General features: G+C 66.1%; 50 protein-coding genes and 4 pseudogenes (1 of these 54 cut by a window edge). 18 read left to right on the top strand and 36 right to left on the bottom strand.

The features are described from left to right. Positions 1-291: 291 nt before the first annotated feature. Together ACFOM8_RS13405 and ACFOM8_RS13410 are read right to left on the bottom strand one after the other, a co-directional pair. Positions 292-1,947, bottom strand: coding sequence for a BCCT family transporter (locus ACFOM8_RS13405; protein ID WP_377762134.1), 1,656 nt, complete (start codon positions 1,945-1,947; stop codon positions 292-294). Positions 1,948-2,261: 314 nt separating this feature from the next. After that, positions 2,262-2,693, bottom strand: a pseudogene (locus ACFOM8_RS13410) (transposase); the annotation flags it as partial. Between the two features lie 693 nt (positions 2,694-3,386). Between ACFOM8_RS13410 and ACFOM8_RS13415 the strand changes: the two are divergent. The 3 genes and pseudogenes from ACFOM8_RS13415 to ACFOM8_RS13425 all read left to right on the top strand — a co-directional run. Beyond that, positions 3,387-4,025, top strand: coding sequence for an outer membrane protein (locus ACFOM8_RS13415; RefSeq protein WP_377762136.1), 639 nt, complete (start codon positions 3,387-3,389; stop codon positions 4,023-4,025). Positions 4,026-4,353: 328 nt separating this feature from the next. Continuing rightward, positions 4,354-4,563: pseudogene (locus ACFOM8_RS13420) on the top strand (IS21 family transposase); the annotation flags it as partial. Positions 4,564-4,633: 70 nt separating this feature from the next. Beyond that, positions 4,634-5,168, top strand: a pseudogene (locus tag ACFOM8_RS13425) (IS5 family transposase); the annotation flags it as partial. 57 nt (positions 5,169-5,225) lie between these two features. Here the strand turns inward: ACFOM8_RS13425 and doeB are convergent. The 12 genes from doeB to ACFOM8_RS13485 all read right to left on the bottom strand — a co-directional run bounded on the left by doeB (position 5,226) and on the right by ACFOM8_RS13485 (position 17,681). After that, complete coding sequence (doeB, locus tag ACFOM8_RS13430) at positions 5,226-6,263, bottom strand: N(2)-acetyl-L-2,4-diaminobutanoate deacetylase DoeB (RefSeq protein WP_377762138.1); 1,038 nt, start codon at positions 6,261-6,263, stop codon at positions 5,226-5,228. A 4-nt stretch (positions 6,264-6,267) separates the two neighbouring features. Continuing rightward, positions 6,268-7,449, bottom strand: coding sequence for an ectoine hydrolase DoeA (gene doeA, locus ACFOM8_RS13435; protein WP_377762140.1), 1,182 nt, complete (start codon positions 7,447-7,449; stop codon positions 6,268-6,270). 11 nt (positions 7,450-7,460) lie between these two features. After that, the gene (locus tag ACFOM8_RS13440) at positions 7,461-8,429 is read right to left on the bottom strand and encodes a cyclodeaminase (protein WP_377762142.1); all 969 of its coding nucleotides are present in this window, start codon (positions 8,427-8,429) and stop codon (positions 7,461-7,463) included. Further along, positions 8,426-9,385 carry a hydroxyectoine utilization dehydratase EutB gene (gene eutB / locus ACFOM8_RS13445; protein ID WP_377762144.1) on the bottom strand — a complete coding sequence of 320 codons (960 nt, stop codon included), beginning with the start codon at positions 9,383-9,385 and terminating at the stop codon, positions 8,426-8,428. The genes ACFOM8_RS13440 and eutB overlap by 4 nt, the downstream gene beginning before the upstream one ends. After that, positions 9,382-10,125 carry an aspartate racemase/maleate isomerase family protein gene (locus tag ACFOM8_RS13450; protein ID WP_377762146.1) on the bottom strand — a complete coding sequence of 248 codons (744 nt, stop codon included), beginning with the start codon at positions 10,123-10,125 and terminating at the stop codon, positions 9,382-9,384. Before ACFOM8_RS13450 ends, eutB begins: the two co-directional genes overlap by 4 nt. After that, entirely contained in the window at positions 10,122-10,781 is a 660-nt protein-coding gene (gene ehuD, locus ACFOM8_RS13455) for an ectoine/hydroxyectoine ABC transporter permease subunit EhuD (RefSeq protein ID WP_377762148.1), read from the bottom strand. The genes ACFOM8_RS13450 and ehuD overlap by 4 nt, the downstream gene beginning before the upstream one ends. Then, positions 10,781-11,440, bottom strand: coding sequence for an ectoine/hydroxyectoine ABC transporter permease subunit EhuC (ehuC, locus tag ACFOM8_RS13460; RefSeq protein WP_377762150.1), 660 nt, complete (start codon positions 11,438-11,440; stop codon positions 10,781-10,783). The genes ehuD and ehuC overlap by 1 nt, the downstream gene beginning before the upstream one ends. 59 nt (positions 11,441-11,499) lie before the next feature. Then, positions 11,500-12,321 (bottom strand): ectoine/hydroxyectoine ABC transporter substrate-binding protein EhuB, encoded by an 822-nt coding sequence (gene ehuB / locus ACFOM8_RS13465; RefSeq protein WP_377762152.1) that lies wholly within the window; start codon positions 12,319-12,321, stop codon positions 11,500-11,502. Between the two features lie 23 nt (positions 12,322-12,344). After that, complete coding sequence (ehuA, locus tag ACFOM8_RS13470) at positions 12,345-13,130, bottom strand: ectoine/hydroxyectoine ABC transporter ATP-binding protein EhuA (RefSeq protein ID WP_377762154.1); 786 nt, start codon at positions 13,128-13,130, stop codon at positions 12,345-12,347. A gap of 94 nt (positions 13,131-13,224) precedes the next feature. After that, positions 13,225-14,613 carry a MocR-like ectoine utilization transcription factor EhuR gene (gene ehuR, locus ACFOM8_RS13475; RefSeq protein WP_377762156.1) on the bottom strand — a complete coding sequence of 463 codons (1,389 nt, stop codon included), beginning with the start codon at positions 14,611-14,613 and terminating at the stop codon, positions 13,225-13,227. Between the two features lie 106 nt (positions 14,614-14,719). Further along, positions 14,720-16,198, bottom strand: coding sequence for an aldehyde dehydrogenase family protein (locus ACFOM8_RS13480; protein ID WP_377762158.1), 1,479 nt, complete (start codon positions 16,196-16,198; stop codon positions 14,720-14,722). Positions 16,199-16,277: 79 nt separating this feature from the next. Next, positions 16,278-17,681: an aminotransferase gene (locus tag ACFOM8_RS13485; RefSeq protein ID WP_377762160.1), complete on the bottom strand. Its 1,404-nt coding sequence runs from the start codon at positions 17,679-17,681 to the stop codon at positions 16,278-16,280. 148 nt (positions 17,682-17,829) lie between these two features. On the opposite strand from ACFOM8_RS13485, the gene ACFOM8_RS13490 reads away from it, so the two are divergent. Further along, complete coding sequence (locus ACFOM8_RS13490; protein ID WP_377762162.1) at positions 17,830-18,291, top strand: Lrp/AsnC family transcriptional regulator; 462 nt, start codon at positions 17,830-17,832, stop codon at positions 18,289-18,291. 164 nt (positions 18,292-18,455) lie between these two features. Here the strand turns inward: ACFOM8_RS13490 and ACFOM8_RS23120 are convergent. Beyond that, a pseudogene (locus tag ACFOM8_RS23120) lies at positions 18,456-18,622 on the bottom strand (IS481 family transposase); the annotation flags it as partial. A 62-nt stretch (positions 18,623-18,684) separates the two neighbouring features. Between ACFOM8_RS23120 and ACFOM8_RS13495 the strand changes: the two are divergent. Next, positions 18,685-18,867: a hypothetical protein gene (locus ACFOM8_RS13495; RefSeq protein ID WP_377762164.1), complete on the top strand. Its 183-nt coding sequence runs from the start codon at positions 18,685-18,687 to the stop codon at positions 18,865-18,867. Between the two features lie 271 nt (positions 18,868-19,138). On the opposite strand, the gene ACFOM8_RS13500 is transcribed toward ACFOM8_RS13495, so the two are convergent. From ACFOM8_RS13500 to ACFOM8_RS13535, 8 genes are all read right to left on the bottom strand, one after another. Continuing rightward, positions 19,139-21,148, bottom strand: coding sequence for a putative 2-aminoethylphosphonate ABC transporter permease subunit (locus tag ACFOM8_RS13500; RefSeq protein ID WP_377762166.1), 2,010 nt, complete (start codon positions 21,146-21,148; stop codon positions 19,139-19,141). 2 nt (positions 21,149-21,150) lie between these two features. Then, entirely contained in the window at positions 21,151-22,272 is a 1,122-nt protein-coding gene (locus tag ACFOM8_RS13505) for a putative 2-aminoethylphosphonate ABC transporter ATP-binding protein (RefSeq protein ID WP_377762168.1), read from the bottom strand. Between the two features lie 62 nt (positions 22,273-22,334). Continuing rightward, positions 22,335-23,354 (bottom strand): putative 2-aminoethylphosphonate ABC transporter substrate-binding protein, encoded by a 1,020-nt coding sequence (locus ACFOM8_RS13510; protein ID WP_377762170.1) that lies wholly within the window; start codon positions 23,352-23,354, stop codon positions 22,335-22,337. A 196-nt stretch (positions 23,355-23,550) separates the two neighbouring features. After that, the gene (locus tag ACFOM8_RS13515; RefSeq protein ID WP_377762172.1) at positions 23,551-24,387 is read right to left on the bottom strand and encodes a hypothetical protein; all 837 of its coding nucleotides are present in this window, start codon (positions 24,385-24,387) and stop codon (positions 23,551-23,553) included. 100 nt (positions 24,388-24,487) lie between these two features. Continuing rightward, positions 24,488-25,942, bottom strand: a complete 1,455-nt coding sequence (phnY, locus tag ACFOM8_RS13520; RefSeq protein WP_377762174.1) for a phosphonoacetaldehyde dehydrogenase — start codon at positions 25,940-25,942, stop codon at positions 24,488-24,490. A gap of 9 nt (positions 25,943-25,951) precedes the next feature. Next, on the bottom strand, positions 25,952-27,202 hold the full coding sequence (phnA, locus tag ACFOM8_RS13525) for a phosphonoacetate hydrolase (RefSeq protein ID WP_377762176.1): 1,251 nt from the start codon (positions 27,200-27,202) through the stop codon (positions 25,952-25,954). A 23-nt stretch (positions 27,203-27,225) separates the two neighbouring features. Then, a complete protein-coding gene (locus ACFOM8_RS13530) occupies positions 27,226-28,413 on the bottom strand; it encodes a 2-aminoethylphosphonate--pyruvate transaminase (protein ID WP_377762178.1) in 1,188 nt (395 codons plus the stop codon). A gap of 81 nt (positions 28,414-28,494) precedes the next feature. Continuing rightward, a complete protein-coding gene (locus tag ACFOM8_RS13535) occupies positions 28,495-30,171 on the bottom strand; it encodes a Na/Pi cotransporter family protein (protein ID WP_377762180.1) in 1,677 nt (558 codons plus the stop codon). A gap of 95 nt (positions 30,172-30,266) precedes the next feature. Here ACFOM8_RS13535 and ACFOM8_RS13540 point away from each other — a divergent pair, with 95 nt between their 5' ends. The 11 genes from ACFOM8_RS13540 (at position 30,267) to ACFOM8_RS13590 (ending at position 43,930) form a co-directional block, all read left to right on the top strand. Next, a complete protein-coding gene (locus tag ACFOM8_RS13540; RefSeq protein WP_377762182.1) occupies positions 30,267-31,139 on the top strand; it encodes a LysR substrate-binding domain-containing protein in 873 nt (290 codons plus the stop codon). 47 nt (positions 31,140-31,186) lie between these two features. Next, positions 31,187-31,960 (top strand): DeoR/GlpR family DNA-binding transcription regulator, encoded by a 774-nt coding sequence (locus ACFOM8_RS13545; RefSeq protein ID WP_377762184.1) that lies wholly within the window; start codon positions 31,187-31,189, stop codon positions 31,958-31,960. Positions 31,961-32,044: 84 nt separating this feature from the next. Next, on the top strand, positions 32,045-34,492 hold the full coding sequence (locus tag ACFOM8_RS13550; RefSeq protein ID WP_377762186.1) for a GcvT family protein: 2,448 nt from the start codon (positions 32,045-32,047) through the stop codon (positions 34,490-34,492). 399 nt (positions 34,493-34,891) lie between these two features. After that, complete coding sequence (locus ACFOM8_RS13555) at positions 34,892-36,037, top strand: NAD(P)-dependent alcohol dehydrogenase (RefSeq protein ID WP_377762188.1); 1,146 nt, start codon at positions 34,892-34,894, stop codon at positions 36,035-36,037. Between the two features lie 255 nt (positions 36,038-36,292). Next, positions 36,293-37,177 (top strand): helix-turn-helix domain-containing protein, encoded by an 885-nt coding sequence (locus ACFOM8_RS13560; protein WP_377762190.1) that lies wholly within the window; start codon positions 36,293-36,295, stop codon positions 37,175-37,177. 96 nt (positions 37,178-37,273) lie between these two features. Next, positions 37,274-38,185 carry an ABC transporter substrate-binding protein gene (locus ACFOM8_RS13565; RefSeq protein ID WP_377762192.1) on the top strand — a complete coding sequence of 304 codons (912 nt, stop codon included), beginning with the start codon at positions 37,274-37,276 and terminating at the stop codon, positions 38,183-38,185. A 64-nt stretch (positions 38,186-38,249) separates the two neighbouring features. After that, a complete protein-coding gene (locus ACFOM8_RS13570; RefSeq protein ID WP_377762194.1) occupies positions 38,250-39,752 on the top strand; it encodes a sugar ABC transporter ATP-binding protein in 1,503 nt (500 codons plus the stop codon). Further along, positions 39,742-40,725, top strand: a complete 984-nt coding sequence (locus ACFOM8_RS13575) for an ABC transporter permease (RefSeq protein ID WP_377762196.1) — start codon at positions 39,742-39,744, stop codon at positions 40,723-40,725. Before ACFOM8_RS13570 ends, ACFOM8_RS13575 begins: the two co-directional genes overlap by 11 nt. 15 nt (positions 40,726-40,740) lie before the next feature. After that, positions 40,741-42,408 (top strand): FGGY-family carbohydrate kinase, encoded by a 1,668-nt coding sequence (locus ACFOM8_RS13580; protein ID WP_377762198.1) that lies wholly within the window; start codon positions 40,741-40,743, stop codon positions 42,406-42,408. Positions 42,409-42,417: 9 nt separating this feature from the next. Further along, positions 42,418-43,143, top strand: a complete 726-nt coding sequence (locus ACFOM8_RS13585; protein ID WP_377762199.1) for an SDR family oxidoreductase — start codon at positions 42,418-42,420, stop codon at positions 43,141-43,143. 58 nt (positions 43,144-43,201) lie between these two features. Next, entirely contained in the window at positions 43,202-43,930 is a 729-nt protein-coding gene (locus ACFOM8_RS13590; protein WP_377762201.1) for an SDR family oxidoreductase, read from the top strand. A gap of 352 nt (positions 43,931-44,282) precedes the next feature. Here ACFOM8_RS13590 and ACFOM8_RS13595 read toward each other — a convergent pair whose 3' ends face one another. The 3 genes from ACFOM8_RS13595 to ACFOM8_RS13605 are packed head-to-tail and all read right to left on the bottom strand — an operon-like array spanning position 44,283 to position 47,478. Continuing rightward, positions 44,283-44,879, bottom strand: a complete 597-nt coding sequence (locus tag ACFOM8_RS13595; protein ID WP_377762202.1) for an Isoquinoline 1-oxidoreductase subunit — start codon at positions 44,877-44,879, stop codon at positions 44,283-44,285. Continuing rightward, positions 44,876-47,017, bottom strand: coding sequence for a xanthine dehydrogenase family protein molybdopterin-binding subunit (locus tag ACFOM8_RS13600; protein WP_377762204.1), 2,142 nt, complete (start codon positions 47,015-47,017; stop codon positions 44,876-44,878). The genes ACFOM8_RS13595 and ACFOM8_RS13600 overlap by 4 nt, the downstream gene beginning before the upstream one ends. A 2-nt stretch (positions 47,018-47,019) precedes the next feature. Further along, positions 47,020-47,478, bottom strand: a complete 459-nt coding sequence (locus ACFOM8_RS13605; RefSeq protein ID WP_377762206.1) for a (2Fe-2S)-binding protein — start codon at positions 47,476-47,478, stop codon at positions 47,020-47,022. 530 nt (positions 47,479-48,008) lie between these two features. On the opposite strand from ACFOM8_RS13605, the gene ACFOM8_RS13610 reads away from it, so the two are divergent. Next, a complete protein-coding gene (locus ACFOM8_RS13610; protein WP_377762207.1) occupies positions 48,009-48,674 on the top strand; it encodes a L,D-transpeptidase in 666 nt (221 codons plus the stop codon). Positions 48,675-48,720: 46 nt separating this feature from the next. Here ACFOM8_RS13610 and ACFOM8_RS13615 read toward each other — a convergent pair whose 3' ends face one another. Beyond that, positions 48,721-48,993, bottom strand: coding sequence for a hypothetical protein (locus ACFOM8_RS13615; protein WP_377762209.1), 273 nt, complete (start codon positions 48,991-48,993; stop codon positions 48,721-48,723). Between the two features lie 209 nt (positions 48,994-49,202). Between ACFOM8_RS13615 and ACFOM8_RS13620 the strand changes: the two genes are divergently transcribed. Continuing rightward, positions 49,203-49,862: a L,D-transpeptidase gene (locus ACFOM8_RS13620; protein ID WP_377762210.1), complete on the top strand. Its 660-nt coding sequence runs from the start codon at positions 49,203-49,205 to the stop codon at positions 49,860-49,862. 106 nt (positions 49,863-49,968) lie between these two features. Here ACFOM8_RS13620 and ACFOM8_RS13625 read toward each other — a convergent pair whose 3' ends face one another. The 9 genes from ACFOM8_RS13625 to ACFOM8_RS13665 all read right to left on the bottom strand — a co-directional run. Further along, on the bottom strand, positions 49,969-50,493 hold the full coding sequence (locus ACFOM8_RS13625) for a L,D-transpeptidase family protein (RefSeq protein WP_377762212.1): 525 nt from the start codon (positions 50,491-50,493) through the stop codon (positions 49,969-49,971). A gap of 35 nt (positions 50,494-50,528) precedes the next feature. Next, on the bottom strand, positions 50,529-50,993 hold the full coding sequence (locus ACFOM8_RS13630) for a DUF411 domain-containing protein (RefSeq protein ID WP_377762213.1): 465 nt from the start codon (positions 50,991-50,993) through the stop codon (positions 50,529-50,531). Beyond that, positions 50,990-51,604 carry an SCO family protein gene (locus ACFOM8_RS13635; RefSeq protein ID WP_377762215.1) on the bottom strand — a complete coding sequence of 205 codons (615 nt, stop codon included), beginning with the start codon at positions 51,602-51,604 and terminating at the stop codon, positions 50,990-50,992. The genes ACFOM8_RS13630 and ACFOM8_RS13635 overlap by 4 nt, the downstream gene beginning before the upstream one ends. Further along, a complete protein-coding gene (locus tag ACFOM8_RS13640) occupies positions 51,586-52,062 on the bottom strand; it encodes a copper chaperone PCu(A)C (RefSeq protein WP_377762217.1) in 477 nt (158 codons plus the stop codon). The genes ACFOM8_RS13635 and ACFOM8_RS13640 overlap by 19 nt, the downstream gene beginning before the upstream one ends. A 2-nt stretch (positions 52,063-52,064) precedes the next feature. Further along, positions 52,065-52,646, bottom strand: a complete 582-nt coding sequence (locus ACFOM8_RS13645) for an SCO family protein (protein WP_377762219.1) — start codon at positions 52,644-52,646, stop codon at positions 52,065-52,067. Between the two features lie 12 nt (positions 52,647-52,658). Beyond that, complete coding sequence (locus ACFOM8_RS13650) at positions 52,659-53,321, bottom strand: DsbA family protein (RefSeq protein WP_377762221.1); 663 nt, start codon at positions 53,319-53,321, stop codon at positions 52,659-52,661. Then, positions 53,318-53,749: a disulfide bond formation protein B gene (locus ACFOM8_RS13655; protein WP_377762223.1), complete on the bottom strand. Its 432-nt coding sequence runs from the start codon at positions 53,747-53,749 to the stop codon at positions 53,318-53,320. The genes ACFOM8_RS13650 and ACFOM8_RS13655 overlap by 4 nt, the downstream gene beginning before the upstream one ends. 248 nt (positions 53,750-53,997) lie before the next feature. Further along, a complete protein-coding gene (locus ACFOM8_RS13660) occupies positions 53,998-54,636 on the bottom strand; it encodes a methyltransferase family protein (protein WP_377762224.1) in 639 nt (212 codons plus the stop codon). Next, positions 54,636-56,233, bottom strand: the 3' portion of a protein-coding gene (locus ACFOM8_RS13665; RefSeq protein WP_449301494.1) for a heavy metal translocating P-type ATPase. It continues 703 nt past the right edge of the window; 1,598 of the gene's 2,301 nt are visible here — the last part of the coding sequence; its start codon lies beyond the right edge, outside the window — the gene reads right to left on this strand; it ends in the stop codon at positions 54,636-54,638. Before ACFOM8_RS13665 ends, ACFOM8_RS13660 begins: the two co-directional genes overlap by 1 nt.

The following is a 56,233-nucleotide window of genomic DNA, read 5'->3' on the forward strand; positions in this document are numbered from 1 at the left end:
TCTCTTCACCGACGAGGAATGCTACAATTTCTTCAAAGCCGCCGGATATGAAACCGATTAAACGCAACAGGCTCTAGATCTTCTTTTATCGGCAGTCTCCTCATCGCGCCACTTCTTCCGCTGTCGCAACAGCTTCTGGTAGCGCAGGTGGTCTGCCTCAGACCCGCCCCATCTGACGGAGCCCGCTCAGAGCAGCCTGGTCGGATGCGGCTGGAGCGGGTGGTCGGATGTTCATGGAACGTGCGGTCGGATCACCGTGGTGCGCGCAGGTTTCGATTTGACAAGGGTTTATCAGGCCTGACCTTTGATGCTTATCTCCTCGGCGATCCGGTCGCGATGGCGATCACGATAAAGGGCCTTGGTCAGCGACACGCACATGGCGACCATCACAAAGGCGAAGGGCAGGGCACCGATGATCATGGCGTTCTGCAGAACAACCAGACCACCGCCGCCCGCCAGGATCAGCGCTGCGATCACCAGAGTGAGCAGCCCGCCCCAGATGATGCGGTGCATGACGCTGGTCTCTTCCTCTCCGCCGGCCATGATGGTGTTGATGACCAGGAGGCCGGAGTCCGCCGAGGTGACGAGGAAGGTCAGGATCAGCACCACGCACATGATCGCGACAACCGAGAACAGCTGCTCACTGATGATGTGTTGCAAGGTGGCGAACAGCATGTTCGTCTGGGAGGCGTTCACGATGCTGCCCTGGGCGATCCCGGACAGTTCCAGATCGATCGAAGTGCCGCCCAGAATGGTCATCCAGGCGAAGCAGACCAGCGAAGGCATGACGACCGCGCCCAGAACGAACTCGCGAACTGTCCGCCCGCGGGAAATCCGGGCGAGAAAGAGGCCGACAAAAGGCGAGAACGCAATCCACCAAGCCCAGTAGAAGGTGGTGTTTGCCGACTGCCATTCGCCCAGATCCGTGTCGGTGGAATAGGCCTGGACCGAAAGGGAGGCGAAATGCAGCAGGTAATCTACCAATGCCGTTCCGTAGGTAGTCGTGGCAAAGGCAAATGATCCGAAGATCACGAAGATCAGCAGCAGGACGGTGGAGAGAGTCAGGTTCAGGTTCGACAGATATTTCACCCCACGCCCGACGCCTGATACCGCGGACAGGATCGACAGGCCCATGACCACGATCAACGCCGCGATCAATCCAACAACCGAGGGGGTCGGCGCAGAGCCGTTGTCGCCCGGCTGCAACAACCACTCCATGCCGGTGATCGAATAGAGGCCCTCGACCAGCTGGCTCACGCCGAAGCCGATGGTGACCGCCACACCCAGGATGGTAGCAACCACGCCCAGTACGTCCACCACGGCACCAACGGGACCGTTGACGTGACGTCCCAAGATCGGCGTCAGAGCGCTGCGGATTGTGAGAGGCATGTCACGGGTGTAGGCGTAATAGGCGAGGCACAGCCCTGTGACGACATAGATCGCCCAGGCGTGCAGTCCGTAGTGCAGGAAGGTATAACGAAAGGCCGACTGGACCGCCTCGGAGGAGCGATCCGCAACTTTGCCTTTCAGGATTTCAGGATTCGTGGCCCAAAGGTTCATTGGCTCGGCCGTTGCGTAGACCATCAGGCCCACGCCCAAACCTGCCCCGAACATCATCGCGAACCACGAGAAAGTGGAGAATTCGGGTTTTTCGTCCGGTTTCCCGAGCTTGCGACGACCCGAGGAGGGGACGGCAGCCACGAAAATAAGAAACCACGCGAAAAACCCGACCGCGAGGATGTAGAACATGTTGAACACACCCAGGATCTCGGTGTTCAGCAACGACAGGATGGACTCGGCGCTACCGGGTAGAAGCAGAGCCCAAGCCGTGAGCAGCGCAATAGCGATCTTGGACGCCAGGGCGATAGGCGTGGAGTAACCTTCGTAGAAACCCGCATTGGCGGTATTGATGTCGATATCGGTAAAGGGAGGTTGAATGTCAGTCATGCTTACGTCCGCAGTGGACCTCATTTTGTTACAGGAAGGAGGTTAAAGGGCGCCTGACCCAAAGGATCGGCCCTGGGCTAATAGGCAGAGAAGGCTGACCGTCGGCTCCCCAACGATTGGAAGGCCAACATTGTCCCAAACGACGGACTAGTGCCGTAGTAATTGGAGCCTTGGGCAGGCAGCCGGGCCAAAATCAGCGCGGATTTCGGCACATATGTCATGCATGTCATGCAAGGCATGCGGCATAGATATCGGAAAGTTCATAAATAGCAACCTTCAGGGCGTCATCAAAGTGAATCCCAGTACAGCGGCTTGGTAAGCCCAAGGGCGTTCGGCCCGAGAAGCGCCGCCAGCGCCTCGCTGAAGTCCCCCGTGCTGACACCCTGGAGGTAAAGCCGGGGCAGTAGCTCCTCCACTGATTTCGCCTTGCGCAGGTATTGCGGCAGGATGCTGGGCGTGAAGGTGATCTTGTCCTGACCGGGCTTGCGATCGCGCACCCGCGGCACTTTCACCGACACGGGGCCAATGCCGGTCATCACCTCCCGTTCGGGTAAGTGTCCATGGCGCACCCGGCGCGCACGCCCATCCTCAAGCTTCTTCTTGGAAAAGGCGGTCATGAGCGTGGCCAGCTCGGCGTGCATCGCTTGTTCGATCAGCTTGCGCGCGCCATTGCGCAGAACGTCGGTGAATGCATCGGCGCTAAATCCCGATGGATCGGGGAGTTGGGTGATGGTATTGTCTGGCAGGCGGCATATCCCTTTCTCGGCTGAGAATTGACGGCGCGTGAACACCGCCATGATATGCCGCCCCTCAGGGCATCACCAACTCTCGCTTATTGCTCCCTCGATGCCTCCGCCCTGCTCTGCCTCCTGCAGGGGGAGGCGGGAAGCGAGCGCGTCCTGCAGGCGTTGCCGGCAGCGGTGATCGGCACCGCCAATCTTGCGGAGGTGGTGTCCAAGCTGTGCGAACGCGGCCTAACTGCCAAGGAGGTGGAAGATGTGCTCGGATGCCTTCTCTCGATGTCCGACCTCTCACAGCCTCCCAGGCATACGCTATCGGACATCTGCGCCCGGCAGCCCGGACCCTTGGCTTGTCACTGGGAGATCGGGCCTGCCTTGCCTTGGCAGCCGAACTCAGCGTGCCTGCCCTGACCGCAGACCAGGCTTGGGCCGAGTTGGACATCGGCGTAGCCGTTGAACTGATCCGAGGCTGACAGCCGCTGAGATGGCGCCGTCGTCTGTTCTTATCCGCAGCCTTGCTTGGGCCACGCGACCGTCGTGCGGAGGGTGCGGGTTGGCGCTGCGGCCACCAAGTGCCGGCCAAGCCGAAGTCTCGCTCTATTTCAGTCCGCCCCACATTGGTTACAGATTGATCACGGTGGTGTAAGATCAAACCATGCGGGGAACAGCGAACGGGAGAGGAGCATGAAACAGCCACCTATGGCCGCAGCACTTGTGATCGCAATGCTGGCGGGGAGCGCAGGGACGGCGTCCGCCCAGGCATTTTCGATGGAAGATGTCTACCTCAAGGGTTTTGGCGGCGCGACCTGGCCGTCGAGCCTTGATACGACGCTTGTCGAGGAGGGGGAGCAGATCGCCCTTCCCAGCTTCGACCATGACACCGGCTATACCCTGGGCATTGCGGTCGGCGCGGCCGTCACGCCGAACCTCGCGGTGGAACTCGAATACGCCTACCGCAAGGCCGACTTCACGGTCAGAGACCGGGATGAGGGCGATCAGACCGACGGTGACACTTCGGCCAAAGCCCTTATGGTCAATGCGCTCTACATGTTCGACGGCATGGGTCCGACCGGGGCGGTCCGGCCCTATCTCGGCGCCGGCATCGGCGCGGCCAATGTGGAGAAGAGCGCCGGCGGCCAGGATTTCGACGGAGACGGGCTGCTTGCCTATCAGTTGATCGGCGGCGTGGGTTATCAGGTGAACCCCGACGTGAGCCTTTTCGCCGAGGGACGTTGGTTCCAAACCGAGTCGGACAGGTTCGAAGGTCCCGACGGGGAGAGCTTCGACGGCAAGTTCGAAACCTTCGACCTGCTCGTCGGCATGCGCTTTGCCTTCTGACGAAAACGGATGGGCCGACGCTCGGCTTGCCCGCCTAAGGCCCGACTGAAACGCCATGCGAAATCGCGGCGTTCTGCAAGCCGCCGTGTCATGAGCCCGAGGCCTGCGAGCAGCTGTCCTCCAACCGCGCCTGATCCCGTCCCTGTCTTCGGCATCGTCCGAGCCATGGAAATGTCATACCTGTTTCTTTGAAGGCGCCCCTGACCCCTGCCCCCCCCCCCCCCGCTCCATGCTCACGATCCCGTGGTGCGGATGAGACGGGACAGGGCGACAAAGACGAGCGCGCAAAGCAGCCAGGCCAGCCCGCTGTTGATTTCCACCCGGAACTGAGCCGGATATCCTGTGCAAGCATGGCCGCGTGTTCCAGCGCAATCACCAGGTGCCACCGCGGACCATTTATGACTGGCGGCACTATCTGGCTGTTCTCCAGCGCAAGTCCGGGGCCCTCAGGAACGGAGCGCGATCCGCGGAACTGCCGCCTGTCTTCCGGCAACGGCAGGACCAGAGACCTGCCGACCGAGTTCGGCAAATGGTCGAGCGTCCAGGCGTTGTTGCACAAGTCTGACAATAGAGATTCACTTTGCGAATCCATGCGTTAGGCGCGCTGCATGAGCAAGCCATCTCCCACGCGCTGTCGTACGACGCACTGGACCAGCTACAACGCATCGCTGCGAAAGCGGGGGTCCCTGCTGATCTGGGTCGACGCGGACATGACCGGGCGCGCGCCGCATGACAGGCGCCCGGGGCGCCCGCCGGTCTTTTCCGTCGCGGCCATCCAGTTCTGCCTGTTGATCAAGGCTCTCTTCAAGCTTCCCTTGCGTCAGACTACCGGCATGTGGCGAGCAGGCTGAAGCCGGGCTGGACTGGCCGGGGCCGGACTTTTCCACGCTCTGCCGCAGGCAGAAGACCTTGGCCATGCAGATCCCCTATCGCCGCGCAGATGGCCCGCTGAATCTGCTGGTCGACAGCACCGGGATCAGGTTCCTGGGCGATGGCGAATGGCAGGCCCGCAAGCATGGGGTGCAGAGCCGTCGCCAGTGGCGCAAGGTGCATCTCGCCATGGACCCGGCCACATCCGGCATCCGCGCCGTGGAATCCACCCTCAGCCGCGACGGTGACAGCCCAGTGCTACCGGACCTGCTCACGCCTAGGGCGCGAGTTGCGCAACAACGCCTCGACGCTTTCGCCTTGAACGCCGGGTCAGGAAGGTCCCACCATATTCGCGACGGAATCCTCGACCTCCACTCCGATGACTGCCACGCAGTCGCCCGGCTTCACGATGCCCGGGAAATGCCGGGCCATCATCAGGCCCGACCGCCGGGCATGAACGGTGACGGGGGGCAGGCCGGTGCGGGTGACGGGAAAGATGCGCGCTATGGGCTTGCCTTCGCTGACTGCATCGCCCAGGTCGGCCAGGAACTCGATCAGGCCGCCGTCTTCCGCGAAGGTGAAGCAATCGGCGTCGGGCATGTCCAGCCATTGCGTCGGCTCCGCCTCCACCTCGCCCTTCAGCACGCCTGCCGCGATCAGCAGGTTGCGCAGGCCCCGCTTGGCGATCCGCGCCGTATGCGCGGTGGCGGTGCCGCCGCCGCCCAGTTCCGTGGTGACGAAGATCTTGCCCATCTCCTCGGCGGCGGTGTCGTACATGCCAACCGCGTCGATCTCCAGCATCCTGACCGACCAGGGGGCGCCGAAGGCCCGGACCAGGTCGAAGGACTGCGCTTCCTGCCGCTTGTCGGGCAGGACATGGGCCGCGCAATAGGGCAGGAAGTCCAGCGTCTTGCCGCCCGAATGGAAGTCCAGCACGATGTCCGCCATCGGCAGCAGCACGCGCTGGAAATAGTCCGCGATCTTCTGAGTCACGGTGCCGTCGGGTCGGCCGGGAAAACTGCGGTTCAGGTTGCCCCGGTCGATGGGCGATGTGCGCGTCCCCGCCCCGAAGGCAGGATAGTTCATCGCGGGCACGATGATGATCCGGCCCGTCACCTCCTCGGCCCGGATGGTCGAGGCCAGGTCGAACAGCGCGATGGGGCCCTCGTATTCGTCGCCGTGGTTGGCGCCGGTCAGCAGCGCCGTCGGCCCTTCGCGGCCCACGACCACGGTGATGGGGGTCATGATCGACCCCCAGGCCGCGTCGTCGCGCGAATAAGGCAGGCGCAGGAAGCCGTGGCTGACGCCGGGCGCCGAGAAATCCACCGTCGCCGTGATGGGCGAAGGCGTCAGCTGCATCTGCAACATGGCATCATTCCTTGACGAACAGCTTGCGCGGGACGGATGCCAGCAATTCCGGCGCGCCCTCGGTGATGGCGATGGATTCGGTGATCTCCAGCCCCATCTCGTCGGACCAGAGGCCGGTCATGAAGTGGAAGGTCATGCCGGGTTCCAGCACGGTCCTGTCACCGGGGCGCAGCGACATGGTGCGCTCGCCCCAGTCGGGCGGATAGCTGACGCCGATGGGATAGCCGGTGCGGCCGTCCTTGGTGATGCCGTGCTTCTTCAGCACGGCGTAGAAGGCGCCCGCGAACTGTTCGCAGGTGTTGCCGGCGCGGGCGGCCTCCAGCCCCGCCTCCATTCCTTCCAGCACCGCCTGTTCGCCGTCCAGGAAGACCTGCGGCGGCTTGCCCAGGAACACCGTCCGCGACAGCGGCGCGTGATAGCGGTTGAAGCAGCCCGCGATCTCGAAGAAGGTGCCTTCGCCCGCGCGCATCGGCCGGTCGTCCCAGGTGAGGTGGGCGGCCGCGGCCTCGCGACCCGAGGGCAGAAGCGGCACGATGGCCGGATAGTCGCCGCCGAAGCCGTCGGTGCCCCGGATGCCCGCATCATAGATCTCGGCCACCAGGTCGCATTTGCGCATTCCCGGCTCGATCTTCTCGAAGATGCGTTCGTGCATCTTCGTGACGATGGCGCCCGCCTTGCGCATGTAGTCCAGTTCGGTCGGCGACTTGACTGCGCGCTGCCAGTTCACAAGGCCGGTGGTGTCGCTGAAGCGCGCGTCGGGCAGGCCCCTTTGCAGCGCGGCAAAGGCCGCGGCGGTGAACCAGTAGTTGTCCATCTCGACGCCGATGCGCTTGGCGCCCCATCCCTTGTCCGTCAGGATCTGCGACAGCAGGTCCATGGGGTGCTTGAGGGTATTCATGACATAGTCGTCGGGATAGCCGATGATGTTGGCTTCGGCCAGATAGGCGGTGAAGCGCGCGCCCACCGCGTCCATGCCGCGCCCGAAGAAGATCGGCTCGCCATCGGGCGGCACGACGACGCATTGGTGGACATAGAAGGACCAGCCGTCATAGCCGGTCAGCCAGTTCATGTTGGACGGATCGGTGACGATCAGCAGATCGACGCCCTGCGCCTCCATCGCCCGGCGGGTCTTGGCGAGGCGCTCGGCATATTCCTCGCGCGTGAATTTCAATGCGACATCTGTCATCGGGGCTGCTTTCAGAGGGTGAAGTCCTGGCCAGCCCCCGCCCTGGCCGCGCGGGTCAGGGCAAGGGTGGCAATGGCGGTGTCCTGGATGCCGGTGCCTGTAAGGTCGGCAAGGGTGACCTGGGTGTCGCTGGTGCGGCCCGGGGCCAGCCCCGCAAGGATCTGGCCCAGTTCGGGAAAGTCGCCGTCGATCCCGGCATGGCGCAGCTCGCCCAGGGTGCGGGTCTGCGAAAGCCGGTCGGCGACATAGCGGGCGGCGGCGATCAGGCCGGGGGCAATCTCGTTCTTGTGCTCGGCGTCGGACCCCATTGCCGTCACATGGGTGCCGGGCGCGACACGGTGCAGGATGGGGGCATCGGCGGGCGTGGTGGTGACGACGATGTCCGCGTCCCTTGTGGCGTCATCGACCGTGGCGGCGGCGGTCACGGGGATCGACAGCGCCGCCGTCATCTCGTCGGCGAAGGCCCGCGCCCTGGCGGCATCGCGCGCCCAGACGGTCGCGCCTGTCAGCCGCCGGACAAGCGCCAGCGCCTGCAACTGCATCCGCGCCTGCATCCCGGCGCCCAGGATGGCGGCGCGGGACGCATCGGCACGCGCCAGCGCGTCGGCGGCCACGGCCCCGGCGGCGGCGGTGCGCAGGTCGGTCAGATAGCCGTTGTCCAGCAGCAGCGCCTCGACCAGTCCGGTCGTCGATGACAGAACCACCATCATGCCGTTGGTCGAGGGCAGCCCGAGCGCCGGATTGCCAAAGAAACCGGGCGAGATCTTGATGGCGAAATGCGACAGGCCGGGGATATGGGCGGTCTTCACGTCCACCTCGCCCCGGTGTTCGGGGATGTCCAGGCGCAGGATCGGCGGCATGGCGACGGGCCTGGTCGCCAGCGCCACGAAGGCGTCGCGGATGCAGGCGACGGCGTCCCGATCCAGCGGCACGAGGGCGCGCAGATCCGTTTCGGTCAGGATTTTCACGGGCGGTCTCATGCGGCCTCCGATGCGCCTGCCATGACGCGGGCGTGCAGGGCGGGGTCGATGTTGCCGCCCGACAGGATTGTGACGGCCGAACCCTGCGGGCGGACCTTGCCGGCCAGAAGGGCGGCATGGCCTGTCGCCGCCGCGCCCTCGACCACATGGCCCGCATGGCCCAGGTGCCGGATGCCTTCCGCGATCTCGGCCTCGGTCAGCAGGATCACTTCGTCCAACAGGTCGCGGCACAGCGGAAAGGTCACGCGATTGGCAAGCCCGATGCCGCCGCCCAGGCTGTCGGCAAGGCTGGCGACCTCGGGCACCTCGACCGGGCGGCCCGCCTTTAGGCTGGCGGCCATGGCGGCGCCGTTCTCCATCGTCAGGCCGATCACGCGGGTCGCGGGGGACAGCGCCTTGACCGCGACCGCGATCCCCGCCGCAAGCCCGCCGCCCGACAGCGGCACCAGCACCACATCGGGGGTGCCGATCTCCAGCCCGATCGTGCCCTGCCCCGCCACCACCTCGGGATGATCGAAGGGCGGGATCTCGGTCAGTCCTTCCTCGGCCACGGCACAGGCGACGGCGATCATCGCCTCGTCCTGGCTGTCGCCGGTGATGCGAACGGCGGCCCCCAGGTCGCGGATGGCCTGCACCTTGTTGTCGGGGACCAGGCGCGACAGGCAGACCGTGGCGGACACGCCAAGCGCCCGCGCCGCATGGGCCACGGCGCGCCCGTGGTTGCCGGTCGAGGCGGTGACGACGCCGCGCGCCAGTCGGGCGGGGTCCAGCGACAGGATCGCATTGGTCGCGCCGCGCAGCTTGAAGGCGCCCGTGGTCTGGCGGTGTTCGCATTTCAGCCAGACCGGGTGGCCCAGCCGGTCCGACAGGGCATCGTCCCGGATCAGCGGCGTCCGGGCCACATGGCCGGCGATGCGGGACGCGGCGGCGCGGATGTCGTCGGGGGTCACGGTCATGGCAGCCTCATCAGCTGGCCGGAAAGGGCCGCGCCCCCGTCCCCGCAGGCCCGCATGGCCGCCCAGAGCGTCGCCAGGTTCGAGGTGACGACCGGCACCCCCACCGCATCCTCGATCCGCCCGGCGATCCCCGCCGCCCGGACAGCGGTGCAGGACAGGAACAGCGCCTGGCTGCCCGGCACGAGGGCCGCGCGGGCCGCGTCGGTGATCGTGGCGTGGGACATCCGCGCCATGTCGCGGTCGTCCGTCAGGTTCAGGCAGGACACACCCTGCAAGGCAAAGCCGCCGGCCTCGAAGCAGTCGGCCATGGGTCGCGTGGTCTGCGGGGTATAGGGCGTCAGCAGCGTGATCCGGTCGGCCCCGAGCGCCCGCAGCGCGGCAAAGCCCGCCGAGATGGGGGTGATCGCCCTTGTCCCCGGCTTGCCCGCGCGGATGGCGTCCCGCACGGCCTCGTCCCCGATCACGACCGAGGCCGAGGTGCAGCTGTAGACGACCGCATCCAGCGGCTCGTCCGGCAGGATCAGCGCGGCGGCCCGCGTCACGTCGCCCGCCATTGCGGCCAGCCTGTCCGGCGTGACCGGGTTCGCGAAAGGGATCCGGGTCGCATAGACGCCGATCCCGCGCGGGGGCAGGACGGCGAAGTCCACCTCGGTCGTGTGGTCGGTCGCCAGGGCCACCAGCCCGACGCGGCGCGGCAGGGGGCGGTCGTCCAGCGCGACGGGCAGGTCCAGCACGGTCATCCGCCGACCCTCCCGTAGCGGCGTTCCAGCCAGCGGAGCCCGACGACCGAGATCACGCTGACAACAAGGAACATCACCCCCACCATCGTCATCGGCTCGACATAGCGGTACGAGCTGTTGGCGACGGATTTCGCCTGGTTCATCAGTTCCAGCACGGTGATGGCCGAGAGCAGCGGCGTTTCCTTGAACATCGCCAGCAGATAGTTGGCCATCGCCGGGATCATCGGCGGGATCGCCTGCGGCAGGATGACATGGACCCAGGTCTGCCGGGCGGTCAGGTTGGTGGCCTTGGCGGCTTCCCACTGGCCCCGCGACACGGCCTCGATCCCGCCGCGATACACCTCGGAGGCGTAGGTGGCGTAGTGCAGGCCCATGCCGATCACCCCGGCGGTCAGCGCGGGCAGGCGGATGCCCAGGTCCGGCAGGACGTAGAAGATGAAGTAAAGCTGCACCAGCAGCGGCGTGCCGCGGATGAATTCCACGACAAGGCCGGTCGTGCGCGACACCAGCCGGTTCCGGGACCGGCGCAGGATGGCGAAGACCAGCCCCAGGATCGCCGCGACGACGGCGCCAAGCGCGGTGGCGACCAGGGTGATCCTGAAGCCCGCCAGAAGCTGCGGCATGATCGACCAGGTGAAGTCCCAATCCCACTCCATCAGCGCACCCCGTCCAGGCCGCGCGTCACGCGCCGTTCACAGGCGCGGATGGCCAGCGAGATCAGCGAGGACATCGCGAAATACAGCACCAGGATCGTGACAAAGGGCACCAGCGTGCTGCCGGTCTGCGACCGCACCACCTGCGCCTGGAAGGTCATGTCCGCCAGCGAGATCAGCGACACAACCGAAGTGGCTTTCAAAAGCTCGATGGCGTTGTTGCCGAAGGTGGGCAGCATCAAGGGCAGCGCCTGCGGCAGGATCACGTGGCGCATCCTCTGGAAGCGGGTCAGATTGACGGCGATGCAGGCCTCGTACTGGTCGCGCGGCACGGCCTGGATCGCACCGCGCACGACCTCGGCCCCGTAGGCGCCGACGTTCAGGCCAAGCGCCAGAACCCCGGCCTGCATGGGCGTGGGCGCCCATAGCCCGGTCATCGGCAGCACGAAGTAGATCCAGAACAGTTGCACGAAGATCGAGGTGCCCCGGAAGAACTCGATATAGGCGGTGGCAAGCCAGCGGACGGCGGCCACGGGCGACAGGCGGCCTAGCCCGGCGACAAATGCCACGACAAGCGCCACCGCCGACCCCAGCACGGTCAGCAGGACCGTGGTCCTGGCCCCCTCGAGGATAAGCGTCAGATATCCAGACCAGTCGCCCATGCGCCGATGCCTGCCTTTCCGTCAATGGTTGAAGGCGGGGTCAGGCCCCGCCGCCGGGATCATTCCTGGGCGCAGAGCGTTTCTCGGTTGGTCGAGATCGCGGCCTGGGCCGAAAAGCCGTAGGGCTCGACGATCTTCGCGAACTCGCCCGACTCCTTCAGCTTGGCCAGTTCGGCGTCGAAGGCGTCGCGCAGGTCGGTGTCGCGCTTGTTGAAGGCGGCGCCGTCGCAATAGACCGGGGCGCCCTGGACCGGCGCGAAGACCTCCAGCGTGTCGTCGGCCGATTTCGCCAGAAGGTCGTTCAGCGACAGGACCGGCAGCGAATAGGCGTCGATGCGGCCATCCTGCACCATCTTCAAGCCGGACTGCGGATCGGGCACCACGATCAGCCGGTCGCGCGGCACGCCCGCGTCAAGCGCCAACTTTTCCTCGGTCCCTCCGCCGGGGGTGCCCAGACGGGCCTCGGGATCCTTGGCGAAATCCTCGTAGGACTGGAAGCCTTTGGGATTGCCCGCGGGCAGCAGCAGCGCCTCGGCATCGCAGAGGATCGGCTCGGAATAGGCGACCGCGTCGCAGCGTTCGGGCTTCATGAACAGGCCCGCGGTGATCGCATCCACGCGGCCCGCTTGAAGGCTGGGGATCATCGCGCCGTAATCCAGGATCGAGGCTTCCAGATCCGCAACGCCAAGCGCGGCGAAGACGGCGCGGGCCACGTCGGGTGCCGCCCCCGACACCTTGCCGTCGGCGCCGATGGCGGTGAAGGGCGGCTCGTTGCCGATGGCGATGCGGACGGTTCCGGCTTCTTTCAAGTCGTCCAGCTTGTCGGCAAGCGCGGGGATCGGGGCTGCCAGAAGAACGGCAGCGATCAGGCATGTCTTCATGGTTCTCTCCTGTTGGATGGGCATCACACGCGCTGTCCGGCGGCGATGATCTTGCGCAGGAAGGACTTCGTGCGATCCTCTTGCGGCGCGGTGAAGATCTGGTCGGGCGGGCCTTGCTCGACGATGCGGCCCTTGTCGAAGAACAGGACGCGGTCGGCGAAGTCATGGGCGAAGCCCATCTCGTGCGTGACCAGCAGCATGGTCATGTCGGTTTCCCTAGCCAGGCGCTGCATCACCTCCAGCACTTCCTCGACCAGTTCGGGGTCAAGGGCCGAGGTCACCTCGTCGAACAGCATGATCTGAGGCTGCAGGGCGAGGGCGCGGGCGATGGCCACGCGCTGCTTCTGGCCGCCCGACAACTGGCTGGGCATGTAGTCGGCCTTGTCCGCAAGCCCCACCATGTCCAGCAGTTCGCGCGCGCGGCGTTCGGCGTCAGCGCGCCTTTCGCCCTTGGTCAGGACTGGGGCCAGGGTGATGTTCTGCAACACCGACTTGTGCGGGAACAGGTTGAAGTGCTGGAACACCATGCCGATGTGGCGCCGCATCCGGTGCAGGTGCGCCTCGTCCGCCGGAACGTCGGCGCCGTTGCGGGCCATGTGGTAAAGCGGCTCTCCGCAGACCTCGATCCGCCCGCCCGAAATATCCTCCAGCGTCATAAGGATGCGCAGGATCGTCGTCTTGCCCGATCCCGAGGGACCGATCAGGGCCAGCTTCTCTCCCTTCATCACATCGAAGCTGAGACCGTCTATGACGGTCAGCGTCCCGAAGGACTTCTGAAGGTTCTGGATGCGGATGATCGGCTGGTCCAAGGTGTCCCCCTCGCTATCACCGCGACATTTGACCCACAATTAAATCAGGTCAATACGAAAAATAATATCATATCAATTTTAAAGGTGCTCCTGCCTATCCGATCAGCGGAAGCAACGGCTCGGCCGTGCTGCCCAGGGTGTCCGTCACCAGCGAAAGGCCCTGGCGCAGGTCGCTGGCGGTGGTGGAGCCAAGGGCGATGCGCACCGCATCCCGCCGCCCCCGGTCGTCAATCCGGAAGGCGCCCCCCGACGCGACTGCAACGCCGCGCCGTCGGGCTTGCGCCACGAAATCCTCCTCGTTGCTGCCGGGCGGCAGTTCCAGCCAGATGTGCAGGCTTTGCGGATGCGTGTGGAAGGGTGCGCTGCCAAGAACCTCCTGCGCGATCTGGTGGCGTTCGCGCAGGGCGTCGCGCTGCCACAGGATCAGCCGGTCCACGGTGCCGTCGCTGATCCAGTGGCTGAGCAGTTCCACCATCGCCGGCGTCGCCATCCAGTTCGTGACCAGATGGCGGTTGGCCGTTGCAAGCGCCGTGCGGGGCGGGGAAACCAGCCAGGCAACACGCAGGCCGGGCAGCGTCGATTTGGTGAAGCCGTTGACATGAAGAACGCGCTCCGGCGCCAGGGCGGCCAGGGGCGGCGGACGATGTTCGACCAGCCTGTTCAGCATGTCGTTCTCGATGATCTGGATGTCATGCCGCCGTGCGACTTTGATCAGCTCGTGGCGGCGTTCCAGACTGCTGACGATGGCCAGCGGATTGATCGCGGAAGGCTGTATGTAAAGCGCGTGCAGGCTGCCTTTGTTGGCCAGGCCGTCGAGGGCGTCCGGCAAGATGCCGTCCTTGTCGAACGGCAGTCCCTCAAGGTGCAGGCCCAGGTATTTGCACAGGGGAATAAGGAGATGGTGCGTCAGGGTCGCGGCCGCGATCGTGCCGCCGACCGGCACCGCGCTCATCACCGCGGTCGTGATGGCCGAGGTGGCGCCGTCGGTGATCGTGATATTGCCAGGGGCCACATCCAGTCCGTTCCGCCCCAGCCAGTCCGCTGCAATCTGCTTGTGCCGGGGCATGACCGAATTTGGCCGAAACGCAAGGGCCGCGGATTCCGTGAGGTTATCCGCCACCCAGTGGAGACCCTTGCGGAATATCTCGACATGCCTGCGCTCGGTGACGGGCTTCAGGATCGACAGGTCGATCAGCGCCGCCTCCCGCTGGGCAAGATAGGGCGAGCGGTCCTCGGCCGCCGGGGAAAGCACGAAGGAGCCGCGCCCCACCTCGCCGACGACAAGGCCGCGACGGATGAGTTCCTCATAGGCGCGCGAAACGGTCTGGACCGACAGTCCAAGATCGTCCGCAAGCTTGCGCTGCGGCGGAAGGCGCGCGCCCGCCGCCACGATCCCCTTGGCGATCGCCTGCGCGAACTGGTCGGCAAGCGACTGATAGGCCGGACGGCGCAGGGCAGCAGGATTGGGAAGCCAGGTGGTCATGTCGATCCGTGGCGGAGATGCATGGATCATATTGACATGGTTTCCCCACGCGTGACCAGAGATCTATTTCGGGGAATGTCCAGATTGGAATGAAATTGTGCTGCCTCTAGGCTGGCCCGCGCCCATGCCGGGCGGTCCCCGCCCGGTCGATGCAGACGACCTTCGGCTGCGTCATCTCTTCATAGGCGAAGCGGACGCCTTCGCGGCCAAGGCTTCCATACTTGAACCCTCCGAAGGGCATTGCATCGAAGCGATAGTCTGACGAGTCATTCACCATCACGCCCCCTGCTTCGATCCGCCGCGCGGCTTCCACGGCCAGGTCCAGATTCGACGTGAAGATCCCCGCGTGCAGGCTGAAGTCGATAGCATTGGCAAGTTCGATCGCCGCCTCGAAGCTGTCGAAAGGCTCGAGTGTCACGACGGGCGCGAAGGCTTCCTCGCACCAGATGGCGGCATGATGAGGCACGTTCTCGAGAACCATGGGCGCATAGACAGCGCCTTCGCGGTGATGCCCCGTCAGGACACGCGCACCCATGGCCACCGCGGCGTCAACCGCGGTCTGGGCACGGATGGCGGCGGCCTCGGTTATCATCGGCCCCACGTCGGTGCTGTCCAGCGAAGGATCCCCTGCGACAAGCCTCGCAGTGCGGGCGACAAAGCGATCACGGAATGCGTCGTAGATCGTCCGTTCGACAAGGATCCGCTGCGTGCCGATGCAGTTCTGCCCTGCGGCCCAGAACGCCCCGGAAACCGATGCCTCGACGGCGTGATCCAGATTTGCATCCGCCATGACGATGACGGGCGCATTGCCGCCCAGGTCCATAGCCAGCTTCTTCAGCCCTGCCCCACGGGCGATGGCCTCGCCGGTGCGGAAGCCTCCGGTGAACGAGACCATGCGCACCTCGCGCGCCGCGACAAGGGCGGCGCCCAGGTCGGCGCCTCCGACCGCAGTCGTGATCACCTCCTCGGGCAGGCCAGAGTCGAGCAGCGCCTGCACAAGGGACAGGGCCGACAAGGGCGCCAACTCGGACGGCTTGAGCAGGACGGCATTCCCGCCCGCAATCGCCGGGCCGAGCTTGTGGGCAACAAGGTTCAGGGGATCGTTGAAGGGCGTGATCGCCAGAATGATCCCCAAAGGCTCGCGGCTGAACCAGCCCATTCGCGTATCAGACCCCGCATAGGCGTCAAAGGGGATGACCTCGCCCGCGTTGCGGCGTGCTTCCTCGGCCGAAAGCTTCAGGGTATTGACGCACCGGCGGACTTCCTTGCGGGCCTGGCGGATGGTCTTGCCGGCTTCTTCAGTGATCCGCCGCGCAAACCGGTCCAGATCGGCTTTGACGCGCTCGGCGGCACTTTCCAGGATCTCGGCGCGACGGTGGCGCGGCAACTCGCGGGCCACGGCCGCGCCGCGAAGGGCGCGCTCGATCAGCCCGTCTCTATCCGCCGCCGATGCTTGTGCGACGGCACCGATGGGCAAACCGGAAAACGGGCTACGGACGGTGATGTCCGCAACTGCGAATGGGGAGATGGAGTTCACCATCGGCTCCTGTGACCTGTCATTGACATGATGAGGACTGCACGGCATGGGCGGCAGGTTCAGGATGAACTGCCGAACGCCGTCTTGGGACAGGGGCGCCGCGGCCCCCGCCGGGAAGCATCTGCAATCAGGCCAGCGCCGTTTCCCTGGCAAGCTCGTCCATGACCTGGCGCGCGGCCTCGGCTGCCAGGGCGACGATCTGGTCGACCTCTTCGCGGGTGGTGACCAGCGGCGGCGCGAAGCCCAGGATGTCGCCATGGGGCATGGCGCGCGCAATCAGGCCCCGGGCGCGGGCGGCAGCGGAAATCCGCGCCCCGACCTTCAGGCCCGCATCAAAGCGCGTCTTCTTCTCGCGATCGGCCACAAACTCGACCGCCCCCATCAGGCCGACGCCGCGCACCTCGCCCACGATCGGCATCTGGGCAAAGGCCTTGCGCAGTTCCGACTGGAAGTATTCGCCGGTGGTCCGGGCATTGCCGGGCAGGTCCTCGCGCTCGACAATGTTCAGCACGGCATTGGCGCAGGCCGCGCCGATGGGATGGCCGGAATAGGTGTAGCCGTGCGAGAACGCGCCGATGCGATCTGCGGCGTCTTCCATGACCCGGTAAACCTTTTCGCTGATGATCGACGCCGAAAGCGGAACGTAGGCAGAGGTCAGCCCCTTGGCCACGGTGATGAGATCGGGCTCCATCCCGTATGTGATGCTGCCGAACATGGCGCCGGTGCGACCAAATCCGGTCACCACCTCGTCCGCGATGAGCAGGATGTCATACTTGCGCAGCACCGCCTGGATCGCCGCCCAATAGCCTTCCGGCGGCGGGGTGATGCCGCCGGTTCCCAGAACCGGCTCGCCAATGAAGGCGCCGACCGTGTCAGGGTCTTCCCGCAGGATCAGGGCCTCGAGTTCCTGCGCCCGACGCGCCGAGAACTGCATCTCGGTCTCGCCCGGCTCGGCGCCCCAATAGTGGTGCGGCGCGCCGGTGTGCCTGATCAGGCCCATCGGCAGATCCATGTGGTCGTGATAGAAGCTCATTCCCGTCATGGACCCCGAAATCACGGAGCAGCCGTGATAGCCCCGCTCACGGGAGATGATCTTCTTCTTGTTCGGCTTGCCCCGCAGGTTGTTGTAGTACCAGACAAGCTTTGCCTGCGTTTCATTGGCATCCGACCCGGACATGCCATAGAACACCTTGCTCATCTTGCCCGGCGCCATCTTCACGAGCCGGTCGGACAGCCGCGCCAGCTCCTCGGTCGTGTGCGCGGCATAGCTGTGGTAATAGGCCAGCTGATAGGCTTGACGGCTGATGGCCTCGGCCACCTCGTCACGGCCATAGCCGATGTTGACGCAGTAAAGTCCGGCAAAGGCATCGATCAGCTGATTGCCCTTGGCATCCTGGATGCGGATGCCCTTGCCGCCCGTGACAATCGTGGGATCGCCCGCCTTGCCCGTCGCGAAATCCTTCAGTTGCGTGAAAGGATGCAGGACACTGCGGCGGTCCATGTCGGCGATGTCGCGGATGTCGAGGCTCATGGGGGTTCCTTGCTGGTTGATCGTCGGCCCACAACGGGGCCATGCTTCCCTAGTGATACCCTTTTGCTCTTGGCGGTTTTCTGCGAAAGAGACCATCTTACGAAGAAAATCTGCGCGTTTAGGGCAAATTGCAAAGGATTGCATCGTCGTGGACCTTGACAGCATTGACCGCCGTCTTCTGGAGGCGGTGCAGGAAAACAATCGCCTTCCCACCGAACAGTTGGGCGATCTTGTCGGATTGTCCGCAACGGCGTGCCAGCGGCGGCTCAAGCGGTTGCGTTCCGAAGGTGTGATCGAAGCCGATGTTGCCATTATCGCGCCCGAGGCCCTTGGTCGGACGGTGCAGGTGCTGGTGCAGGTATCCTTGGAACGGGAACGGGCGGACATCATTGACCGCTTCAAGACAGCGATCAGAAAAACTCCGGAGATCATGACCGGCTATTATGTGACGGGCGAGGCGGATTTCGTGCTGATCGTAACGGCACGCGACATGGCCGATTACGAGCAATTCACCCGTCGGTTCTTCTATGAGAATTCCCACATCAAGGGGTTCAAGACGATGGTCGTCATCGACCGGGTCAAGGCTGGCTTCACATTGCCGATCGACTGACCGCTGTTTGATCGACGTGTTTCGGCTCATCCTGTTCGGTAAGCCAGGTTTCACGAGAACCGTCTTGTCCGGAAGCGTCATTCGCATGGTTGATAAGGTGCGTGCGGAAACTGGCCAGGTTGAGCCTGGTTGCTTTGTCGCGGCATCTGGCGCATCGGCAGGTAGGAGTTCAGTCCCGGCATCTGGTGGGTCGGGTCCAGGATGAATCGATCCGGTTCCGGGGTCCAGACCTTGCAGATGTATTCGTAGGTCGTGTGGCCGTTGAGGGTCTGCGAACAAAGTCATGGGCCGACATGACGTCCGCCGAGTGTACTCGCCGTTGATTGTGGGCTTGGTCTTGTGTGGAAAAATGCCGGGTTCTTGAGAGCATTGAAGCAATCGCGGAGACGGACGATGACGAACAAGCCAACCGAAGACTGCAAGCGCGAGGCGGAGCGGATTGCGGTGATGAGCGGTTTGCCCCGCAAGCAGATGGTGGCAGATCTTGGCGTTGGCCATTCGACGCTGAACAATTGGGCGAAGGCGTTTGGCGACGCTGGGACGGTGCCACAGGGGCCGAACTGGTCACGGAAATAGAACGGCTTCGGCGTGGTTTGCGGATCGTGACAGATTTAAGCGCCAACAAACGGCTGCGACGATGGCTGTGCCGCGACACCGATCCGAACTCGCTCTCTCAAGAGGAACTCCGTCCGCTCTGCGCGGGCGTCAATGTCACGCCGCGCAAATGCCTCGGCTGCCGGACACCTGCCGAGGTCGTCAAGGCCAACCTGCTCGGACGCGGCCACAGACGCGAGAAACTCTCCCTGCAACCATTGCCGCACTTTAGGATAGCGCGTCCGCCGTCAGGTCAGCGGCCGCGCCAGGTCTGGCTGCGGGCCAGCAGGCGGCGGGTCAGCAGGGCGTGCAGAAGGCGGGCCGCGATGTTGGTGTAAAGGATCATCATGCCCATCGCCGCCGCCGGGGCGATGTCGCCCGCGTCATCCATGTTCAGCACCGCAATCGAGGCCAGGGCGGTATGGGTGGAATAGATGAACACCACCGCCGAAACGGTCGTCATCGCGTTCACGAAAAGATAGATCATGATGTCCAGGATCGCTGGCAGGCAGATCGGAACCGTCACCGTGCCAAACAGCCGCCAGAACGGCTGGCGCATCGAGGCGGCGACGGATTCGAACTCGGGGTCGATCTGCTTCAGCGCCGTCAGGGCGGTCAGGTGGCCGACCGTGTAGAAATGCGTCACGGTCGCGACAACAAGGATCGTCATGGTTCCGTAGATCGCGCTCAGCGGGTTGGCCGGGTTGTTGAAAAAGAAGATATAGGCCAGGCCCAGCACCATTCCCGGAATGGCCATCGGCAGCATGGCGAGAAACTGGAACAAGCCCCGCATCAGGCGCATTCCATCCAGCTTTTCGACCAGATAGGCGCCAAGAAAGACCAGCCCGGTTCCCGCCACGGCCGTCAGACCGGCAAGCCGGATCGAATTCCAGTAGGCGGGCCAGCCGCCGCCGTCCACCTTGCCGAAATCATAGTTCCTCAGGCTCAGGCTCAGGTCGTAGGGCCAGAACTTGACAAGAGCGGCCATCTGGCAGGTGCCGATCATCAGCAGGATAAAGGCCGCGATCAGGCCGCACCACAGCAGGCAGCACCGGTCCACGCCGGGTCGGACCTTGGGCTGATAGGGCACCGCCCGCGCCGACAGCAGCGACACCTGCCTTTTCTGGATCCGGCGGTCGATCGCGAAGGCCAGCACCGCCGGCACCAGCAGGATAACCGAAACCACCGCGCCCATTTCGAAGTTCTGCTGGCCGATCACCTGCTTATAGATGTCGATCGCCAGCACGGAATACTGTCCGCCGATCACCTTTGGCAGTCCGAAATCGGTCAGCACCAGCGTAAAGGTCACAAAGGCGGCCGAGATCAGGCCATAGCGCGCGCCGGGAACGGTGACCGTCCAGAATGTCCGCCAGGGCGAGGCCCTCAAGGCCTCGGCCGCCTCGTAATGGCGTTGATCTGCGATGGAAAGCGCGGTGGTCACGATGATCATGGCATGGGGAAAGGTGAAGAACACGGACCCGATCACGATGCCCAGCGGGCCATAGATCGACTGGCCCATCAGCAGATCCTTGAGGATGCCCTGGTTGCCGAACAGATAGATCAGCGCGATTCCCGGCAACAGCGACGGCACCAGGATCGGCAGCATCGCGATCAGCTTGAAGGCCGCCTTGAACCTCATGCGGCTGCGGGTCAGGGCATAGGCGAAACCAAAGGCGAAGGTCACGGTCAGGATGGTCGAGATGCCGGCAATGAACAGCGAGTTTCCGACTGACCGGAACAGCGTCGGGTTCGAGAAATAGGCGGTGTAGTTCTGCAACCCTGTTGTCGCGACGGGGCGCAGGCTGATCCGGCGGAAGGTGCTGGCGTCATATTCCTGCCATTCGCGGGTGGCGACCGGTTTCAGCCCGACCAGCCAGCCGGCATCCGGCGCGGTGGCGCGCAGGCGGTATCTCACCGGGCTGCGGAAGCTGAAATCAGGGAAGAACTCGGTCGCGGACAGCCGCCCTTCCGACGAGGTTTTCAGATCCTCGGCACCGAAGCGGCCCAGGCTGTCATTGAGGGCCGCCGCCGTCACGGGCGGGCCGAAGGCCGTCCCGCTGTCGTCGCTGACCTGGAATTCATAGCGCGCCAGATCAAAGCTGTAGGTCACGAAGGACTTGGCCAGCATCGTGTAAAGCGGCAGCGCCAGCGTCACGATCAGGTAAAGCGCGATAACTGCCATGAAGCCGAACTTGATCAGCTTGTCTCGGTCAAGCTTCAGCCTGACATTGCGTTCGGGCAGCAGCAATCCGGCCTGCGCCATGCTCAGTCCTCCTGCGCAAAGACAAGCACCCGCTCGGCCGGAAGCTCGACCGTCAGGTCGCTGCCTTGGGCCAGATCCAAGCGGCGCATCGCGTTCATCGAGAAATTGGCGATCAGCGGAACGCTTCCCAGTCCGGCGCTGCACAGGTGGACGCGCCAGAACGAGCCGAGAAATTCCGTTGCCGCGATCCGCACCGGCAGGTGGTTGGGCCTGGCCTGGGCCTCGTGACCCGGACCATGGGGCAGGATGTCCTCGGGGCGGACAACGACCATCACCTTTTGTCCGTCCGACAGGCCGGGAACACGGGTTTCCAGCACCGTGTTGCCGATCCTGACCGCGCCGCCCTCGAAACGCGACGGGATCCGGTTGGTTTCGCCGATGAAGTCGGCCACGAACAGCGATGCGGGATGGCGGTAAATCTCGGTCGGAGTGCCGATCTGCTCGATGACGCCGTGGTTCATCACCACGATGCGGTCGGCCATCGACAAGGCTTCTTCCTGGTCATGCGTGACCATGATCGTGGTGACGCCCAGCTTGCGCTGAAGCTCCTTCATCTCGTGGCGCAGGTGGACGCGCACCTTGGCGTCAAGGGCCGACAAGGGTTCGTCCAGCAGCAGAAGCCCCGGATTGATGGCGATGGCGCGCGCCAGCGCGACGCGCTGCTGCTGTCCGCCCGAAAGCTGGGCCGGATATTTGTCGGCCTTGTCGTGCAGACCCACCAGCGACAGAAGCTCGGTCACGCGGGCGGCGATCTCGGCCCGCGGAAGGCGGGTGTTTTCCAGCCCGAAGGCGATGTTCCTGGCCACCGTCAGGTTGGGAAACAGCGCATAGGACTGGAACACGATGCCGTAATCGCGCTGCGACGCCGGCAGGTTGGAAATGTCGCGCCCGCCCTGAAGGATCGACCCGCGCGATTGCGGATCAAGACCGGCGATGGCGCGCAGCAAGGTGGTCTTGCCGCAACCCGACGGCCCCAGAAAGCACAGGAACTCACCCCGCTCGACGCAAAGCGAGACGTTCTTCAGGGCGACGAAATCGCCATAGGATTTCCACAGGTCGGCGATCTTCAGATAATCCTGCGCGACAGCCTGGTCCTGTGCGGTGGTCGGCGTGATGGCGTTCATGATGTCTGGATCCGGCGGTTGGGGGCACGGGACCGCCGCTTGGCCCGTGCCGGTTCTTTCGGTCAGGACTTCGGCTCGCTTTTGTTGTCATAGCGCCTGGACCATTCCTCCAGGATGGCGGCCCGGTTGTTGGCGGCCCATTCGAAGTCGTTCTCGATCATGCCCGGTTCGGCCCCGGCGGGATAGTTCGGCACGGGCTTGGCGACACCTGGAAGGGCCAGAACGCCGAAGCCCGCGTTGTATTCGGCCATGGCCTCGGGCGTGATCGCCCAGTCCATCAAGGTCTGGGCCGCTTCCAGGTTTGCGGTTCCGGCGATGATGCCGCCGGCCTCCATGTCCCAACCCAGGCCTTCGGACGGGGTGATGACCTCGATCGGGGCGCCTTCGGTCTTGGCGGCCGCGCCGCGGAACTCGAACGAGACGCCGACAACGGTTTCGCCCGCGCCCGCCATCTTGCAGGGCTTCGAGCCGGAATGGGTATAGCTGGCGATGTTGCGATGCAGCCGGTCCATGTAGTCCCAACCCTTCTCCTCGCCAAAGATCTGGAGCCAGGCGGACACATCGAGAAAGCCGGTCCCGGACGAGGCCGGGTTGGGCATGACCACATGGCCCGCGTATTCGGGCTTTGTCAGATCCTCCCAGGTGGCGGGCGCGGGCAGGCCCAGCTTTTCGGCCTCGATCGTGTTGAAGCAGATGGCGGCGATCCAGGCATCGACCCCCACCCAGGACGGCGGGCTGTCGCTGTCCACAAAGCGCGGATCCAGCTTGTCGACACCGGCGGGCGCGTAGGGTTCAAGCATCCCCTCGGTCTTGAGAACAAGAAGCGAGGTCGCGGCCAGGCCCCACACCGCATCGGCCTTGGGGTTGTTCTTCTCGGCCAGCAGCTTGGCGGTGACGACGCCGGTCGAGTCGCGGACCCAGTTGATCTTGATGTCGGGATGGGCCTCGTTGAAGGCCGCCGCATAGCGTTCCAGCAGGTCCGCCTCGAAGGCGGTGTAAACGGTCAGTTCGCTTTCGGCCCGGGCCGCGAAGGCCGTCAGTGCCAGGAAGGCCGACGAGAGGAGAAAGGTCTTTCCGGTCATGGATGGTTTCCCTGTGGATGGCCTTGCGTGGGACTTGCGCAGGCCGGCTGCGGGACCGGCCTGCGATGGTCTTCCGGCTTTGGTGCCGTCACGTTGCGGCTTATTGATTTGCCATGACAGAAGGGTGACGGAAAGATGAATAATAAGTAAAATCTATTATCCTTATGCAAGCAACGATTTTCTCGATGATCCCCTGTCAGGTCAGAGCCAATGCCACCACGCCGGCCGCAACAACCGCCGAAGCGACCAGCCTTGCGCCCACCGGACGTTCCCCGAAGACCAGAATTCCCAGCAGCGCGGCAAAGATGACGCTGGACTCCCGCACCGCGGAAACCGCGCCAAGCGGCGCTATGGTCTTGACATACAGGACGATTCCATAGGCGGAAACCGAAGCGATGCCGCCAAGCGCGCCCAGCATCAGCATTCTGCCCCCGAACCCGCCGCCATGGCGGCGGCGCGCGATCGCGATGCTCAGCGGCACCGGAAACTCCAGCAGGAACAGCCATCCCATATAGCCGAAAACGCTGTCCGACAGGCGCACGCCAATCCCGTCGGCGACGGAATAGGCGGCAATCAGCAGTCCAAGGCAGATCGCGATCCCCACCGCCTGCCCCGAGGCATGGACCGCCCCCCGCTGGACCGCCAGGATCCCGACGCCCAGCGACACGCAGGCCAGCCCGAACCAGCCCATCGGGGTCATGGCCTCATGGATGAGAAGAACCGCCGACAGGGCCACCAGTGCGGGCGCAAGGCCCCGCGAGATCGGGTAAACCTGGCTCAGGTCGCCATGCCGGTAAGCCTGAAACAGCAGGACGTAATAGCCGTAATGCAGCCCGGTCGAGATGGCGATGGAGGGCCAGCTTGCCATTGCCGGGGCCGGCGCCAGCGCGATCAGGCACAGCCCCAGAACCGCATGGGCCGCCGACACCGCGGCCAGGATCCCTGCGCGGTCGTCCACCGCCTTGACCAGGGCGTTCCATCCGGCGTGCAGGATCGCGGCCAGAAGAACAAGGGAAAGGGCGGTCAGGCTCATTTCGCCATTTTGGCTTTGTGGCGGGGCTTTTTGCGCGGCGCGGGATCTGGGGGATGGCGGGCCTGCGAGGTCCGCCGTTGGGTCGGGGCTTTGTTCCCGCTCACCAGGGCAGCGAGAAGGTTTTGAGGTTTGTGAAGCTTTTCATGGCCTCGACGACGCCCTCCTTGTATCCGTTGCCGCTGTCCTTGATGCCGCCAAAGGGCGACATTTCGGTGCGGTAGCCGGGCACCTCCCAGATGTTCACGGTGCCGACCTCCAGGCCCGCGATGTATGCCTGGATCCGGCGGAAGTCGTTGGTGCAAACGCCCGAAGACAGGCCGAACGGCGTCGAGTTGGAGATCCGCATGGTTTCCGCGTCGTTGTCGGGCACGCGCACGATCGGAACAACGGGGCCGAACGTCTCGTCCATCACCAGCTCGCTGTCATGGGGCACGTGATCGACAACGATCGGCGGCAGCAGCGCGCCCTGCCTGCCGGGATGATAAAGGATCCTGGCCCCCTGCGCCTCGGCGTCGTGGACCCGGCGCTCGAAGGTCTCGGCGGCGCGTTCGTGAACCACGCAGCCCAGCTCGGTGGCCGGATCCATCGGATCGCCGAAGCGCAGGGCCCTGGCCCGTTCCACCACCAGCGGCACAAAGCGCTCGGCGACGCCGTTCTGCACCAGGATGCGCTTGACCGCCGTGCAGCGCTGCCCCGAGTTCCTGGTGGCCCCCGCCACCGCCAGATCGGCGGCGCGGGCCAGGTCCGCGTCCGACAGGTCGTTGCACACGATCAGCGGGTCGTTGCCGCCCAGTTCCAGCACCTGCCGCTTGTAGCCCGCCTTGGCCGCGATCATCTTGCCCACCGGCACGCCGCCGGTGAAGGTGATCAGCTCGATGCCGGGATTGGTGATCATCTCGTCGCCGATGTCGGCGGGCCAGCCGGTCACAACCGACAGCATCTCGGGCGGCAGGCCCGCCTCGTAAAGGATGTCGGCCAGCCACAAGGCCGTCAGCGGCGTCAGCTCGGTGGGCTTGACGACGATGCAGTTGTTGGTGGCGATGGCGGGCGCGATCTTGTGGCTGACCATGTTCAGGGGATGGTTGAACGGCGTGATGGCCGAGATGGCGCGCAGCGGCTCGCGGATGGTGAAGATCTTGCGCTGCTTGCCGTGGGGGGTCAGGTCGCAGGAAAAGACCGCGCCGTCGTCGTGGATGCACATCTGGCCCGCCAGCGTGTAGACATCATGGGCCCGGCCGCATTCGTAAAGCGCATCGGCCAGCGAGATGCCCAGTTCCGCCGTGATGATCGGCGCAAGCCGGGCCTTGCGGTCGCTGATGATCTTTGCGGCGTTCAGCAGGATCGTCTGGCGCTCGTACCGGCTCAGAACCGGCCGATAGGCCGAGGCGATGGCAAAGGCTTCGCGCGCATGCTCGGCGGTGCCGGCGGGCACGGTGCCGATCACCTCGTTTGTCCAGGGATAATGAACCGGAACGCGGTCGGCCGTGTCCACCTTGCGCCCGGCGATGCGCATCGCTTCGTGGCGGATTTCGATCGGGGGGGCTTTCTTCAGCATGGCCGTTCCTCAGACCGCCGCCGCGGTGCAGGCGTAAAAGAAGGCGTCGAAGTTGCGCAAGGCGGGCGCCGAGGGCAGCGCGATCCTGCGGTTGACGATGAACGGCACCGCCTGCTCGGTCAGCCCGCCATGGCTGCGCAGCGGCTCGGTCAGCGCGGCCAGGTCGTGGCGGTGCGCGCTGGTGCCCAGCGTCAGGTTTTCCGAACAGATCATCACAATGTCGCCGATCCGGTCGGCGGGCAGCTCGAACCGCTCCGCGGCCTCCTCGCGGCCGATCACAACGGTCATGCCCTTGACCGCGCGCAGCCGGGCGATGATGCCGGCCCGGTCCGCGTCCCCGGGCAGATAGGCGGTGGCAAAGGAGCCGAGCGCGCCGTGATGCACGACGTAAGGATCGGTGATCGGCAGGATCACCCGCGCCAGGTCCCGGCCCAGCCAGCCGTCCAGAAGATCCTGGACATAGATCACCGCGGGGCGGCCGTCGGGCAGGTGCTTGGGCTTCATGCCGTGGTCGGCGGTCACCACAATGGCCGCCCCGCAGGCGTCCAGCTCGGCCAGATGGCGGTCAAACATCGCGTAAAAGGCGTCCGCCTCGGGCGTGCCGGGGGCGTGCTTGTGCTGCACGTAATCGGTGGTGGTCAGATACATGATGTCGGGCCGGAACTCCTTGAGCAGCTTGACGCCCGCGGCAAAGACGAATTCCGACAGCTCGGCCGAATACACCTCGGGAACCGGCCGGCCCAGCCAGGCGCTGGCGTCCTCGACGCCGTTTTCCGCGGCGGTGGCGGTGTCCGACCTTTCGGACGAAAAGCACACCGCCCGGCCGCTGGCGCCGTCAAGCCCGTGGCCCAGCAGCGCGCGCAGCTTGTCCTTGGCGGTGACAACCGCGACCTTGGCCCCGGCGTCGAAAAACGCCTTGAAAACCGTCGGCGCGCGCAGAAACCGCGGGTCGTTCATCATCACCTCCTCGCCCGTGGCGGGGTTGTAAAGATAGTTGCCGCAGATGCCGTGAACGGCGGGCGGGCGGCCCGTCGCGATGGACAGGTTGTTGGGATTGGTGAAGGACGGGATCACCGAATGCGCCAGCCGGTCGGTGCCCGCCTCGCGCATCCGTTCCAGCGCCGGCATCAGGCCACGCCCGATCGCCGCGTCCAGATAGGCAGGCTCGCAGCCGTCAAGGCAGATCACAACAGCCGAAACCTCGGGCCAGCCGTAAACGCGGCCGTTGGAAACAACCCCAGAGCGGGAATGAACGTTCATGTCAGAGTCCTGTCTGTGATGGGTCATGCGGCGAGTTTGGCGCGTTCGGCAATGGCCGCGGCGGGCGGGGCGGCGCTGTCCACGCCCATCTCGGCCAGGGCTTCGGCGGCGGCCGCGACCACGCGGCCCATGACGCGTTCGTCCATCCGCCCGATGCAGCCGATGCGGAAGCTGTCCACGACCGTCAGCTTGCCGGGATAGATGATGAAGCCCTTGGCCTTCATCAGGTCGTAGAAGCGGGCGAAGACAAAGTTCGGATGCGCCGGATTGAAGAAGGTCACGATGATCGGCGACAGCCAGCGGTCGGCCAGCAGCGTCTCGAAGCCCAGATCGCGCATCCCCGCCACCATCACGTCGCGGTTGCGGGCATAGCGCGCGCCGCGGCCCGCCACCCCGCCCTCGGCCGCGTGAAGGCGCAGGGCCTCCATGAAGGCCGCGACCACATGCGTGGGCGGGGTGAAGCGCCACTGGCCGGTCCTGACCATCGCCGCCCATTGCGCATGAACATCCAGGCTGAGGGAATGGGCATTGCCCCGGGCGGCCTCCAACGCGGACTTGCGGGCGATCACGAAGCCGAAGCCCGGCACGCCCTCGATGCACTTGTTGGCCGAGGACACCATCGCCTCGTAGGGGATGCGGTTCACGTCCAGATCGACCGCGCCGAAGGCCGACATCGAATCGACCAGCAGCTTGCGGCCCCGCGACGCCACGGCCTCGGCGATCTCGGCCACGGGGTTCAGGATGCCGGACGAGGTTTCGCAATGGATGGCGATGACATGGGTGATCGCCGGATCGGCGTCCAGCGCCCGGCCCACCTCGTCGCCGCGCGGCGGCAGATAGTCGCCCTTGTCGATCAGCGCATGGGCGCGGCCCATCACCCGCAGGGTTTCGGCCGCGCGCAGGCCATAGGCACCGTTCGCCAGAACCAGAACCTTGCCGTCCCGCGGCACCATCGAGCCCAGCATCGCCTCGACCGCGAACGACCCCGATCCCTGCATCGGCACGCAGGCGAATTCGTCCTTCGTGTCGCCGGCCAGCGCGACAAGCCGATCGCACAGCGCCTTGGTCATGGCGCGGAAATCGCCGTCCCACGATCCCCAATCCTTCAGCATCGCCTCCTTGACGCTGAAGGCGGTGGTCAGCGGGCCGGGGGTCAGCAGGAACGGCTCTCCCATCCGGGGGTCGGGAAAGGCGGCGTCGGGATGGGTCATTGCGTGCCTCGTGGGGTTGTGAAGATCATCCTGACCGCAGACTTTCATCCGGCGATCTATATGTAAAATCGTTAATTCATATCAGACCATAATTTCAGAAGATGGTTGGCCCGGCTTTGCCAAGCGGCTTTCCAGCAGATGGCCCCGCTCGGTCAGGATCGGATAGGCCACCCTGACCAGAAGCGAATTGATCTCTTTCAGCGCGCGGACCACCTCCATGTGGATGTCGCTGGTGTCGATGCTTTGCGGATTGCCGCTGCGCAGACGGGCCAGGTGGCGGTTGTGGAAATCCCGTTCCAGCCGGCGCATGGCGGCCTTTTCCGCTACCAGTTCGCGGGCGCTTTCCAGATCGCCGGACACCAGCACGTTCATCGCGATCTGCATGTTGGCCATGACCCGCGCATGAAGCGCGGTCAGTTCCGCCCAGCCTTCGTCGGAAAACGTCAGCCGCAGCCGGATCTTGTCGTCCGCCTGGGCCAGCAGGTTCTTGGCGATCATGTCGCCGATCGCCTCGAAGTCGATGGCAAGCCCGGCCAGTTCAAGACCGCGCCGCGCCTCCTCGGCGGTCAGCTTGCCCCGGTTCAGCTCGGCGATGAACAGCTTGATGTCGGTGTGACGGCGGTTCACCTCGTCGTCCATGCCGCGCAGGCGGGCGATCTGCCGGACATCGCCGGTTTCCAGCACGTCCATGGCGGGCCGCAGCATCGCTTCGACCGTCTCGGCCATGCGCAAAAGCTCTCGCTGCGCGCTGGCAAGCGCCAGGTTGGGCCGGGCAAGCGCGCCACGGTCCAGGGCGCTGCGATAGGCGCCGACGGCATCGGCGGCATTTTCCGGCGTGGGCCACAGGCGGGCCGTCAGCCGGTCCATCGCCCCCGCGAAGGGCAGCGAGACGACCAGCAGCGACAGGTTGAAAAGCACATGGAGGTTCACAAGCTGAACCCCTGGGCCGCCGCCCAGCCGGTCCAGCGGCAGAACCGGCAGCAAGGCGAGCGCGGCCACCGCGCCAAGGCCCCGGAAGATCAGGTTGGCCAGCGGTATCCGCCGCGCGGGCAGCGCCGCGCCCCGCGTCAGCCAGACCGCGACCAGACCGCCTCCCAGATTGGCGCCCAGCACCATCGGCGCCGCCGCCGCGACCGGCAACAGGCCGCCGGCGGCGAAACTGGCAAAGATCAGCAGCGTCGCGACCGAGGAATGCAACCCCCAGGCCAGCAGCGCCGCCATTGCGAAGGCGGTCAGCGGATCGCCCGCCAGCCAGCGCACCGCCTGCGGCAGCACGGCGCTGTGGCGCAGCGGCTCGGTCGCATCGCCCACCATGCGCAGCGACAGCAGGATAAAGGCGACGCCAAGAACCACCCGCCCGGCCTGACGGATCTGCCGATGATCGAATTTCAGGAACATCGTCGCCCCGGCCAGGATCAGCACGGGGATCAGTTCGCCAAGATCCAGCGACAGCAGCTTCACCACCAGCGCCGAGCCGAGATCGGCGCCCAGCAGCGCCGCGATACCCGGACCGACCCCGATCAGCCCCGATGCGGCAAAGCCTGTCGCCAGCATGGCCACGGCCGTCGCGCTTTGCAGCACCAGGGCCAACGCCGCCCCGGCCGTCGCCATTCCCGCCGTTCCGCCCCCGGCCCGGCGCATCGTCCCGCGAAGAAAGGTGCCCCAGCCACGTTCCACCCCCGTCCGCACCATGCGCACCGCCCACAGCAGCAGCATAACGGCGGCCGCAAGGTGGATCAGGATCAGAAAGGGATGCATGGGCGCGGCTCCGGCTGGTGATCGCTCACACAGCGCCGTTGCCGTTCATAAATCAAATCGTTAGTTTCGATGCTATCATAAACCGTGGTGGCAACATGCGCTATGTCCAGCTTCGCGCCTTTCATTATGTGGCAACCTGCGGCGGGTTTTCCCGTGCCGCCGAGGAGCTTTTGCTGACCCAACCCGCCATTTCCGATCAGGTCCGCAAGCTCGAGGAGGAATACGACGTGCTGCTGTTCAACCGCCAGCGCAAGCAGGTGGTGCTGACCGCGGCGGGCGAGCAGTTGCTGCAAATCACCCGGCGCCTGTTCGACAGCGAACAGCAGGCCATGCAGTTCCTGTCGGAAAGCCGGGCGCTGCAATCGGGCAACCTGCGCATCGTGGCCGACAGCGCGCATCACCTGCTGCACATCCTTGCGGCGTTCCGCAAGCGTTATCCCGGCGTTCGCATCTCGGTCCGGGCGGGGAACACGGAAACCGTGGTGAACAGCCTTTACAACTATGAGGCCGACCTGGGCGTGCTGGGAGAGATGCCGACGCTGAAAAGTTTCACCTGCGACCTGCTGAACTCGTCGCCCGTCATCGCCTTTGTCGCCCGCGGGCACGAGCTTGCCAGGGCCGGGCGGCTGACGTGCCCCGAACTGGCCCGCCATCCGCTGGTCCTGCGCGAGCGCGGATCCAAGACCCGCACCAAGCTGGAGGTCGCGGCAAAGGCCATGGGGGTGGACCTGAAACCCGCGATCGAAGCCGAAGGCCGCGAGGCGGTGCGGGAGATCGTCGCCTCGGGCGCGGGGATCGGCTTCGTGTCGCTGGCCGAATTCGGAGAGGACACGCGGCTGGTTCCGATCCGGCTGGACCCCGAGGACCAGATGATGATGGACGAGGCCCTGATCTGCCTGCGCGAGCGCCGCGATTCCAAGCTGGTCCACGCCTTCTTCGAAATCGCCCGCGCGCTGCGTCCCGCATGAGGCCGGGACAGCTTGCATCCGGCCATCGGCTGCCGGACACTGCGGGAATGTCGCCCAGTTCCCCTTCCCGCGCGCTCGCCCCGCAACGCCACGAGGCGATCCTGGCCCGGATCGAGGCCGAGGGCGCCATCTTGGTGGCCGACATCGTGCAGCAGTTCGGCGTCAGCCACGAGACCGCGCGCCGCGACCTGAAGGCGCTTGCCCTGCGCGGTGCGCTGGACCTGACCCATGGCGGCGCCCTGCGTCCCGCGGCGGTCGAGCCGGAGCTTGCCAGCCGCTCGGTCCGCAACACCCAGGCCAAGGCGCGGATCGGCCGGCGGGCGGCGGCCTTGGTGGCGGACGGCATGGCGGTGCTGCTGGACGCGGGATCGACAACGGCGGCCATCGCGGCGATGCTGGGGGCGCGGCGGGGGCTGACGGTGATCACCACCAGCCTGCCGATCGCGCGCGACCTTTGCCGCCATGACGGCTTTCGCGTCCAGATCACCGGCGGCACCATCAACCCCGGCGACGAGGCTGCCGAAGGCCCCGAGGTCATGGCCTCGTTGGCGCGGTTCCGCATCGACATCGCCTTTGTCAGCGCCGGGGCGGTGGCCGAGGACGGATCGGTGACCGACTTCACCCCCTTGGGCGCCGAAACCCGGAGCCAGATGATCGCGGCGGCCCGGCAGGGCTATTTTGTGGTCGATGCGTCCAAGTTCGGCGCCCGGACGCCCTGCCGCATCGCGGGGCAGGCCGCCGGACTGATCACCGATGCGCCGCCCCCCGCCGGAATCGCCGCCGCGCTTGCCACGCGCGGACTGCCGGTGATCCTGGCCTGACACGGGCCAGCCCGCCATCGGGGTTTTTGTTGCAATGAGTGGTTAAATGTGGCTTCTTGTGGAAATCCCGCATAGGAGTCTCTCATGCCCGCGCCTTTTCCGTGCCACGCCCGCGTTGTCATCATCGGCGGCGGCATCATCGGCTGCTCGGTGGCCTATCACCTGACGAAACTGGGCTGGACGGATGTCGTTCTGCTTGAACAAGGGCGCCTGTCCGGCGGCACCACCTGGCACGCCGCCGGCCTGGTCGGGCAGTTGCGCAGCCATGCCAACATGACCGGCCTGATCCGCTATTCGACCGAGCTTTACGCGGGATTGGAGGCCGAAACCGGCCTTGCGACAGGCTGGAAGAACTGCGGCTCGCTGTCGGTCGCGCGCACCGACGACCGCATGACGCAACTGAAGCGCACCGCCGCCGCCGCGCGGGCGCAGGGCGTGGAGGTCGAGGTGATCTCGGCGGCCGAAGCCGGGGCGCTGTGGCCGGTGATGGAGATTGCCGATCTCAAGGGCGCGGTCTGGCTGCCCGGCGACGGCAAGGCCAATCCGACCGACCTGACGCAGTCGCTTGCCAAGGGCGCGCGCAGCCGGGGGGCGAGGATCGTGGAAAAGGTCCGCGTCACCGGCATCCAGACGCAGGATGGCCGCGCAACCGGCGTGCGCACCGACCAGGGCGACATCACCGCCGAGATCGTGGTGAACTGCGCGGGGCAATGGGCGCGCAAGGTCGGCGGGATGTGCGGCGTCTCGGTGCCGCTGCATTCGGCGGAACACATGTATGTCGTCACCGGGCGGATCGAAAAGGTCCACCCCGACCTGCCGGTGATGCGCGATCCCGACGGCTATATCTACTTCAAGGAGGAGGTCGGCGGCCTTGTGATGGGCGGCTTCGAACCCGAGGCCAAGCCTTGGGGGATGCGGGGCATTCCCGACGACTTCGAATTCGCGCTGCTGCCCGACGACTGGGACCAGTTCGAGATCCTGATGCAGAACGCGCTGATCCGGGTGCCGCAACTGGCCGAGGCGGAGATAAGGCAGTTCTACAACGGCCCGGAAAGCTTCACCCCGGACAGCAATTTCATCCTGGGCGAGGCGCCCGAGCTGCGCAATTTCTTTGTCGGCGCCGGGTTCAACTCGATGGGCATCGCAAGCGCGGGCGGCGCGGGGCGGGCCTTGGCCGAATGGATCGTGAACGGGTCGCCGACGCTGGATTTGTGGCCGGTGGACATCCGGCGCTTTGCCCGCTTCAACAACAACGGCGCCTGGCTGCACGACCGGGTCAAGGAAACCCTGGGGCTGCATTACGTGATGCCCTGGCCGAACCGCGAGCTGAACACCGCCCGCCCCTTGCGCCGTTCGCCGCTTTACGACCGGCTGGCGGCAAAGGGCGCCAGTTTCGGATCGAAGATGGGGTGGGAACGCGCCAACTGGTTCGCCGGTCCCGGCGGACGCACCGCGATGGACTATTCCTTCGACCGGCAGAACTGGGACGCGGCGGTCGCCCGCGAGGTCAGCGCCGCCCGAAATGCCGTGGCGATCTTCGACCAGACATCCTTTGCCAAGCTTCTGGTGCAAGGGCGCGACGCGGCGCGCGAACTGAACCGGATCTGCGCGGCGCAGGTCGATGTCGCGCCGGGCCGGACCGTTTACACCGGTCTTCTGAACGAACGCGGCGGCTATGAAAGCGACCTGACCGTGCTGCGGCTGGCGCGGGACCGGTTCCTGCTTGTCACCGGCTCGGGCCAGGCGGTGCGCGACCTGGACTGGATCGGGCGCAACCTGGACCCCGCCGCCCATGCCTTTGTCACCGATGTCACCTCGGCCCATGCCGTGATCGCGGTGATGGGACCGAAGGCGCGCGACCTGCTGTCGCGCGTCACCCCCGCCGACCTGTCGAACGAGGCTTTCCCCTTTGGCACCTTTCAGGAAATCGACCTGGGCCAGGGTGTCGGGTATGCCAACCGGATGACCTATGTGGGCGAGCTTGGCTGGGAACTGGTGGTGCCGACCGAGATGGCGGCCGGCATCTACGACCTGCTGCACGACTGCGGGGCCGATCTGGGCCTTGCCGACGCGGGCTATTACGCCATCGAATCCATGCGCCTGGAAAAGGGCTATCGCGCCTGGTCGCGCGAACTGACCCCGGACATCACCCCGCTCGAGGCGGGCTTGGGCTTTGCCGTCGCCTGGGAGAAACCGGCTTTCCTGGGGCGCAAGGCGCTGCTGGCTGCAAAGGCTCAAGGCCCTGTCCGCCGCCGCATCGCCCAGGTCACGCTGGAGGACGGTTCGCGGATGCTGTGGGGCGGCGAGGCCGTGCTGCGCGACGGCCAGCCGGTCGGGGAACTGCGTTCGGGCTTTTACGGCCATTCCCTGGGCCGGGCGGTCGGCCTGGCGCTGATCGGCAACGATGCCGGCGTGGATCCGACCTTTCTTGCGACCGGCAGATGGGAAATCGACGCGGCCGGCGAACGCCTTGCCGCCCGCGTCCATGCCGCCCCGGCCTATGATCCGAAATCCGAAAGGCCCAAGGCCTGAGGGCGCCCCCCCTCCCGGGCGGATCCAGCGGCATGGCAGCGATCAAGGCCGGACAGCCGATCCAGGCCGCGGACCGATGCCGTCCTGCACCGGCCCGCCCGGCGCGGCCCGGAACCAAAGCCGCAGCCCAAGCGCCGGAACGTCCGCCCGGCGAATGCCTGCGCCGCGTCGAACCCGACCCCAATCCGCCGCTGCCGAGCCGCAGGCGAGCATCCCTTGCCTGACAGCGGCCCGGCGAAGTTTCCGTCGGGCGATAGTTTTTTTCCTGACGGGGAAATTTCCCGCCTTTTTCATGCCTGCTGGGATTTACACCGTGGCCCGCTCGCCGCTTTGCTGAAGGGCATCACGGGATTCACACCCGTCTGCCGCGACCGCGGCGCCACAGTTTGGGAGAACAACATGCCGCTGTCATTGGTGCTGGAACGCAAGGGCAAGCTGTCGCTGCGCGAGATCGACCTGGATCAGGATCTGTCGCCCACCGACGTGCGCATCGCGGTGCATACCGTCGGCGTCTGCGGATCGGACGTGCATTACTACACGCATGGCAAGATCGGACCGTTCGTCGTGACCGAACCCATGGTTCTGGGCCACGAGGCGTCCGGCACCGTGGTCGAGGTCGGCAGCCAGGTCGGCCACCTGAAGATCGGGGATCGCGTCTGCATGGAGCCGGGGATCCCCGACCCCGCGTCCCGGGCAGCCAAGCTGGGGATCTACAACGTCGATCCGGCGGTGCGTTTCTGGGCGACGCCGCCGGTCCACGGCTGCCTGACGCCCCATGTGGTTCATCCGGCGGCCTTCACCTATCGCCTGCCAGACAACGTGTCCTTCGCGGAAGGCGCCATGGTCGAACCCTTCGCGATCGGAATGCAGGCCGCGCTGCGGGCGCGCATCCAGCCGGGCGACACGGGCCTGGTGCTGGGGGCCGGTCCCATCGGCATGATGACCGCCCTGGCCGCCCTGGCCGGGGGCTGCGCCAGGGTTTTCGTGGCCGATCCGGCGCAGCCCAAGCTGGACATCATCGGCGCCTATCCGGGCATCGAGACGATCAACATCCGCGACACCCCCGCAGCCGGGGCGATCGCCCGGGCGACGGACGGATGGGGCGCCGATGTCGTTCTTGAATGTTCCGGCGCGGCCCCGGCGATCCTGGAGCTGCCGCGCCTCGCCCGCCCGGGAGGAGCCATCGTTCTGGTCGGAATGCCGGTCGATCCGGTGCCCGTTGACATTGTCGGCCTTCAGGCCCGGGAACTGCGGGTCGAAACGGTGTTCCGCTATGCCAATGTCTATGACCGCGCGATTTCCCTGATCGCTGCCGGCAAGGTCGATCTGAAGCCGCTGATTTCCCTGACGGTGCCCTTTGCCGACAGCGTAACGGCCTTTGACCGCGCGGCCGAAGGGCGCGAAACCGATGTGAAAATCCAGATCGAGATGCCTTCTGAAACCCTCGGCAGGGCGCCCGATACAAACCCGACAGCGCAGGCCGCGGAAAAGTATAAGGCATCCCGACGCAGCCAAGGGCACCGGGCGTTTGCCGACCGCTCGTGAACTCTCGCCCTGCCCCGGCAATCCGGCCCGCATGGCGCTGCCTTGCAGCATGATGCGGCATTGCAGCATAGGGCCGAGAGTTTCCCCGGGGATTTCCCGCCGATGATATTCCGGCACCGGGCGGCAAAAAAGTATCGGATTATTTGCCGTGGTGTCGTGGCAGGACATGCCCTGCCCATGATACCAATCAAGCAGCGACCATGGAGGGCCGGCATCGTGCAGACGAGCCGTGCTGGCGCGGAGGGGAGAAAGCCGATGCAACCCGATCTGGAACTGGTCCATATCCGCCGGGGCGAATCCTTCGCCGCCTGGAAGCACGGCTATCCGTTCCGCACGGTGCGCTGGCACTACCATCCCGAATACGAGATCCACCTGGTCGTGGCGACCAGCGGCAAGTTCTATATCGGCGATCACGTGGGCGAATTTGGCCCGGGCCAGCTTATCATGACCGGGCCGAACCTTCCGCAGAACTGGATCAGCGCCATCCGTCCCGGAGAGATCGTTCCGCGCCGGACCGAGGTCATCCAGTTTCCCGAAAGCTTCATCGAAGCCGCCGGCGACGCCTTCCCCGAGATGGAGGGGGTGCGCCATCTTCTGGACCGCAGCAAGCGCGGCCTGCTGTTTGGCGACGACACCAGCCGCGCCGTCCGCCCCCTGATGCGCGATCTGATCGAGGCGCGGGGCGTGCGCAGGCTGGGGCTGTTTTTCCAGATCCTCGACCTTTTGGCCAATGCGCCGAAATCGCAGACGCTGGCCAGCCTCAGCTTCATGCTCGACGTGGAGCGGGCCGGGGAATCGGACATGAACCGCGCCATCGCCCATCTGCGCGAGAACCTGCTGGAGCCGATCAGCGAATCCGAACTGGCCCGGCTGACCGGCCAAAGCCAAAGCGCCTTTTCGCGGTCGTTCAAGCGGCACACGGGAACGACGCTTGTGCGCTATCGCAACCAGATGCGCATTGATCTGGCCTGCCACATGCTGCTGTCCGACCCCGAGGCCCGGGTCGCCGACATCTGCTATGACGTGGGCTTTTCCAACCTGTCGAACTTCAACCGCCACTTCCTCAAGCTGAAGAAGATGGCGCCATCCGAGTTCCGCGCGACCTTCGCCGCCAACCAGGCGATCCGCATGGCCAGCTAACTCGGCCCCACATGTCTGATTTCCTTGGACGCGGCCCGCATATCGCAGGCCGTGCACGAGGAAGGACTGCCAGTTCCATCAACGGGAGGACGACCCATGAAGACCCTGCTGAAAACCGCATCCGCCGCGGCCCTTCTTGCCGCCTCGGCCAATATGGCCGCGGCCCAGGATCCGCTGAAGATCGGCATGACGTTCCAGGAAATGAACAACCCGTACTTCGTGTCCATGCAAGAGGCGCTGAACGAAGCCGCCGCCCAGATCGGCGCCGAGGTGATCGTCACCGACGCGGGCCACGACGTGGCCAAGCAGATCTCGGATGTGGAAGACATGCTTCAGCAGGGGATCGACATCCTGCTACTGAACCCGACCGACAGCGCGGGCGTGGAATCGGCCGTGCGCATGGCCAAGGACCAGGGCGTGATCGTCGTGGCGGTGGACGCCAATGCCAACGGCCCGGTCGATACCTTTGTCGGGTCCAAGAACCGCGACGCGGGCTACCAGTCCTGCAAGTACCTGGCCGAGGCCCTTGGCGGCCAGGGCGAGGTGGCGATCCTGGACGGGATCCCGGTCGTGCCGATCCTGGAACGCGTCGAAGGCTGCAAGGCCGCCTTGTCGGAACACCAGGGGATCACCCTGGTCGATACCCAGAACGGCCGCCAGGACCGTTCGGTCGCCCTGGGCGTGGTGGAAAACATGATCCAGTCGCATCCGAACCTTGCCGGGATCTTTTCGGTCAACGACGGCGGCGCGATGGGCGCTCTGGCCGCCATCCAGGGGTCGGGCCGCGACATCAAGCTGACCTCGGTCGACGGCGCGCCGGAAGCGGTCAAGGCCATTGCGGACGGCACGCCCTTTATCCAGACCACCGCGCAATTCCCGCGCGACCAGGTCCGCGTGGGTCTGGGCATGGCCCTGGCGCAATACTGGGGCGCCCGCGTGGTTCCGGCCGAGGTGCCGATCGACGTGCGCACCGTGGACAGCGAGAACGCCGCGGACTTCAGCTGGTAATCCGCACGGGAACCGGCCGTGCCCCGTCCGGGGCGCGGCCTTCGATCAGCCCGCAGGAGACGAGATGCTTGAACTGAACGGAATACGCAAAAGCTTCGGCCGGATCGAGGTTCTGCACGGCGTCGATCTGCATGTGAACGCAGGCGAGGTTCACGCCCTGCTGGGCGAGAACGGGGCCGGAAAATCGACCCTGATGAAGATCGTCTGCGGCATCATCCAGCCAAGCGCCGGCCGGATTCTTGTCGAGGGCCGGGAACGCGCGTTCGCCACCTATGACGAGGCGATTGCCGCCGGCATCGGCATCGTCTTTCAGGAATTCAGCCTGATCCCCTATCTGACCGCCGTCGAGAACATGTTCCTGGCGCGCGAACTCAGAACCCCCCTTGGCCTGCTGGACCGCAAGGCGATGCGCGGCAGGGCGCAAGACATCCTGCGCAAGCTCGAGGTCGATCTGCCGCTGGACGTGCCCGTCGCCCGCCTGTCGGTGGCCGAACAGCAATTCGTGGAGATCGCGAAGGCCTTGTCGCTGAACGCGCGCATCCTGGTGCTGGACGAACCCACCGCCACCCTGACCCCGGCCGAGGTCGAGCATCTGTTCAAGGTCATGCGCGAATTGCGCGCGGCCGGTGTGGCCATCGTCTTCATTTCGCACCATCTCGAGGAAATCTTCGAGATTTGCGACCGCATCACCGTTCTGCGCGACGGAGAATATGTCGGCACCCGCGACGTGGCGGGGATGACCGCCGACCGCCTGGTCGAGATGATGGTCGGCCGCCGGATCGAGAACAGCTTTCCCCCCAAACCCGCCCCCGACCCCGCCGCCCGGACCGTGCTGGAGGTCGAGGAGGTGCAGTTGCGCCGCGGCGGTCCCGTGTCGTCCTTTCACCTGCGCGCCGGAGAGATCCTGGGCTTTGCCGGACTGGTCGGATCGGGCCGGACGGAAACCGCGCTGTCGATCCTGGGCGCCTATCCGGCGGCGCGCTGCAAGATCAGGCTGGACGGGGTTCAGACCCGGCTCGGCGATCCTGCCGACGGACTGGCCCATGGCATCGGCCTTTTGCCTGAAAGCCGCAAGGAGCAGGGGCTGATCACCAGCTTCCCGATCCTGCAAAACCTGTCGCTCAACAATTACGGCAAGTATCGCCGGGGCCGCTGGTTCATCGACTTCAGGAAGGAACGGGCCTTCACCGAAACGGCGATGGACCAGGTGCGCGTCAAGGCCCAGGGGCCGGATGCGCGGGTCGATACCCTGTCGGGAGGCAACCAGCAAAAGGTGGTCATCGCCCGCTGGCTGAACCACGACATGCAGATCCTGATCTTCGACGAACCCACGCGCGGCATCGACGTGGGCGCCAAGGCCGAGATCTATCAGCTGATGCGCGATTTCACCGCGCGGGGCTGCGCCATCATCATGATCTCGTCCGAGCTTCCCGAGATCATCGGCATGTCCGACCGGGTCTGCGTGTTCCGGTCGGGCGGCATCGTGGCCACCGTCGAGGGTGACGCCATCACATCCGAGGAAATCATGACCCACGCAACGACCGGGAGGGTCGATCATGTCGCATGACTCCAACATCGAAACCGGATCCCAGGGCAAGGGACGCTGGACCGCGCTTGACTGGCTGTTCCATTCGCCGCTGGCCCTGCCGCTGGTCGGGCTGATCGTCGTATCGGTCCTGATGGCCTTTGCCAGCGACAACTTCTTCACCCTGAACAACATCCTCAACGTGCTGCGGCAGGTGTCGGTTGTGGGCATCCTGGCGGTGGGCATGACCTTTGTGATCCTGACCGGCGGCATCGACCTGTCGGTGGGCGCGGTGATGGCGCTGTCGGGCACCCTCGCGGCGGGCCTCATGGTCAACATGGGCCTGCCCGGCGGCGTGGGATTGGCTGCGGCCCTGCTGGTGGGCCTGGGCCTGGGCCTGTTCAACGGCGTTCTGGTCGCCTGGGGGCGGATGCCCGCGATCATCGTCACCCTGGCGACCATGGGCATGGCGCGCGGGTTGGGACTGATCTATTCCGGCGGCTATCCGATCAGCGGCCTGCCCGGCTGGGTGTCCTGGTTCGGCGTGGGCCGCATCGGCATCATCCCGGTTCCGGTGGTGATCATGCTGGTCGTCTATGCCCTGGCCTGGCTGGTCCTGCAACGCACCCCCTTTGGCCGGCACGTTTACGCCATCGGCGGCAACGAGGTCGCCGCCCGCCTGTCGGGCGTGCGCACGCGGCGGGTCAAGCTGGCGGTCTTCGCGATCTCGGGCGTGACGGCCTCGCTGGCGGCGATCGTGCTGACCGGCCGGCTGATGAGCGGGCAGCCCAATGCCGGCGTGGGGTTCGAACTGGACGCCATCGCCGCCGTGGTGCTGGGCGGCACCGCCATCGCGGGCGGGCGCGGGCTGATCCTGGGCACGCTGATCGGCGCGGTGCTGCTGGGCATCCTGAACAACGGGCTGAACCTGATGGGGATCAACCCCTACATGCAGGACGTCATCAAGGGCCTGATCATCCTGCTGGCCATCTATATCGGCCGCGAGTGGCGATAGAACGGGGACAGGACCATGGGGACGCATTTCATCGGCGTTGATGTCGGCACGGGGTCGGCCAGGGCGGGGGTGTTCGACGCGCGGGGCGCGCTGCTGGGCACCGGCAAGGCCGACATCGCCCTGCACCGCCCGGACGCGGACATCGCCGAACAATCCAGCGCGCAGGTCTGGGATGCGGTCTGCGCGGCCACGCGGACGGCACTGGCCCGGGCGGCCGTGGACCCCGCAAGCGTCGCGGGCGTGGGCTTCGACGCCACCTGTTCGCTGGTCGTGCTGGGCGACGGGCCGCCGGGCCTTGGCGATCCGGCTTGTCCCGAACGCGACATCATCGTGTGGATGGACCACCGGGCCGTGGACCAGGCGGCGCGGATCAACGCGGACGGACACGAGGTTCTGAAATACGTGGGCGGCCGCATCTCGCCCGAGATGCAGACGCCCAAGCTGCTGTGGCTGAAAGAAAACCGCCCCGAGGTCTTCCGCGCCGCCCGGCATTTCTTCGACCTGACCGATTTCCTGACCTGGAAGGCCAGCGGCAGCACGGCGCGGTCCACCTGCACCGTCACCTGCAAATGGACCTATCTGGCGCACGAGGGCCGCTGGGACGCCGACTATTTCCGCGGCATCGGCTTGGCGGAACTGGCCGACGAGGGATTCGTGCGCATCGGCGGCCAGGTGGTCCCGCCCGGCACCGCGCTGAGCCGGGGGCTGACCCCGGAGGCGGCGCGGGCGATGGGGCTGCCCGCCGGGATCGCGGTGGCGGCCGGGTTGATCGACGCTCATGCGGGCGGCATCGGCACGGTGGGCGCCCGGGGCGGAGCCGAGGATCCGGTGCGAACGCTGGGCTATGTCTTCGGCACCTCGTCCTGCACGATGACCACGACGCGCGATCCGACCTTTGTGCCGGGGGTCTGGGGGCCGTATTTCTCTGCCATGGTGCCGGGGGCCTGGCTGAACGAGGGCGGGCAATCCGCGGCCGGGGCGGCCATCGACCACCTGCTGTCCTTTCATCCCGCCCATCACGCCGCAACCGCCGCCGCGCGGGCCGATGGGAAATCCCTGCCCGAATGGCTGGCCGATGCGGCCATGGACCGGGCGGGCGATGCCTCGCGCGCGGTGCGGCTGGCGGCGCATCTGCATGTCGTTCCCGAATTCCTGGGAAATCGCGCGCCCTTTGCCGATCCCCATGCCCGCGCGGCGATCCTGGGCTTGGGGATGGACAGCGACAGGCAGTCGCTGGTCGCGCTTTATGTCGCGGGCGTTTGCGGGTTGGGCTACGGGCTGCGCCAGATCATCGAAACGCAGGCGGCGCATGGCGCGGGCGTGGACCGCATCGCCATCAGCGGCGGCGCGGGACGCCATCCCCTGATCCGGCAGATCCTGGCCGACACGACCGGCTTGCCCGTCGACGTGACCGCCTGCGAGGAACCCGTGCTGCTGGGTTCGGCGATCCTGGCCGCCGTCGCGGCAGGGGCTTTCCCGGACATCCGGGCCGCCATGCCCGCCATGTCGGCGGTCGTGACAAGCCATCGTCCGGCGACCGGCGCGGTGCGGCACCTGCACGACACGCGCCATGCGGCCTTTACCGCCTTGCAGGACATGGCCCGCAGCATCCGCGGGCAGACCGATAGCTGCCTTGACCGATTTCCCCCTGGCCCGGCCGTCACCGGCCCGTCCCTTTCGTAAGGCGATCCCATGCAATTCGAAGGCAAATCCGTCATCATCACCGGCGCCGGCAAGGGCATCGGCCGGGCCACCGCCCTGCTGATGGCCGCGCGCGGGGCCAGGGTCGTGGCGATCAGCCGGACCCGGGCCGACCTTGACGGCTTGGCCCGCGACACGGGCGGGCACGGCATCGCGGCCGACCTGTCCGATCCCGGGGCCGCCCGCGCCGCGATGGCCCAGGCGGGCGCCTGCGATTTCCTGGTGAACTGCGCGGGCACCAATGTGCTGGAAAGCCTGCTGGACATGACGGATGCGGGATACGACACGGTGATGGGCATCAACCTGCGCGCCGCGCTGATCTGCGCGCAGGAATTCGCGCGCGCCCGGATAACCGCGGGCGGCGGCGGGGCGATCGTCAACGTGACCAGCATCGCGGGCCATCGCGGGTTTCCCGATCACGTTTGCTATGCCGCCTCCAAGGCGGGACTCGAGGGTGCGACGCGGGTCATGGCGCGCGAGCTTGGCCCGCACGGCATCCGCGTCACGGCCCTCGCCCCCACCGTGACCATGACCGAACTTGCCGCCGAGGCCTGGTCCGATCCCGCGAAAAGCGCGCCGATGATGGCCCGCCATCCCCTTGGCCGCTTCGCCGAGGCCGAGGACGTGGCCCGCGCCATCGCCCTGCTGCTATCCGACGACGCCGCCATGGTCACCGGCGCCGTTCTGGCCCTGGACGGCGGCTTTCTGGCCGTTTGAGCGATCCCCACGAACCGACGAGACCCGCGGGCCTGCCCGCAAGATGAAGGAGAACGACATGTCCGCAGAACTGCACGGCAAGATCGCCGTCGTCACCGGGGCCGCCTCGGGCATCGGCCTTGCCACGACCCGGGCGCTGGTGGCCGCCGGAGCGCGCGTGGTCATGGTGGACCGCGACAAGGACGCCTTGGCCGAGCTGACCGGCAGGCTGGGCCAGAACGCGGTGCCCCAGGTGACCGACCTGCTGGACCCCGAAAGCTGCGACGCCATGGTGCCGGAAATCCTGGGCAAGGTGGACCACATCGACATCATCGCCTGCAATGCCGGCAGCTATATCGGCGGGGATCTGATCGACACGAACCCCGCCGCCATCGACCGAATGCTGAACCTGAACGTCAATGCGGTAATAAAGAACGTTCACGCCGTGGCTCCGCACATGATCGCACGCGGAACGGGCGACATCGTTGTGACCTGCTCGATCGCAGGTCATGCCCCCATCCATGTCGAGCCGGTCTATTCCGCGTCCAAATGGGCCGTCACCTGCTTTGTCCAGACCATGCGGCGGCAATTGATGGGCCATGGCATCCGCGTGGCGCAGGTGTCGCCGGGACCGGTCATCTCGGCCCTGCTGTCGGACTGGGAACCGGAACGGCTGCAACGCATGAAGGACGCAGGCGCGCTGATCGAACCGGTCGAGGTGTCGGACGCCCTGATGTTCATGCTGACGCGCCCGCGCAACGTCACGATCCGCGACATGATCGTGCTGCCCAGCAACTTCGACATCTGACCGGCATCGGATCCGGGGACGGCGGGCGGATTGAAGGCCGCCGGTCCCGAACCGCGGCGACATCGCGGCGCAGCATCGGCAGAACCGGGCGGCATTCCCTGCCGCAGCCGCATCGCCCGGCACGATCCGTGCTGGCTTGGGCTGCGCCAAACCCGCCGCCGCGCGGTTCACAAAACGATCGGCACCCGGGATTGCTGCCGGTCTGCAAGGCAGCAACCGCCTTGTCCCCCAGCCGAGGCCGGATCGACGCGGCTGGCTGCGGCGGACTTGCACGACCGGCCAAGGAAAGCCTCGCTTCGGGATCCTCGTTGCCCTGACCGGCGCCCATGGGCCGACGGATCCCGACCGCTCGTCACCCCGGGCAGGCGGCCCCGGTGTCGATCCAGGCACGGGTCAGCTGGCCGAAGATTTCCTGGCTGCCGGGGGCCGGGGCGCGGCCTTCGCCGGGATGCCAGCCCCAGCCGACCAGCCCGTCGTGGGCGTTGTGCTCGTGCAGCTCCTCCAGCGTCTTGCCGCCGTTGCGTGCGGGATCCTTGATCTGCCCGCAGATCTCGGCCAGGGACAGGCCGACCCACCCCATGCTGACCGGGGCCAGGGACCAGGGTTCGTGGCCGGGGATGCTGCCCTGGCCGCCGGTCAGGGTGACGTTTTCGGCCCCATGGCAGGTGTTGCAGGTCATGCCCGGCGCGCCGAAATCCGCCTCGCCCCGGATCACCGGGGGGTTGTGGGGCCGCATGGAATCGCCCTGGGTCGGACCGCCTGTGACCGGGTGGCAGTTGAGGCAGCGCGGATGGGTCAGCACCTTGCCGATTTCTTCGAACAGGGCCACCGACCGCTGGGTCCGGTCGGCGATGGCGTCGAAATCCGCGGGGGTCTTCAGGCCGTCCTGGGCAAGCACGGGCGCGGCGCAGGCCAGGGCCGCGGCGAAAACAGCCGTGAACGATCTCATGAAACCGCTCCGCCGAAGGGCAGCTGGTATTGACGCTGTCCGTTCAACGCCCGCCAGGCATTGGCCATCGCCGGGGCCAGCGGGGGCACGCCCGGTTCGCCCACGCCGGTCGGGTCCGCCTGGCTGCGGATGATCGAGACCTCGACGGCCGGCATTTCGCCGATGCGCAGCATGGGATAGTCGTGGAAGTTCGACTGCTCCACCGTCCCGCCCGGCGCAAGCGTGATCCGGCTGTGCAGCGCGGCGGACAGCGCATAGCCCACGCCGCCCTCCATCTGCGCGCGGATCACGTTGGGATTGACCGCGATGCCGCAATCGACCGCGCACCAGACGCGGGTGACGCGGGGGACGCCGCCGCGGTCCTCGACCTCGACCACCTCGGCGACATAGGTGCCGAAGCTTTTCGCATAGGCGATCCCGTAGCCCTTGCCATTGCGGCGCGGGCCTTGCCAGTCCGCCATGCGGGCGGCTTCGGTGATGACGGCGCGCTCGCGGACGGCCTCGGGCGGCAGCAGGTCCAGCCGGCCCTGCACGGGATCCTTGCCGGCGGCTTCCAGCACCTCGTCCAGAAAGGTCTCGACCGCATAGGCGGTATGGGTATGCCCGACCGAGCGCCACCACAGCACGCTGACCGGGCTGTCCATCCGCGCCCAGCCGATCCGCTTCGCGCCTAGGCGATAGGGAAGGCCGGTGGATCCGTCGAACGAGCTGTTGTCCGGGCCGCCCTTCAGCATCGCCTCCATCGGGGTGCCGGACATGATCGACTGGTTGGCGACCACGTTTTCCCAGGCGACGATGCTGCCGTCCGCGTCCAGGCCCGCGCGCAGGCGATGCACGGTCATGGGCCGGTAATAGCCGCCGCGCACGTCGTCCTCGCGCGTCCAGACCAGCTTGAAGGCGCCGTCGCGGCCCGCCGCCTTGGCAACCTCGGCCACTTCGGCGGCCAGATGGGCCGATCCCTGCGCGCGACGCCCGAAGGAGCCGCCCGCCATCAGCACGTTGATCCGCACGTCGGCGGGCGCCAGGCCCAGGGTCGTGGCGACGGTGGGCCGGTCGAAGGACGGGAACTGGCTGCCGAACCACAGTTCGGCGGTGCCGTCCCTGGTCTCGATCACCGCGTCCAGGGGTTCCATCGGCGCGTGGGCCAGATAGGGAAAGCGGTATTCGGCGCTCAGCACGCGGGCGGCGCCGTCGATGGCGGACAGCTCGCCCTCCTCCTCGACCGTCTCGCCGCCCTGGGCGGCCGCCTCGGCATAGGCTTCGAACATCTGCGCGGAACTGCGCGTCTCGGCCTTGCTGTCGTCCCAGTCCATCACCAGGGCGTCGCGGCCCTTCAGGGCGGCATGGGTGTTCGTGGCATAGACCGCCACGCCCGAGGGGATGGTCCGCACCATCTCCACCCCCTTCACCGCCAGGGCGGCGCGGTCATCGACGCGGACCAGGGCGGCGCCGAACCGGGGCGGATGGGCCACCACCACGGTCAGCATCCCCTCGCGGTAGACATCCATGGTGAACTGCGCGCTGCCGTCGGCCTTGGCCCTGCTGTCGAGCTTTGGCCGGTCGGTGCCGATCAGAACGAAGTCGGCGGCGGCCTTGACCGGCGGGTCTTCGGGCACCGGCTGGCGCGCGGCGGCGGCGGACAGGGCGCCGAAGCCCGATGACCGGCCGGATGCGGCATGCGAGACGATGCCTGCCGTGACCGCGATCTCGGACGCGGGCACGCCCCATTCTTCGGCCGCGGCGGCGACCAGCATGGCGCGGGCGGCGGCGCCCGCCTTGCGCATCTGCATGAAGCTGTTGGCGATGGCGGTCGATCCGCCCGTGCCCTGCGCCCCGAAGGCGAGGTTCGCATAAAGCGTGTCGTCGGCGGGCGCCCCTTCGGCCCGCAGCTGCGCCCAGTCGGCGTCCAGTTCCTCGGCCACAAGGGTGGCAAGCCCGGTGTAAGGCCCCTGCCCCATTTCCAGGTGCTTGATCATCACCGTCACCAGATCGTCGGTGCCGATGCGGACAAAGGCGTTGGGGGCGAAGGGACCGGCCACGGTCATCTGCGCGCGGCCCTGCCCCAGCGGCAGCGTCAGCGCCAGCATCAGGCCGGACCCGCCCGCCAGAAAGCCCCGGCGCGTCGTCAGGATGGACATGCTCAACCCTCCAGCGTCCGGGCGGCGTCGTGGATGGCCTGCCGGATCCGCACATAGGTGGCGCAGCGGCAGATGTTTCCCGCCATCGCGTTGGTGATGTCGTCGTCGCTGGGACGGGGGATCTGCTGCAACAGCGCGGTGGCCGACATGACCTGCCCCGACTGGCACCAGCCGCATTGCGGCACGTCGATGGCCGTCCAGGCGGCCTGCACGGCCCGGATCTCGGGGCCGTCCATGCCCTCGATGGTGGTAACCTCGCTGTCGCCGAGGGTTCCGAGCGGGGTCACGCAGGACCGCCGGGGCATCCCATCCACCATCACGGTGCAGGCGCCGCATTGGGCGATGCCGCAGCCGAACTTGGTTCCGGTCAGGCGCAACTCGTCGCGCAGAACCCACAGCAGCGGGGTGTCGGGATCCAAGTCCAGATCGTGATCCCGGCCATTCACACGGAAACGCGTCATTCCTGGCCTCATTCGCTGGGTGGGCTGATGATGGACCCATCGGACGCAGGGTCAAGGAAAAAGTGGGACGGGAGGCTTCGCGGTCCGCAGGGTTGGCGAACCCGCCCCGGGGCATCCGCAAGCCGTCCGGTCAGCGCATCCTCGGGAACGGCCTGCCATCGGCGCGCGGCTGGTGCCGGATGGCGTCACCGCCCTCAAGCGCCTTGCGCGCAGGGTGTTGTCGGCGGCCCGCCCTGTCCTGCTCGGGACAGGCATGCCGTGTTTCTGCACGGGGCGACGGGCAACCGGCTTCTGCCTTTGGCGGGAATGGATCATCGCACCAGATGGTCCGAACAAGTCCGTGCGGCACCGCGATCCGGCAGAGGATCCCGCGACGGCCTGGCGTTGGGGAAAAGCAAACCGTCGGCTCCGAAGGCGCAAGGGCTTATCGGACAAGAAGATTTGATCTCGAAATCCGGGACGGCGGGTTCGGCGGGTTGCGTTGAAGGCATGGGCGGGCAGGATGCCGGACAGGAACAGGAGCGCAAGAGATGCTGACCAGAAGACACTTCATCCACACAACAACAGCGTTGTTCTCGGCAACCATGTCGGGCCCCTTGCTTGCGGCATCATGGCCCACGGAAGCGCAGAAGGCCGCCTGGGACGCGCAGGTCACGCCTGCCGGTTACGATCCCGCCACCTCGAACCCCTGGGGCCTGCACCCCCGTTTCCTGCCTCAAAGGGTCAGGGCCAACGAAGGCCTGGTGCCGGGCGACATCCATGTGGATGCCGTGGCGAAATATCTTTATCATATCGAGGCCGGGGGAACCGCGATGCGGTATGGCGTCGCCATCGGACGCGGGGATCTTTACGAACCCGGGGTTTACACGATCAGGCGGAAGGTCGAATGGCCTCATTGGACGCCAACGCCGAACATGATTAAGCGAGAGCCGGAGGTTTATGCGCAATTCGCAGGGGGAATGGAGCCCGGTCCCGAAAACGCCCTCGGATCACGCGCCCTTTATCTCTATGTCGGAAACAGGGACACTTACTTGCGCATTCATGGAACCCCCTTTCCCAGAAGCATTGGCACAAGCGCCAGTTCCGGCTGCGTGCGGATGGTGATGGCGCATATCAACGATCTTTATCCGAAGGTCGAGATCGGCTCCACGGCGCATCTTTATTCGGCCTCGGAAAGCGTGACGGCCAGCCGCTAGGCCACGCCCTTGCCGGGCTTCCAGGTCTGATCCTGCCCGATCTGCCTCAGGCCTGTGACTGCATGCAGATCGGACGGCCTTCAATCGTGGTAAGCGGAAGAAGCGTCGTTTCCACCGGTCCGCGATGCTCGTACCAATAGCAGTTGTCTTCGGGAAGAAGGCGGGCCGAGGCGACATCCTGCCCCGGCGCAGCCAGCGCGAAAAGGTCGGGGGGAAGGCTTTCGGCTCCGGTCCGTGCCGTTTCCGTTCTTGCCGTCATGCTTCCGCAACCGGCATTGATCAGGACACCTGCCAGGATGAAGAGGGATCGGAACTTCATGTGTCTCTCCTTGTCGCCTTGCCTTGTCAGGTCTCCCTCGCATTCGACGGCGTGTCGCACAAGCTTGACGATCGCCTGCGGCCGGGATCTTGGCTGGAACGCACAACAACTTGATCTGCGCGGCGCCCGGTGTTCTTTTCCGAATCCTTTCAAAAGAGTATCCTTTTGCAATCGTTGGATAAACACAACCAAAAAAGATGAGGCAGCGAATGATCCCAACGGACACGGGTAGCGACCGTCGGCGCTTTCTGGGCGGCTTGCTGGCCGCCGCGACGATCTTTCCGGGCGGTGCCGCCCGGGCGCAGGGTTTCGACCCTTATACCGGGCAGCCCGTTTACGGCGGTCCCCCGGCCGGCGGGGCGCCCGATCTTGGCGCCTATCAGGTGGATCCGAATGCCGATCCCCGGCGAAATCAGTCGTCGTTCCGCGCGAGACACTGGAGCGAGTTCTACCCGAGCCTGGGAAAGGGCGTGATTCTTGCGGATGTGACCTCGCGTGCGGTGCATTACTGGTCGGGCGACGGTTCGATTGCCCTGGTGTTTCCCTGCTCTATCCCGATCACCGAGGACTTGACCCGCCGGGGCAAGACTGAGATCGTCAGAAAGGCGAAAAACCCGCCCTGGACGCCGACGCCCAGCATGCGGGAAAAGGATCCCAACCTGCCGCAGCGCGTGGAAGGCGGAGATCCGAACAATCCCTTGGGGGCTTACGGCCTTTATCTGTCATGGCCCGCCTATTTGATCCACGGCACGCATGACACGCGAAAGATTGGCCGCAAATCCTCGAACGGCTGCTACGGCCTTTACAACGAGCATGTCACCCGGCTTTACGAGGTGGCCGAAATCGGAACGCAGGTGACGGTGTTCTGAAGGCCGGTCCCCGCGAGGAATGCCGGCGGACCCGGTCGCCGGCATTCCTTTCGGAGGCTTCAAGAATGGCGAGGCATGGCCTTGTGCGCTTACCCCGGTCTCGCCGTCAGGCGTTTATCATGATCGGGACGCCCGGCCGCAGCATGGCGTAGATGTCCTCGATTTCTTCGTCGCTGACGGTGATGCACCCGGCCGTCCAGTCCCGTTTCCGGCGCACCAGCTTGTTGCCTTCCGGCCCCCGGCCATGGATCATGATATCGCCGCCGGGATCGCGACCGAACTGTTCCGCAAAGGCGCGGTCGCGCTCGTTCGGATAGGACACGCCGACGGAAAGGTGATACCGGCTGCGGGGATTGAAGCGGTCCACGAAATAAAGCCCCTCGGGGGTCTTGCCGTCGCCCTCGAACTGCTTGTGGCCGACCGGCTGGAACCCCAGGCCGAAATCATAGGACTTCAGCACCGTTGTTCCGTTCAGAAGATACATGCGGCGCTGACCTTTCTGGATGACGACCTGGGTGACCGGGGGACCGGAGTAAACCTTGAAGGTCGGCGTCTGCGGCTTCGGAGCGCCGCATGCCGCCAGGGCCGCCAAGCCTGCCAGGGAAAAATGACGCCGGTTCAAACTGGCCATTCGAAAAAGCTCCGTCCTGATTGGAAACGATTGATCTAAATGTCGCCGGCAGCGGGATAGCTGGTGAACACCTCGCTGCTTCCGTCCTTGCGTATCAACAACACGTCATACGCCTCGCGCCTGTCTTCGGGCCCCATGCCGGGGCTGCCATAGGGCATCCCGGGCACGGCCAGGCCCGCCGCGTCGGGCCGTTCTTCCAGAAGCCTTCGGATGTCCCGGGCGGGGACATGGCCTTCCAGAAAGTAGCCGTCGATCTGGCCGGTATGGCAGGAATAATGTTCGGCAGGGACACCGAGGGCGATCTTGTGCTGGATCAGCAGGACGCCGAAACGGTCTTCCGTGGTCACGTCGAAACCCTGCTCTTGCAGATGCTCGGTCCATTTCGCGCAGCATTCGCAGCCTTGCCCCTCGACCACATGAACGGCAGGCGGGGTTTCCCGCGCATCCAAGGACAAGGGCGCCCACAAAAGGGACGCCGCGACAAGCAAGGCATGTTTCATCCGATGGCTCTCCGAATCTTGGGGACCGCGAAGCGGCGCTCCTCGTGAAAGTCGATGGTGCTGGCAAGTTCGCCCGAAGGCCGGAACACGAACACGCCGGACGTATGGTTCAGGGTATAGTCCCCGTCATCCCGCAATACCCGCATGTATGTCACGCCGAAAGCCTCCGCGGCTTTGGCGATCGCGTCGGCCGAGCCCGTCAGGCCGCGGATCCGGGGGTCGAAGTTCGACAGGTATTCCGCCAGGATCTCGGGGCTATCCCGTTCAGGATCGACGGTGATCATGGCGACCCGGATCTGGTCCGCATCCGTTCCAAGGCCCTCCAGCCAGTCCGCGATGTCCATCAGCGTGGTAGGGCAAACGTCCGGGCACCAGGTAAAGCCGAAAAAGACCATGGTGGCGCGGCCGATCCAGTCCTGCGGGCCGACGGGATCGCCCCGGTCGTCGATCAGCCGCCACGCCATCCGGGACAGGTCTGCCCGACCGTTCGCGATTTCCCCGGCATCCGCCGGGCGACGGGAATCGCCGCCGCGCCAGGCTCCGACACCCAGGGCAAAGGCGGTTGCGCCAACAAGGCCGGCCCCGCCCAGGATCAGCTTGCGGCGTCGCATTGCGCCTCCTGCGCGCGGATCGACAGAACCTGGGCGTCGATTTCGACCGCTCCTGCCCGCTCGAAGGTCAGGGTCACCGGAAAGCTCTCGCCCTCGGAAAGAGGCGCGGTCAACTCCATCAGCATGCCGTGATAGCCGCCGGGGGCCAGCGCGGCCATGCCGCCTGCCGGAACATCGACCGCCTCGGCATGCGGCATCGCGGCGACCCCGTCCCGGATAACCGTCCGGTGCAGCATCGGCATGTCCGCAACCGGCGTTTCGATCCCGATCAGGCGATCATCCGCCCGGCCGTTGTTGCGGATCTCGACATAGAACACGGCCGGCCGCCGGGTGCCGACGGTGGCGCGCGACCACGCCTTCGACACGGTGAGATCGCCCACCGTCACGCCGGCGCATTCGGCCGAGGCGAGTGCGGGAAGAAGCGTCGTGAATCCGAAGGCAAGCGCCCAGGCCTTCATGGTCATATCCTTTGCTCGAGGTCCGCCAGGATTTCGGCGGCAGGGGTTTCATAGGCGAACTGGCGCAGCCATTCGCCATCCGGCCCGATCAGGTACAGCCCTGGGCTGTGCGACATGGTGTAGCCGTCGGGCGCGGCAGGATCCTCTTCGCGGCCGAAAAAGATCTTGAAGCTGTCGGCGGCGTCCTTTGTGGCGGCGTCGCTTCCCGACAGGCCAAGGATCGCCGGATGAAAGGCCGTCACATATTCGGTCAGCCCTTGCCTGCGGTCCCGTTGGGGGTCGATCGAGACGAACAAGGGTTGCACCCGGTCGGCCTCGGCGCCCAGGTCGTCCATGACTTGGGCCACTTCGGACAGGGTGGTCGGGCAGACATCGGGGCAGTTCGTGAAGCCGAAGAAGACCAGGCTGAACTTTCCCCGGAAGTCGGCCATGGTATGGGTTTGCCCGCTGCCGTCCTGGAGGGCGAAGTCCGGCCGGAACGATGGGGGGGTTTGCTGCCGTCCGCCCCAGAACTGGACCGCCACAACGGCCAGAACCACGAACACCAGTCCCCAAAGGACAAAGCGGATCCGTCGCAAGCTCATTGGCGCCCCGCCTCAGCCAAGTCCCGAAACGACGTTCGAAACCGCGCCGCGCAGGTTTTCGATGCTGAGATCAGCCAGCCTTTCGGTGTCGACAAAGAAGGTCGGCGTGCCCTGGATCCGCATGGCCTGGACATCGGCCATGTCCTGGTTCAGCACGCCGGTGATGTCGGGATGCAGCCGTTCGGACTTCGCGCGCTCCAGATCCAGTCCGGCCCGGCCCGCCGCTTGCCACGCCAGATCGAGCCGCGGTTGACCATGAAGCGCCCAGGCCGGCTGTTCGGAAAACAGCATGTCGAGCACCGGCTCGAACAGGTTCTGGCGGCGCGCGACCTCCAGAATGCGCACGGCCTCGTCCGAACCCTCGTGAAACGCCGTGTATCGCAAGACCACGCGAAGCTGGACGGGATATTCGCGGCGCAATTCGTTGACAACCGGATGAAAGGCCCGGCAGGCCTCGCAAGACGGATCGAAGAACTCCACCAGGGTCACGGGCGCATCAGCCGGCCCCAGGATCGGCGAATGCGGCCGGATCAGCGCATCGGGCCGGGCCTCCAGGGCCGCGCGCTCGGCTGCGGCCTGTTCGGCCTTCCGCTGGCGGGCGACATACCACGATCCACCGGCAAATGCGCCCGCGCCCAGGGCAAGGGTGCTTGCGACGACGGTTCTTCGGTTCACGATCGCTTTCCTTTCATGACAATGAGACACAGCGCGATGGCCGCAAAGGCGCCAAGCGACAGATAAGGGATGGGGATGCCCAGAACGGACATCAGGGCGCGGTCGGAACAGGACGGCCCGTTCCGAGTGCACGGGGTGATGCCTTCGGGGATCAGTCCGGCGTAAAGGCCCGAATGCAACAGCGCCACGACAAGGCCCGCCACCGTCAATGGCAGCGCATAGGTCTTCACCGCCGCGTCGCCTCGCCACAGGCCGACCGCCAGAAGGGGCACCAACGGAAACATGGCGATCCGCTGATACCAGCACAGGACGCAGGGCATCTGCCCCAAGACCTCGCCGATAAACAGCGCACCCAAGGTCGCGCCCAGGGCAATCACAAAGGCAAGGAACAGCAGCGTCTCGGATCGGGCGGTTGCGGCGTCAGGCATGGATCGACGCAAGCACCAGGGCGTTGCCGCCGCCGCGAAGGGCGCAGCCAAGATGGCAACAATGGGTCAAGGGATCGACAGTCATCAGCTTCTTTTCCGGGTCGTGCTGGCCCCGCCTAGCACCTCGAGCAACTTGAGGTTCAAGCGCGAAATCGACCGTTCACGGCTTTGTCAGACGAGAAAAAGGCCGAAAAGCAAAGGGGCGTTCAACACGATGGCCATTGCCGCCGCCGCAGTGCAGGCCAGGGTCAGCCGCCGCGGCGCAGGGAACCAGATCGGCGGCACGGGCCGATCCAGCGGGGCACCTGCCGCGCCCAGTCGTCGTATGCGGCGCCGTGCGCGCGGCGCAGCACCGCTTCCTCGGAGGGGACTTGCGCCCGTGCGGCGGCAAGAAACAGCGGCGGGCCGATCAAGGTGGGCAGCGCGGGAAGCGCCAGCGCCACCCCCGTCAGCAGCAGGCACTGCCCGATAAAGGTCGGGTTGCGGCTGATGCGGAACAATCCGCCCGTCACCAATCCCCCGACCTCGGAACCTTTCACGCCGACGCGCCAGGATGCGCCCATCGACATCTGCGCCGCAAAGGCGATCATGGCGCCGAGTGCCGCGGCAAACACGCCCGCCATCCCCACCCAGGCCCCATCGCCACCGGACCAGAACGGATCGAGCCGACGCAGCGCAGGCGAAAGCGACCAGACCAGCGGCCCAACGAAGCTGCAAGCAAAGGCAAGCCGGAATGCGAACGCCGCCCGGCGATCCCGGCCGCGACTTCGCGCCATCAGCCAGGCGGTTCGCCCGTTGGCGCGGCCCGTTTCGGCCGTGCCCCAAAGAAACAGCAGCAGATAGGCCGCCAGGATCGCCAGCGCGGATCCGCCGAACCCGGACGCCATCAGCCCTCGCTTTCGGGATTGTAGGCCAGAAGCCTGAGCGCATTCAGCGTCACCAGAACCGTGGCGCCGGTATCGGCCAGGATGGCGATCCACAGGCCGGTAAGCCCCAGAACCGAGGTCACGAGAAACACCGCCTTCAGACCCAGGGCCAGCGCGACGTTCTGGCGGATATTGCCCATCGTGACGCGGGCAAGCCGGATCAGTGCGGGCACGTCGGTCACGCGGTCGCGCAGAATAGCCGCATCGGCTGTTTCCAGCGCGACGCCGGTTCCCGATCCCATGGCCACGCCGACGCTGGCCTGCTTCAGGGCAGGCGCGTCGTTGATGCCGTCGCCGATCATCATCACGCCGCCGGTGGCCGCCGCCTCGCGGATCGCCGCAAGCTTGTCGCCGGGCATCATCTCCGCCTGATGATCAAGGCCGAGACCCTCGGCTATGGCCGCCGCCGTCCGTGGGTTGTCGCCCGTCAGCATCACCGCCGAAACCCCCAACGCCTCGAGTTGCCGAATCGCCTCGGCGGCATCCTCGCGCGGCTCGTCGCGCATCGCGATCATGCCAAGCGGCTTGCCTTCGCGGAAAACGGCCACCACGGTCATGCCCTGGGCTTCCAGCTCGCTTGCCTGGTGGATCGCGGGACCGTCGATGCCCGCCTTTTCGGAGGCGGCCCGTGGCGATGCCACCCAGGCCAGCGCGCCGCCCACCAGGGCCTCGACGCCCTTTCCGGGCAGCGCCCTTGCATCGCGCGAAGGCAACGGCACGATGCCGCCGTCCTTCGCCCGGCGCAGGATCGCCTGCGCCAAGGGGTGGCTGGATCCCGCCTCGACCGCCGCGGCCACGGCCAGCAGTTCGGCTTCGCCGACCCCTGCGGCGGGCAAAACGCGCGTGACGACCGGCCTGCCCCTGGTCAACGTTCCGGTCTTGTCGAAGGCGACATGGCGGATGTTCGCGGCGGCTTCGATCACGGCGCCCCCCTTCATCAGAAGCCCCCGCCTGGCCCCCGAAGACAGTGCCGACGCGATGGAGGCGGGCACCGAAATGACCAGGGCACAAGGACAGCCGATCAGCAGAAGCGCCAGCCCGCGATAAATCCAGGTGTTCCAGTCCGCACCGAAGGCAAGCGGCGGCACGATGACGACCAGAGCCGCCATGGCGACAACGGCGGGCATGTACCAGCGGCTGAAGCGGTCGATAAAGCGTTCGGTCGGCGCGCGCGCCTCCTCGGCTTCCTCGACCAGGCGGATGATGCGCGCGATGGTGTTGTCCGACGGCTCCCTTGCGACGCGAACGCGCAGCACGGCCTCGGTGTTGATCGACCCTGCGAAGACCGGCTCGCCCGGCCCCTTGCTGCGCGGCACGCTTTCGCCGGTGACGGGGCTTTCGTCGATGCCGCTGACGCCTTCGACGATCTCGCCATCGGCAGGCACGCGGTCGCCGGGGCGCACCACGACGATCTGGCCGATCTCCAGACTGTCGGCCGGCACGTCGCGCATGCGGCCGTCGCGTTCCAGCAGCGCCGTCTTGGGCACCAGATCGGCCAGGGCGCGAATGCCGTTCCGCGCCTTGTCGGCGGCCACGCCTTCCAGCACCTCGCCTATGG

The organism is Paracoccus angustae (genome assembly GCF_042648745.1).
Taxonomy (GTDB): domain Bacteria; phylum Pseudomonadota; class Alphaproteobacteria; order Rhodobacterales; family Rhodobacteraceae; genus Paracoccus; species Paracoccus angustae.

What these genes read in the sequence shown, in the direction of transcription:
- ACFOM8_RS13405 (WP_377762134.1), bottom strand. Translation starts at nt 1,947, where the DNA reads ATGACTGACATTCAACCTCCCTTTACCGATATCGACATCAATACCGCC.
- ACFOM8_RS13415 (WP_377762136.1), top strand. Translation starts at nt 3,387, where the DNA reads ATGGCCGCAGCACTTGTGATCGCAATGCTGGCGGGGAGCGCAGGGACG.
- doeB (WP_377762138.1), bottom strand. Translation starts at nt 6,263, where the DNA reads ATGTTGCAGATGCAGCTGACGCCTTCGCCCATCACGGCGACGGTGGAT.
- doeA (WP_377762140.1), bottom strand. Translation starts at nt 7,449, where the DNA reads ATGACAGATGTCGCATTGAAATTCACGCGCGAGGAATATGCCGAGCGC.
- ACFOM8_RS13440 (WP_377762142.1), bottom strand. Translation starts at nt 8,429, where the DNA reads ATGAGACCGCCCGTGAAAATCCTGACCGAAACGGATCTGCGCGCCCTC.
- eutB (WP_377762144.1), bottom strand. Translation starts at nt 9,385, where the DNA reads ATGACCGTGACCCCCGACGACATCCGCGCCGCCGCGTCCCGCATCGCC.
- ACFOM8_RS13450 (WP_377762146.1), bottom strand. Translation starts at nt 10,125, where the DNA reads ATGACCGTGCTGGACCTGCCCGTCGCGCTGGACGACCGCCCCCTGCCG.
- ehuD (WP_377762148.1), bottom strand. Translation starts at nt 10,781, where the DNA reads ATGGAGTGGGATTGGGACTTCACCTGGTCGATCATGCCGCAGCTTCTG.
- ehuC (WP_377762150.1), bottom strand. Translation starts at nt 11,440, where the DNA reads ATGGGCGACTGGTCTGGATATCTGACGCTTATCCTCGAGGGGGCCAGG.
- ehuB (WP_377762152.1), bottom strand. Translation starts at nt 12,321, where the DNA reads ATGAAGACATGCCTGATCGCTGCCGTTCTTCTGGCAGCCCCGATCCCC.
- ehuR (WP_377762156.1), bottom strand. Translation starts at nt 14,613, where the DNA reads ATGACCACCTGGCTTCCCAATCCTGCTGCCCTGCGCCGTCCGGCCTAT.
- ACFOM8_RS13480 (WP_377762158.1), bottom strand. Translation starts at nt 16,198, where the DNA reads ATGCCGTGCAGTCCTCATCATGTCAATGACAGGTCACAGGAGCCGATG.
- ACFOM8_RS13485 (WP_377762160.1), bottom strand. Translation starts at nt 17,681, where the DNA reads ATGAGCCTCGACATCCGCGACATCGCCGACATGGACCGCCGCAGTGTC.
- ACFOM8_RS13495 (WP_377762164.1), top strand. Translation starts at nt 18,685, where the DNA reads ATGACGAACAAGCCAACCGAAGACTGCAAGCGCGAGGCGGAGCGGATT.
- ACFOM8_RS13500 (WP_377762166.1), bottom strand. Translation starts at nt 21,148, where the DNA reads ATGGCGCAGGCCGGATTGCTGCTGCCCGAACGCAATGTCAGGCTGAAG.
- ACFOM8_RS13505 (WP_377762168.1), bottom strand. Translation starts at nt 22,272, where the DNA reads ATGAACGCCATCACGCCGACCACCGCACAGGACCAGGCTGTCGCGCAG.
- ACFOM8_RS13510 (WP_377762170.1), bottom strand. Translation starts at nt 23,354, where the DNA reads ATGACCGGAAAGACCTTTCTCCTCTCGTCGGCCTTCCTGGCACTGACG.
- ACFOM8_RS13515 (WP_377762172.1), bottom strand. Translation starts at nt 24,387, where the DNA reads ATGAGCCTGACCGCCCTTTCCCTTGTTCTTCTGGCCGCGATCCTGCAC.
- phnY (WP_377762174.1), bottom strand. Translation starts at nt 25,942, where the DNA reads ATGCTGAAGAAAGCCCCCCCGATCGAAATCCGCCACGAAGCGATGCGC.
- phnA (WP_377762176.1), bottom strand. Translation starts at nt 27,202, where the DNA reads ATGAACGTTCATTCCCGCTCTGGGGTTGTTTCCAACGGCCGCGTTTAC.
- ACFOM8_RS13530 (WP_377762178.1), bottom strand. Translation starts at nt 28,413, where the DNA reads ATGACCCATCCCGACGCCGCCTTTCCCGACCCCCGGATGGGAGAGCCG.
- ACFOM8_RS13535 (WP_377762180.1), bottom strand. Translation starts at nt 30,171, where the DNA reads ATGCATCCCTTTCTGATCCTGATCCACCTTGCGGCCGCCGTTATGCTG.
- ACFOM8_RS13540 (WP_377762182.1), top strand. Translation starts at nt 30,267, where the DNA reads ATGCGCTATGTCCAGCTTCGCGCCTTTCATTATGTGGCAACCTGCGGC.
- ACFOM8_RS13545 (WP_377762184.1), top strand. Translation starts at nt 31,187, where the DNA reads ATGTCGCCCAGTTCCCCTTCCCGCGCGCTCGCCCCGCAACGCCACGAG.
- ACFOM8_RS13550 (WP_377762186.1), top strand. Translation starts at nt 32,045, where the DNA reads ATGCCCGCGCCTTTTCCGTGCCACGCCCGCGTTGTCATCATCGGCGGC.
- ACFOM8_RS13555 (WP_377762188.1), top strand. Translation starts at nt 34,892, where the DNA reads ATGCCGCTGTCATTGGTGCTGGAACGCAAGGGCAAGCTGTCGCTGCGC.
- ACFOM8_RS13560 (WP_377762190.1), top strand. Translation starts at nt 36,293, where the DNA reads ATGCAACCCGATCTGGAACTGGTCCATATCCGCCGGGGCGAATCCTTC.
- ACFOM8_RS13565 (WP_377762192.1), top strand. Translation starts at nt 37,274, where the DNA reads ATGAAGACCCTGCTGAAAACCGCATCCGCCGCGGCCCTTCTTGCCGCC.
- ACFOM8_RS13570 (WP_377762194.1), top strand. Translation starts at nt 38,250, where the DNA reads ATGCTTGAACTGAACGGAATACGCAAAAGCTTCGGCCGGATCGAGGTT.
- ACFOM8_RS13575 (WP_377762196.1), top strand. Translation starts at nt 39,742, where the DNA reads ATGTCGCATGACTCCAACATCGAAACCGGATCCCAGGGCAAGGGACGC.
- ACFOM8_RS13580 (WP_377762198.1), top strand. Translation starts at nt 40,741, where the DNA reads ATGGGGACGCATTTCATCGGCGTTGATGTCGGCACGGGGTCGGCCAGG.
- ACFOM8_RS13585 (WP_377762199.1), top strand. Translation starts at nt 42,418, where the DNA reads ATGCAATTCGAAGGCAAATCCGTCATCATCACCGGCGCCGGCAAGGGC.
- ACFOM8_RS13590 (WP_377762201.1), top strand. Translation starts at nt 43,202, where the DNA reads ATGTCCGCAGAACTGCACGGCAAGATCGCCGTCGTCACCGGGGCCGCC.
- ACFOM8_RS13595 (WP_377762202.1), bottom strand. Translation starts at nt 44,879, where the DNA reads ATGAGATCGTTCACGGCTGTTTTCGCCGCGGCCCTGGCCTGCGCCGCG.
- ACFOM8_RS13600 (WP_377762204.1), bottom strand. Translation starts at nt 47,017, where the DNA reads ATGTCCATCCTGACGACGCGCCGGGGCTTTCTGGCGGGCGGGTCCGGC.
- ACFOM8_RS13605 (WP_377762206.1), bottom strand. Translation starts at nt 47,478, where the DNA reads ATGACGCGTTTCCGTGTGAATGGCCGGGATCACGATCTGGACTTGGAT.
- ACFOM8_RS13610 (WP_377762207.1), top strand. Translation starts at nt 48,009, where the DNA reads ATGCTGACCAGAAGACACTTCATCCACACAACAACAGCGTTGTTCTCG.
- ACFOM8_RS13615 (WP_377762209.1), bottom strand. Translation starts at nt 48,993, where the DNA reads ATGAAGTTCCGATCCCTCTTCATCCTGGCAGGTGTCCTGATCAATGCC.
- ACFOM8_RS13620 (WP_377762210.1), top strand. Translation starts at nt 49,203, where the DNA reads ATGATCCCAACGGACACGGGTAGCGACCGTCGGCGCTTTCTGGGCGGC.
- ACFOM8_RS13625 (WP_377762212.1), bottom strand. Translation starts at nt 50,493, where the DNA reads ATGGCCAGTTTGAACCGGCGTCATTTTTCCCTGGCAGGCTTGGCGGCC.
- ACFOM8_RS13630 (WP_377762213.1), bottom strand. Translation starts at nt 50,993, where the DNA reads ATGAAACATGCCTTGCTTGTCGCGGCGTCCCTTTTGTGGGCGCCCTTG.
- ACFOM8_RS13635 (WP_377762215.1), bottom strand. Translation starts at nt 51,604, where the DNA reads ATGCGACGCCGCAAGCTGATCCTGGGCGGGGCCGGCCTTGTTGGCGCA.
- ACFOM8_RS13640 (WP_377762217.1), bottom strand. Translation starts at nt 52,062, where the DNA reads ATGAAGGCCTGGGCGCTTGCCTTCGGATTCACGACGCTTCTTCCCGCA.
- ACFOM8_RS13645 (WP_377762219.1), bottom strand. Translation starts at nt 52,646, where the DNA reads ATGAGCTTGCGACGGATCCGCTTTGTCCTTTGGGGACTGGTGTTCGTG.
- ACFOM8_RS13655 (WP_377762223.1), bottom strand. Translation starts at nt 53,749, where the DNA reads ATGCCTGACGCCGCAACCGCCCGATCCGAGACGCTGCTGTTCCTTGCC.
- ACFOM8_RS13660 (WP_377762224.1), bottom strand. Translation starts at nt 54,636, where the DNA reads ATGGCGTCCGGGTTCGGCGGATCCGCGCTGGCGATCCTGGCGGCCTAT.